A 46858-nucleotide genomic window follows, 5' to 3' on the forward strand; every position below is an offset into this window, starting at 1 on the left:
CCCGGGAACAAGGCTGACGCACACGCCTGGCGGGAATCGGACCTGCCCGCCGTCGCGGCCGGGACAACGGTCATCGCAGACGGCGCCTACCTGGGAACCGGGCTGATCGTCCCGCACCGCAGAAGAGCCGGACGGCCACTCCTGCGCGGTCAGGAGGAGGACAACGCCGAACACCGACGCGTCCGCGCCCGCGTCGAGCACACCTTCGCCCGCATGAAGAACTGGAAAATCCTCCGCGACTGCCGCCAGAAAGGAGACGGACTCCACCACGCAGTCCAAGCCGTCGCCACCATGCACAACCTCGCCATGACAGGCTGAACCACCAGGTCGAACACCACCCCGGTTTGCCCGCACCCACCCTTCTGCAACAACCTTTAGGCGCTGTTTCTCGGATCTTCTGACGCGGGTGGGGTGTTGGGGCCAGGCTGGCTGTATGGGCCGTGGGGATCTGACGAATGCGGAGTGGGATCGGCTGGAGTCGTTCTTACCTCTTGGTGGTGCGCGTGGTGGTCGGTGGAGTGACCACCGCCGGTGATCAACGGGGTCCTGTACCGGGTGCGGACCGGTGTGCAGTGGCGGGATCTACCGGAGCGGTTCGGGCCGTAGCAGACGGTCTATAAACGACATCGTCGCTGGTCAGCTGATGGGACCTGGCAGATGCTGCTGTCTCGCATCCAGGCAGCCGAGGACGCGGCGGGTGGGATCGACTGGGAGGTGTCGGTGGACTCGACAGCGGTTCGAGCCCACCAGCACGCCGCCGGCGCGAGGAAGGTGTCCCCGGCCGCCGTTCCTCAAAAGGGGGCCGGGCAGGGGATGAACCAGGTCGATCCGGTACTGCGGAAATTGGCCGCCCGGCTGGAGGAGGTGGTCAGATCGGCGAATGCCTGGGACGTTCCCGCGGCGGATTCACCACCAAGATCCACCTCGTCGCCGACGGGCGATGCCGACCCCTCGGCCTCGTCCTGACACCCGGGCACTACGGTGACGGACCCCAGCTCGAGCGGGTCCTGGAGCAGGTATCGGTGCCCCGAACCGGAGTCGGCCGGCCTCGCACCCGGCCCGACCGTGTCCTGGGGGACAAGGCCTACACGTCCCGCAGAAACCGTCGCTACCTGCGACGACGCGGCATCCCGCACACGATCCCCGAACGCCTCGACCAGCAAAGACACCGCAAGAACCGGGGCTCCCGAGGCGGTCGACCCACCGGCTTCGACAGCGAGCGCTACAAGAAACGCAACACCATCGAACGCGCCATCAACCGCCTCAAAGGCTTCCGGGCCGTCGCCACCCGCTACGAGAAGCGCGCCTACATCTACCTCGGTACCGTCACGCTCGCAGCCCTCGTCATCTGGCTCAGAACATGATCCGAGAAACAGTGCCTAGTGCTGGCCCAGCGGCACGACCCCGGCGACCTCGGCATTCGGGATGCCTGGGAAGCTCTCGTGTTCACCGGCCGACGCTGCATGGAAGTGCTGAGCCTGCGGCTCGACTGCGTCAGCCGCCACGACGGGCTGCCCCTCCTCTGGCACGACCAGACCAAGGTCGGCAACTACGGCGGGGCGATTCGGATCCCCGAACGGCTCTGCCTCCGCATCAAGGAGCGCCAGTTGACGACCATTGCACGCTTCGAGGACCGCCACGGCTGCCCGCCCACTCTGGCCGAGAAGAAGCGGATGGCGCTGCTCCCCACGCGCGACCGCAACCCGCACGGCCGGGACTCGATCGCCTACACCACCTTCCGCGAGCGGTTCCAGAAGTGAATCCGGGAACTGGATCTCGGAACGTGCGTTGCCCACCAGGCCCGTCACACGCTGGCCACCAATCTGCTCCGGCATGGCGTCGGGCCTGCACCACATCAAGCAGTACCTCGGCCAGGTCTCCGGCCGCATGGCCGAGCACTACGCACGAGTCGCGTCGTCCGAGATTGAGGGGGCAAGCTCCTCACCTCACCCAGCCAGTGCATGAGCCGCGAGGCCGCCCGCGCGATGGCAGTGGATCTGTCCCGCCGCAGCACCCCCGCAGAAGGTGGGCCCTGAACCTTCCAGCCGGTAGTCCGGGGTGACGCCTGCCCCTGGGAGCTGAACTGCGAAGGCTACGACAAGTTCGTCATGTCCGGGGCCGACCTTCTCTACTGGCGCCGGAAACGCGAGCAATGGAGATCGCTCGCGGAACGGGCCCCGGACGACGCCACCGCCGACTACCTGCACCAGGTCTTCGAACCGGCGTCCCAGGCCATCGACGACCTGGAGGAGGTGCTCGCCGCACTCGGCCTGCTCGACCACGCGCTCGCCATGGATCTGCGACGCCCACAGGACTACTTCCAGCGGCTCTGGAGCATCGCCTTCCGCGTGTCTGATCTCGCGGCCGCAGGAGGACAAGACGATGCCCCAGAGCAGCAACCGGAGGACTCTCAATGACCCAGGCCCTTCCCGCACCACGCACAGCACAAGCGCTCCGGGCCCGCCAGCAGCGGACCGAGGCCAGTCTCCAACGGATCCAGGACACGGTTGCGCATCTGGCCAAGACCCCGATCACGGTCTCGGCCGTCGCCCGGCATGCGGACGTCTCCCGCACCTTCCTCTACGAGCACTCGCAGGCCCGGACGCTGGTGGAGGAAGCAACCCGCCGGGCGGCTGGGCGCCGGATCCAGGACCGTCACGACGAGCTCGCAGAGCGCGAAGCGTCTTGGTGGGAACGGGCCCTGAACACCGAGGATCCGCTCAAGGCGACCCAGGGTGAGGTCCTGGACCTGCAGACGGAATGGACCGAGGACGACATCGTGCGGATCACCACGGAGTACGCCATGTTCAAGAGGCGTGTCCGCGAACTGGAGCAGGAGAACCGGCGAGTGACCGATCGGCTGGCTGCGGCCCGTGACAATGTCCGCTTCGCCGACAAACGCATCGCCGACCCCGAAGCTCAGCTGATCGATGACGGATCTCCGGGGAGCGCACCCCCAGGCTCGTAGCACGTACTTTCGGGAATGGCGTACGAGGCTCGGGAGCGGTCAGCCAGGATGCTAACGCGGTCGAGGAACCTTCAGCCGGCAAGAGCCGCAAGGAGGAGAGTGCCGCTCTGGGGCGGCGGCCTGGGCCGTAGTGAGACCACCTGTGAAGCAGGTAGATGTACTCGGCTGTTCCGTGGTTCGGACAGGTATGGCTCGCCCAGCTCGGCTTCGTCGTCAACCTCTACGATAGCCGCTGTTCACCAGCCCGGCCGGGGTCGGCAGGGGCGGGAAGCGATCCCGGCGACGTCCGCCTTCTTGTGGAGCCGGTCGTGGATGACGAAGGCCTCGCGCCCTACGGCCCCCAGCTCGTCCTGGGTGACGACCCGGTCGTAGGCCGACCTGCTCGCCGTCCGCTTGGCTTCCGCCCATTCCTGCTCGGACGTCACGAGGCCCTCCCCTTTGAGCGCGCGGCGCGGAAAACGGTCACTCTAGCCAGTCGCGCAAATGCGGGACGATCACCGAGCCAGGGTCGGACTGGCGACGACGTTCGCCAGCGGAAATCCCGTCGCGCCCGGTCCTCGGGCGGGTTCCCGCCCGCGGACCGGACCCGTGGGCGGGATGCCGCCACCGGTCACAGTGTGTCGGGCTTCGTCCCACCCAGCAGTGCCCACAAGGGTGCGATGCGCCGCGTCACCTCGTCGGCCAAGGTGCCCCGGCCGACCTCGGAGAGTTGTCTGGCCAGGTGCTCCAGGAAGTGGGCCAGCTGCACCCGTTGGGTGGCGGACACGGGCGCCTTGAGGCGACGCCAGACGAGAACGGACTCGATCAGGGTCGGCCTCACCGCCTCCTCGGGTCCGCGCTCGCCCGGCCACAGGGCAACGAGCATCTGGGCCGTCGCAAAGCTTGCCGTGTACTTGACCGGGTTGATGTTGGCGAGCCTTCGGTAGCTCTCCAAGGCCTCCAGCTGGCAGGTGAGGGCCTCGTCGAGGCTGCCTGCCGTACGCAGCCGTCCGGCGAGTGAGGCGATGACCTGCGCGTACTGGCTCAGGTACGCCTCGGTGTCGCTCCTCGCCAGAACCTGGTACATGGCCACCGCCCGACGCAGCACCACCAGTGATTCCTCGCCCGCGCCCATCGCCTCTAGCAGCGTGGACTGCGTCTCCAGCGCCTGGGCGTGGTTCAGCTGGTTAACCGGCACCGTGTGGTCCATGGTCCGGTACATGTCGAACGCTCTGTGGAGCAGGGCGTGTGCGTCCTCGAGGCTGACGTGCATGAGCTTCTTGGCCACCGGCACCAGAGAGTGGGCGTAGAGCACTGTATAGCGGGCCGGGTTCGCGGCGGCCGCCCGCTGGTACGCCACGGTCACGCGTTCGAGCATGGCCAGCGCTTCGTCGTGCCGCTGAGTCTGGCCCAGCCGTTTGGCGGCTGCGTTCAGCGCCCCCACGAGCGGCCCGACGTATCGGGTGGCGTTGCGCTCCGCGAGTCTTTCGTACGCGTCCGCCGCACACATGAAGAGGGACAGTGCTTCCTCGTCCCGTCCCGCCACGACCGCCCGGTGCGCTCGCTTGAGCAGTTGCTGGGCCTTCGAGACTAGCTCCGGGTCGGTCCGCGCGGTCAGTGCCTGCCCGTACACGGTGACGGCCTGCTGATAGGCGGTGAGCGCGTCCTCCTCCCGGCCCGCGCCGGCGTGATCCTTCGCCTCCGACTCCAGGGTCTGCGCCCGCGCCACCAGCTCCGGTTCCCGCGAGGGCGCCTCTGTCCGGGTGAAGATCGCACAGGCGTCCTGGTACGTCTGAAGCGCCTCGCCGACGTGCCCCAGCGCGGCCTCCTGACGCGCCAGCATCACCAGCTGCGGCGCGAGGATGTCCAGAAACGTCGACGGCTTGTCGGCGGCCACGCTCCGGCGCATGACCATGGCACTGCGCAGGACCTTCAGCGAGTCCTCCGCTCTGCCGCTCTCGGCGTACCACTTGCTGAGTAGGATCTCGGAGTCGGCCAGCCGCTGACCGTATTCGGGCTGCACGGCACACAGCCGGCGGCAGACGTCCACGGCCTCCTCCAGGCGAGCCAGCGCAGCGGGCGAAGGTGCCTTGGTGCCCAATGCGGTGGCGGTGAGGAAAAGTTTCCGTTCCAGCTGGGAGAGGTAGCGTGACGGATTCATTCGCGCGAGCCGCCGCCAGATCGCCGTCGACTGTTCGCGAGTGGCCGTTGCCTCGTCCTCCCGGCCCAGGGCGGACTGGCGCTGGGCGACATCGACGAGGCGATCCGCCAGAACGGACAGGTTCCCGTCCGGTCGTGCGTCGGCGAGTACGCGTGCGACCCGCGACGCTTCTTCCGAAGCACGCAGTGCCCCTTCGCCGTCCCCGCAGCCGTCGAGCGCCGTCGCCAGCTGGACGAGCGTGCGGGTCAGCGCGTGGGCGGTGTCCGACGCGGGATCGGCCGTCTGCTCGAACAACTGCCGGCGGATGGTGACGGCGTGCTGGACCGCGGTCAACGCCTCGTGCTGCCGACCGGCTTGAAGCCGTAGTCTGGACAACGTCACCAGCGAATCCGCTAGCTGTGCCTCGGCCTCCGGGCCGACCGACCGCGCCTGCATGGCCACGGCGCGCTCCACCTGAGCGATGGCCCGCCAGTACTGCCGCATGTCGACCAGCCTGTTCGCATGGCTGACGAGGTAGCGGGCGAGGCGGGACGTATGCGCTTCCGGGTCCGACGCGACCAGATGCTCCGCGTACTTCACCGCCTCGTCGGCGGCCTGGACGGCCCGCCTGATATCGCCCTGGGACCGTCGCTGCTTCCGAACGCGGTTCGCGTACTGGTTCGCGAGGCTCATGAGTGCTTCTGCGAGATGCGGTTCGTACTTCTGCGGGTCCGCGGGGACCAGCTTTTCGCGGTAGAGCAGCACCACTTCCTTCATCACCGTCACCGTCTCGGCCCGACGGTCCTCCCGAGCCAGGCGGCTCACCAACGCTTCGAGGGCTTTGGCATGGCGATGGAGGTCGGAAGGAGCACCTGATTCGGCGGCCATGCGGCAGCGGTCGACGATCAGCTCGGCCAACGTCGTCGCCTGGTGCCCCAGCCTCTCCGTGAATCGTGGAACGACCTCCAGCAGTGCCTCCAGGACGTCCAGCGGCAGGACGTCCGGCTCGGCGAGCACAGCGTCGATGGCCCTCACGAGCGGCGCCGGGTTCTCGGTCTCGGCGACCACCGTGAGAGCGGCGACACCGAACCGTGCCACATGCTCCTTGATCAGCTCGGCCAGTACGTCGGCGACGTGGTGCTGACGTACTTCCGCCCGGGCCAGCACGGTGAGCAGGTGGTTGATCTGCCGCCCGGTGGCCACGTTCGCCGCGTCGTGCAGCAGCTGCGGCTGCTCCTTCAGCACGGTGCCGATGAGGTGTTCGCCGAGGCGGTCCGGTTGGAGCGTCCCCCAGAAGTGACTGGACGTCCAGTACAGATCGCTGATCCATCGCGCGGCCTCGTCGCTGCCGTCCTCCCCGAGATCCCGCAAGCCGCGCACTCTCCCCAACACCGACAGAGCCTCGGTCTCGTCAATGGCGCTCCATGCCGACGCCGAGGCGACCGCTCTCCGTAGCCCCTTGAGTCCGAGCGTCAGGCCCCGCGCCCTCGCCGTCTTCTCCCAATAGCCCTGTTCGTGGCGGAGCAGCACGTCCTTCGTGCGCGTGGCCGGTGAGGCCAAAGGACTACCCGCCTCCAGCAGGGCCGCCAGGGCGTTCATGTGCAGGGCCAGCACCGAGCTGTCGTCGGTGCCGTCCGCCCCGAGCTCCGGCCGCGAGGCCACCTCGTCCCGTATGGCCGGCCAGAGCGCGTCCTTGTAGTCGGGTAGCAACGAGAGCGCGTCAGCCAGTGACGCGACCGCGCTCTGCCACACATCGATACGACCGGCCGGGGTCATCTCCAGTGGCTTCAGCTCCTCGACCGGCAGGTCCACCAGCGACGACAGGTACTGCGACGTGGCCAGCCCCATCAGCCAGTCGCCTGCCGACCGGGCAAGGAGCAGCAGCCTCACAGGCTGTTGGGGGTACCTCAAGTGCCTTGCCAGTGCATCCAGTTGCTCCTTCCTCGTCTCGGCGTAGTCGACGACCAGCAACAAGGGGCGAGACAACTGTTCGAGCGTTTTCAGTGTCTCGATGGGAGCGTCCTCGGCGAGCCGGCCCGTAACCCAGTCCTGGTCACGGAGGCGGTGGCAGAGTTCCACACCGAGGCGTGTCTTGCCCTCGCCCCCGCCGCCCACGAGCAGCCGAGTCGAGAAGGATCCGGCTTCGAGGCACCAGCTCTCCAACGCTGCCAGGAGGTCGGTGCGGCCGTGGAACGGCACCGCCTCCACGTCCGCACGCAGCAGTGCTGCCGGCGAATCGGCCGTGTGTGGCTCCGGGAACAGGCGTCGGAGCTCCGCCGGCTCGACGACGCAGTTTCGGCCGGTTTCGGCCTTCAGCAGCGCGCGGAACTCCGGGTCGGTGGCCAGTGAGGAGACGGGCACTGCCGTCAGGCGTCGGCTGGAGAACCCTCCAGCATCACCGGCGACGATGCCGACGAGGAGGCCGTCGGCGAACAGCGCCGCCCCCGACATCCCGTGCCACGGAGTACTGCTTCTGCTCACCCGTGTAGGCGGATCCTCCACGCCTACCGCGTACCAGCCCGCCTTGAGACCGGTCAACGGGTTGACCCGGCCGCTGAGCTGCTCCGTGTCGCGGACTCCGTCCGGGTGCCGCTGCACGTCCGGGAATCCCGCAGCGGTCACCGGTGTGTTGATCGCAGAGGTCACCAGCCGACCCCACCGGACGGCCTTCCACCGTTGCGGCAGGCTCTGCTCGGGATCGGTGACGCGCAGCAGCGCGACGTCGAGATTCTCGCCGTAGCGGTGCCAGACGACGGTGCACTCGATGAGACCGGCGCCGCGGAGCAGGCGCACCCGCACCGTTCGTGCGGGTGCGCCGTCGACCAGCACCACGTGGGCCGCGGTCAGCAACAGGCGTGGTCCCACGCCGTAGGCGGAACCACAGTTCCAAGGGCTATCACCGGTCGTCGCGTAGACCTCGGCGATGAGGGCCGTGTCCATGCCGGTGCCCGGTCAGCGGGGCGGGAGTTCGTTCACCCGGCCCTTGATCTCCAAGGTCCGGCCTTCGCCGTCCTTGGGCAGCAGTTCGAGGCGCAGCCTGTGCGTCGTCCCGGAGGAGTACTCACCCTTGCCGTTGAGGGTGAACACCCCGAACTGGAGCTTGCCCCCAGAGCCGCCGGACCACCGGGCCTCCAGACCCAGTTCGACCTCCACCTTTCCGACGGAGAAGGACACGTCACTGTCCTCGCCGGCGGCCTTGGCGATCAGCAGCTGCTCCCGCAGTACCCGGACCGCCTCGGACAGTTCCATCCACTCTTGCGCCATTGGCCCCGTGTCCCCTCGTCTTTGAGCGTGGGCGAGCAGAATAGCCGAGCCGGAAGGTCCCTCGGGGCGAAGTCGATCAATGTTGCATTCGACTGATACTGACTCAAATAGCCCTTGCACACTCGGGGTTCGGTGACTAGGGCGAGGTGAGGGTAAGCGCTCCGCCGTCGCTGATGCCCCCGGCGGAGAGGCGGTCGATGACGTCGAGCGGCCCTGGGGCGGTGCCGCCCTGCCTTCTGCTGACCTGCGCATGCTCCGGCCGGAGCTGTCGGCGAGGTCGGCCTGAGCTGATGGAGACCAACGGGGCCAGGGCCGGTACGAATGATCCGTACCGGCCCCGGCTGTGCTCGTCTCGGGTCAGGCTCCGCCGTCCCGGTCGGCCGCCTTCGCGATCTCCTCAGCCAGCGCCTTGTCGCGCGCTCCTGCTCCTGGGGCTCGGCTTCGGTTCGGGCATGACGTGCTGGCGGCGCCTTGCCGAGTGGACCGGGGCCGGCGTGTGGCCCCGGCTTCATCAAACGCTCTTGGCCAAGCTCCGCAGCGCGGACGCCCTGGACCTCTCCCTGGCGGCCGTCGACGGCTCCCACATCAGAGCGTTAAAGGGGGCCCCAAGACCGGACGAAGCCCCGTCGACCGGGGCAGGACGGGCAGCAGGCACCACTTGATCACCAATGCCACCGGCATCCCGCTCACCGTCACCCTGACCGGTGGCAACCGCAACGACGTCACCCAGCTCATCCCACTCCTCCAGGCAGTGCAGCCCGTGCAGGGCAAGCGCGGCCGACCCCGGCGCCGCCCCGACGTCGTGCTCGGTGACCGCGGCTACGACCACGACAAGCACCGCCGCCTCGCCCACGCGCTCGGCGTGAAGCCACTGATCGCGCGGCGCGGCACCCCGAACACGGCTCCGGACTCGGCAATCAACGCTGGGTCGTCGAGCGCGCCTTCGCCCACCTGCACTGGTTCCGCCGCGTGCGGATCCGTGACGACTTCCACGAGGCCCTCCTCGCCCTGGGGGTGCACTCATCTGCTGGCGACGCCTGTCACAGCAGGTCCGAGCCCTCGCCCTCACGCAGTAGCCGTTCCCTGACCGAAGGAGCACGGTCGAGGAGCTGGCTGACCTGCATGCCTTCTTCGTGCGAGGTCACCCTCGGCAGCGAGGTGAAGTCGTCGGGAAGCACGTCCGGCAGGCTCACCGCGCGTTCTCCCGCACGCAGGGTGATCAACAGCTCACACCGCAGCTGGCGTGGAACGTCCGGGCGGTGGGACAGGCTGTTCCAAAGGGCTGGCCACAGGTAGTGGGTTCCGTCGGGCGCCGCATTCGCTTGCACCCACGCCGGGTCCAACCGCTGGTTCAGGCTGAGGGCATACGCCCGCTCCTCCAGCCTGAGCAGCGAGGGCGAATCGATGACCTTCACCTCGCGAGGCAGCGGCTGATCGATTGCATCGCCCCATGCGGTCCGACAGCACCCCCCGCCGGGCAGCCGTGCGCGCGCCAGCGGGCGTACCACTTGCCAGGCAGCGGCGGGAGATCCCCGTTTCCGCAGCGACGTGCGCGATCGGACGTCCGGCGTCGATCCGCAGACACGCGCGCAAACGTCCTTCGGGGGTCAGCGGTGCGTTCCAATGTCCCCCTGCGGGTGGCGCTCCTGGACTCGGCGGCCGCGTTCACCGCGAGCCCTGGGATCTCAGGGCGCCCGCGTGAGCAGCTGTGTGGCGTCAGCGTGCGAACTTTTCGATGGCCGCTGGGGTGACGGGGGTGAAGAAGTTGACGAGGTTGCCATCGGGGTCGCGGAACAGCAGCGACCGGTTGCCCCAAGGCATCGTGGTGGGCTCGCTGACGAAGTCGGTGACGAAGCCGGTCAGGTTCTGGTGAATGCGGTCCACGTCGTCGACGAGGAACTCGGTGATCACGCTGTGGTTGTCCGCCGGGCGGGCAGAGCCCGGGGCGAACAGCGGGACGGTGCGGGTGCCAGCGATCGCGAGGGTGGCGCCCGCGGTCTTGAGTTCGGCGAAGTCCTCGGTGGCCCACGTCGCCCGCGCCCCTGTGGCTCGCTCGTAGAACTCGACGAGGCGCGCTACGTCGCTGGTGATGATGCGGATCGAGACGAAGTCCATGGAAATCTCCTTGGCTGTGCTGGAGGCGTGCACGTCGCAGGCTAGGAGAAATAGTGGACAGAATCGGTCCAGTATCCGCATTAGGCTGCGAACATGCCTCGCCCAACCGCCCGCGTGCTGACCCTCATGGAACTGCTGCAGTCGGGCGGCACCCGGACGGTGGCCGAACTCGCCGACCGGCTCGGCGTCGAAGGGCGCACCGTGAGGCGGTACGTAACCCAGCTGCTCGACATGGACGTGCCCGTGGAATCGGTGCGCGGCCGCTACGGCGGCTACCGGATCGCCCCCGGGTACCGCTTGCCTCCGCTCATGCTCAGCGACGACGAGGCGCTGGCCGTGCTGCTCGGCCTGGTCGCCGGCCGCCGAGCAGGGTTGACGACGACGCAGCACACAGCAAACGAGACGGCATCGGCCAAGATCCGGCGGGTGCTGCCCAAGCACATCGCCCATCGGCTCGACACACTCCTGGAAGCTCTCGCCTTCACGGATCAGCCCGGCGAGTTCGACACCCCGGACGCCGAGGTCCTGCTCACCATCGCCGATGCGGTACGCCACTGCCGACCCGTCTCGATCCGCTACACCGACCACGACGGACGGCACAGCGAACGCACGCTGCACGCGTACGGGATCGTCGCCCATGCGGGCCGGTGGTACGTCACGGGCAAGGACGCCAAGATCGGCGAGGACCGAACCTTCCGGCTCGATCGCATCGCAGACGCGCGGACCCTGCCCGGCTCATTCGAAGCGCCCGTGGGACCCGGTCCGGCACAGCGCGTGTTGTCAGCGCTCGCCACGGCCGAGTACCGGCATGAGGTGACCTTGCGGATCCACGGCACGGTCGGGCAGATCCGCGCCCGCCTTCCCGCCAGCGTCGCAAGCCTGGAGCAGCACGAGCCCGTAGCAGGCGAGGACCGGGCAACCGAGCGCTGGCTGCGCGTCGAGCTGCGGGCGGAGCGGCTCGACTGGCTGCCTCCGGTACTCGCTTCACTCGACCGGCCGTTCGTCATCGAGCGCCCCGATGAACTGCGCGACCTCGTCACCGCCCTCGCCGATCGCCTCACGTCCTACGCCCATCAAGCCTGAGAGCGAGGAATGAATGGCATGAGATGGCACATCTAGCGCTTCTGTCTGGCCCCCTCCCGCAGAATGAGGGAACTCGCGTGTCGGGCCGGTAGGGGCACCAATGACGCCGAAGAGACGTCGCACCCAAGAGAACACGCCTGTGGCCCCAACGCCTGAACGTTGAGGCCACAGAGGGTGTCGTCTTACCGCTGACGTAATTTCGCTCGCCTCAACAACTCGATGATGCCGAGCAAGACTGCCACGCCTAGGAAATCAACCCAGCTATTTTCACGGAATCAACTGTTCCGGCGCCGATCACGATAGTGATGAGGGGTACATGTTGGCATCTCTACCGTGAACGACCTGGAATTGACGCCAGCGCCGCAGCCAGTATTTCAGGGGCCAATTTCATCCAGGCTGATCCTTTCGCACGCCCCGAATGAGGAGGAGGAGTGCCACGTCACCGCAGAGAAACATCCCGAGAAGCACCCATCCGCCCGTTTTCCCTGCAGCGACGGTGAACAAGCTGAAAATAATGCCGATCACGGAGATGATGCCGAATACCCAGAGGTAGCGATAGGTATGCTCTCTCTGCCTAAGACTCCAGCCGATGCGAGGCATTGAATTCTCCTTCACGGGTTCATTCTTTTAGGTAGCGCGAGAGGCTGTCGAAATACTCCTGGCCTCACTCTTCATTACCCAGATACGGCGTTTGAAGCGATCTCCCCGGTGCTCCATGAGACTGCTGCACAGGTGAGGCCCGCGCCGAGGCTTATCCCGGCCGTGGGGGCCACCACGCCCAGGGCGAGGACGACAGCAGTCGCGGTCAAGGTCCGACGAACGGTCGTGCGGGAATGCCGAGAGGGCATGCCAAAGGCACGTGAAGACATCAACTTCCCCCCACAGGAAGACAATCCCAGCAGCCCCAGCGGCCACCAGACGCACACAAGCTGACACAGCTCCCACACAAAGGCCCGGGGCCTGCCCCCGAAATCCCCCCGCACACGCCCCCGAAACCGGCCTCACCTCACATACCGGCAACCAGTACAAAACAGCTGGAAAAAGGCCGCATAAGAGAGAAAGGTCAACGAAGGGATCCTTCACAGATGGCCGGATCCGACTCGCCGCCGGTGCACAGCTTTGAGGCAACTCCCAAGACGTGCGCCGGCAGGACCCGGGGAACGTACGTCTCCTCGCCTCGCAACAGCGGTCGGAGAGAGGAAGACAGCGCCTCCTCTCCCCGGCCGGCGCGATGTCACCGTGGCCGCCTGAACGGCTCAGAAAGACGGGCTGGGCGTCCGGGGCAGACCGGCCGTAATGACACACGCACCACGGGTGTATCGCAGCGATGCCCGTCCGGAGCCCGACCGCACCTATCGCGAACTGCTGGGTGGTCCGCTGGACGGACTATTGAACTTGAATCTGTGATGTCGGGGGTCTGCCGCATGGTGCGGGGGGCCCGGATCGCGGTTCCCACGACGCGGGAGAACGAGGATGATGTCCGCGTGATGCGAGACCTGCCGCCGTTGTCCTTACCCCAGTACGTCGTGGTCCGTATCGGCTGCTCACCAGAGGTGCCCACTGAGATCGCCGCCGATCTGCGGGAGATCGGGGTCCCGGCGGGGCTGATCGGCTATGAGTACCAACCGCTGGCCGAGGCGGCGGTCCTCGGCGGGATGGACGAGAGCGGGTTGGTCGTCTTTGGGACCAGCGGCCTGTTTGGACACATCGCCATCGAAGTGGATTCGCGCCGCATCGTGCACATGCCCATGGCCGAGTCTTCGACCACCAATCACGTGAACAGGGACCTCGAAGCCTTCCACCGGTGCGTTGCGGCCACCATCGCCCGCTTCCCGTTCTACGAAGAAGGCGAGGAGGACAGATTCGAGGAGGCTGCGAGCGACCTCCGCGAACTCCTGGCCACCCTCGATGACACCGCGCTCGCACACAACGGGCTATGGGAGACCCTGTGTGACGACGTCGCGATGGGTGACTACGCGAACTGGGAGGACTGAAGCACGTCAGCCCTCCAGCGTCAGGCCCGTGGCCGTCAGGCAGCCGTCGACCAGCTCTGGTCGGTACTGGATCCTTTTGAGGCGACGCTTCACGGCTCGGGTGATCTGGATGAGGTCCGCGGCGGCGAGGTTGCCGATGTCGCGTTTGACCAGCGACCAGACGCCCTCCTGCGGGTTCAGGTCCGGGGCGTAGGTCGGTAGTTGGAAGACGGTGAGCCAGGTGGCGTTGGCTGCGAAAGACTCCCGTAACGGCGCGACCAGGTGCATGCGCAAGTTGTCCCAGACCAGGACGATCGGGCCGCCGAGCTGCGTGTGGGCACGGACAATCAGGTCGCGGTAGTCCTTCCAGCCGAAACCCTTCGGTTCGTCCTTACGGCCCCGGTACTCGCGGACCGCGTAGATCAGACGAGACCGCTCACCGGGCTTGTAGCAGGTCATCCCCGCCATCGAGACGCGACCCGAACCGCGTCCGCGTACGCGGACGACCGGAGTGACGCCCAGGCGGCCCCAGGTCCTGGCACGCGGCGGGGTCATCGACTGGCCGGCCTCGTCCTCGAAGACCACCCAGGCGTTGTTCACCGCCGCGGTGCTCTTACCCGCGGCCAGACCTCCCGCCTCCACAGCTCCACCGCATAGTCGTCGCGCTCGATCGCCCGCCGGGCGGGCTGCTGCCATGACCATCCGTGCCGTCGAAGCAGCCGCCACGTACCCTCCACCGTGTACGAGACGTGGAACAGGCGGCCAATCAACGTCTTCACCCGGGCCAGCGTCCACCGCTGATCGGCCCAGCCGTGCGGCAGCGGTCCGCGCTCCAACTCCAGTGCCAGTCGCGCTATCTGTGTGCCGGAGAGTCGAGGTCTACCGGGAGATCCCTTCGATGCCACCCCGGCCAGACCGTCCTCGCGCCACTGGCGCCGCCAGCGCTCCACCGACCGCTCCGATACACGCAACGAGGCAGCGATCTCCCGGTTCTTCGCGCCGGCCTCGAAGCCAGCCACGGCCTGGAGCCGGACCCGCTCGCGCGCGATCCTTTCAGCGTCGGTCAAGCCGCCGCCCTGCGGATATCTCACCCAACAGGACTACCGGCGCCGCCCGCACGCTGTCCCGCAATCAGCCCGACATCACCCGATCAAGTTCAGTACTGCTGGATGTCACCGGCTGATCTGAGGACATGCTCACCGGCGGACGCCTACCTAATGGCCCCGCTCAGAGGCGTACGGGCCCGGCGGCCGCGCCGTCAACACACCCGCCCCGGCACCCCCGAACGGGCCGCGCTCTGCGTGACTCAGCCGTAGCCGAGGGCGGCGTGCTCGATGTCCGCGAACACGACGAAGATACCTTCCGCGCGCCGTCCGTTGTCACGGAAATAGATCTCCTGGAGCCCTTCGGCGACTATGTCCCACAGCTCCTCTCGCCTGCACCGGTGTCCTGTGCAGGCGAGGAGACGGGCCCGCGTAGGCGGGTGGGAGGGCTTGGGTGATCCACCGGATGCGGCTATCGTCCGTCGTTCCGGGGCGGCGGCGTAGCCGAGCCGACCGCGCAGCGCCTCGAGGTGCGCGCGGCACCCCCAGTCCGCCCCGTAGCGCTCGCTCACCAGCTCGACCAGATCCCTGGTGCCGCACGTGACACACGTCGGCCGCGCAGTCACAGCGCCGGCTCGGGCTGCTCGGCGTACGGATTGCCGGGGCCAGGGGTCACGCGGAAGAACATCGTCGCAGTGGCACGGTAGCCGCGGTGGCTCGGCTTGCTGCCGGTGTGGCGCAGCGCCCAATCCTCCGGGCTGGTCCGCTTCTCACTGGCGTCCGACGCGGCGAGGCATGTTGTGCACTCCAGCTCGTAGATCGGCCCGGACGCGCCCGGCGACTGGTCCAGAGCAATCGTCCAGTCTGCGTGACGGATTACGGTCGTCACTGGGTCTGCTCTCCTTCACGTCCGGCGCAGGCGGCGGCGTCCTTGCACGCCCGGGGAAACCATGAGTACGCGGCGCCGTTGGTCGGCCGCGCGCGCTGCTCGCCGAGGTCCTGGTCGTCGCCGACGGTGAGGGGAGCCCGGCACCACACACAGTGCCATCCGCGCTGCTGGTCCTGGGACAGGCTGGCGACTGCTGGTAATTGCCTCTTCGTCTGCATGGTCTCGTCCCGGCTGTCGGCGGTCAGTGCCCCGACGGTACGAGCGCGCAGCGCGAACCGGGGGCACAGTCTGTGCCCCCGGTTCGCGTACGGGTTAAGCAGCGAGTAGGCCCAACTTCACGGCCAGACCCGCTGCCCGCTGCCTGCGAGCCGGCACCCGTGACTCCGCCTCTTCGAGAATGATGCGCTTCGCGTAGCCGTTGTAGGCGATCGTCTCCGGCGCGGCCGCGTGCGCCTGCTCGAGCGTGGCTAGGGCAACATCGGCCTGGCCGTCCAACTGGTACGCCCGAGCCTCCTCGATCCGGTGCCGGGCCCGGCGAGGCCGAGACGGGATCGTGGCGGCATCCGAGGCCGCGGCCTGCCGTACGGATTCGCCACCCGCGTGCAACTCGACGGCGATCGTTACGGCGTGCGCCCCCATGATCGCCTGGGAGAAGCTGGTCACCGGGTGGTAATACGACTCCGGCAGCCGCCTCGCCATCGAGGCGGCCCGGTCCCAATGCCGCCAGGCAGTGCCGCTCTCACCGCGTCTGGCCGCCGTGTACCCCGCCTCGAACCGCAGTGCGCCCGCGACGGCCAATACGTCATCGTCGGCGTCCGAGAGAAGGGGATCGAGGAAGATGATCGCCTCCCGGGTCACGGTGTCGGCGGCGTCGAAGTGGCCGGGGCCGGCGTCCCGGTGTGCCTGGGCGGTAAGCCACGCAGCGATGCCGATCGTGTGGGGGTCCTCCGATTCCTGAGCGGCCACCATCCCGCGCTCGGCCACCCGCCAGAGCAGCGCGGGCTCCGGCTGGTAGGCAAGAAAGAACTGCGCGAGGCTGTACGTCTGCGACAGCGCGGCCTGCGCAGCACGGCGCTGCTCGGCCCTGTCGCTCTGGCGCACCGCCATCTGGGCGTCGCGGATCAGACCAGGCAGCAGACCGCCGAGCACGGCGCGGTGGTTCGGCGCCGAGTGTCGAGCCGCCCACGCTTTGCTGAGCCGGGCCTGAATGTGTGCCGCTGAGGGCGCCTCGGCGTCGACAGTGAGAGCGAAGGCGTTGACCGCGGCCGCAACGGCAGCGAGGCACGGATGACCCGGCCCGGTGAACAGTGAGAGCGGGGCCTGATCCCCGGTGAGGTCGGAGAGGTTCTGCACACGCAGCACCTCGGCCAGCCGCAGCACGACCTCCAGCTTCGGCGTCTTCAGGCGGCCCGTCTCCAGCCCCTTCACCCACGATCCCGATCGCCCCACCAGCCCCCCGAGGCCGTCGCGGGTGAGTCCCCGCCGAGTGCGGAGAATCTGGAGTCGTTGTCCGAATCGGATCGAGTCCGCGTACGGGTCCGGGGTAGCATCAACTGGCATGGCCTTGCCCCTCTCTGAACAGCTCGACACTGTCAGGGTATGGGCAAGGCCCTTTCTGTGTGGGCCGTCACATGATCCTGAACGCAGAAGTGCGCCCTGCTGCTGGCCGAAGCCGGGGCGGGTGTCTTCATGAGCGGCGGCGGGAGAGCGGGCGGTCTGGCCGTCCGGAACACCCCCGCGTCGGCGGGGAGGACCCCCCCGTTCCCGGCGCCGAACCCGTAGAGCAACGGAACACCCCCGCGTCGGCGGGGAGGACGAGCGCACCGGCTTCGTGGAGGGCGCCGGCCTCGGAACATCCCCGCGTCGGCGGGGAGGACAGGGTCGCCCATCACGCGATCGCGAACGAGGACGGAACACCCCCGCGTCGGCGGGGAGGGCGCGGCGCACCGCGTGCAGGTGACGGTGGTGGACGGAACACCCCCGCGTCGGCGGGGAGGACGTGACGTCGTAGCCGTCCGCGTACGTGTACGGCGGAACACCCCCGCGTCGGCGGGGAGGACGGCGGGAAGATCGGCCCGCGCGAGTTCATCACCGGAACACCCCCGCGTCGGCGGGGAGGACCCGCTGTAGTCCACGGCGACGAACTCAGGGTCCGGAACACCCCCGCGTCGGCGGGGAGGACGAGCCGTTGAGGCGGTCGTCCATCGGCGTGAGCGGAACTCCCCCGCGTCGGCGGGGAGGACCCGGGTCAGTGCGGCCCGTAGGTTCACGAGTGCGGAACACCCCCGCGTCGGCGGGGAGGACGCGACCGAGGAGGCGGAGAGCGTGACGAAGCGCGGAACACCCCCGCGTCGGCGGGGAGGACGCGGCACGAGCCGGCAGCCTATCCACGGGTGCGGAACACCCCCGCGTCGGCGGGGAGGACCTGGCCTCCCGCTCACAGGCGACGGTGGATGCCGGAACACCCCCGCGTCGGCGGGGAGGACTGGGCGACCGCCTCGTCTATGAGCCGCTGCTGCGGAACACCCCCGCGTCGGCGGGGAGGACACGATGCGCAGCGTCTCGTCGGACCCGGTCACCGGAACACCCCCGCGTCGGCGGGGAGGACCGCGACCCGATCGCCGCGATCATCGGCACCGGCGGAACACCCCCGCGTCGGCGGGGAGGACGTGCTGTGGTTGCGCAGGATGACCAGGAACGGCGGAACACCCCCGCGTCGGCGGGGAGGACACTTCCTGACCTGCACCTTAAGAAGGGCTTTGCGTTTTCTTTCCCATTCTCGAGAAGGTGAGGCGCTCAGTCAGTCGCATAGCACTACCTTATCCAGTACGGCTCACCAGGTTGCTGAGGGCTGAGTCATCCAGCTCAGATCTCGTCGCAGGCCAGACAGCGAGGTGCTGGGCGGCGTTGAACGCACCCCCATGGCAAGGTGGTTTCGGTTAACGCTTATGAGAGCGACGTGGACGGTGCCAGTGCGGGAGCCGCTCCCTCTGCTGAAAGCCGTTAGCGCCCCCCAGTGTCAGTGTCGGGTGCTTGGATTTGCTCGGCAGCAGAATTGCTGCCGCTGTCGGCCGAGCCGCGGAGCGAAGGGGGGGCTGGCGTGCTGCCCAGGCAGAGCGTGCTGGATGAGTCGGTGTGGGGGAAGTCCCGTGGGCTGGATCCGGAGTTGCCTCCCTACCCGCTGGCAAGGCATCTACTTGACGCGGCTGCGATGGCGCTTCACTTGTGGGACGTGTACCTGTCGGCCAATCAGAAGAAGCGTATTGCCGACGGCATGGATCTGGCCGGAGAGCTGAATCGCGCTCGGGCGCTCGTCGGGTTGTGTGCGGGTCTTCATGACATCGGGAAGCTGTCGGGGTTTCAGTTCTGTTCACGGCGAGCTGTGCAGTTCCTCAACAGGAACCTGGCGGCAGACAGCGGGCGGATGAGCACAGGACGGGCCGGACATGATGTGGCTGGCATGACTGCCGCGGCCGAAGTCCTGAAGGTGCTGGGCTTCGAGGACGACGATGAGATGAGCGCCACTGCACGAGTAGCGGAGATCATCGGCGGTCATCACGGCCGCTTCCACCATCTGGAGAACGGCGTCGGGCCGGCGTTTCTCGGTGGCGCAGCGTGGGCGGGACAGCGAGCCGCGCATGCCATGGCGGTGCACGAGGCTCTGGGCGCTCCTGCGGCGCCTGGGTCGTTCAAGGCTCCGGCTGCCGTGTTGGTGACGGGGGTGGTGATCCTCGCGGACTGGCTGGTGAGCCAGGAAGGGTACCTGCGGCAACGTCAGCGGACGCTCGAGCCTTCGCTGTCCGCGCATTTCCGGCGTTCGCAGGCGGACGCGGTCACGTTGTTGTGGGATGCGGGACTGGCTCCGGTGGAATTGGCGCGTAAGGACTTCGCCGAGGCGTACGGCATCGTGGGGGAGCCGAATCCCCTGCAGCAGTCGGTCATGGATGAGCTGCCGGCTGCGGCGGGCTTCGGGGGGCGGGGCGGCATCATGGTGGTGACCGCAGCTCCGGGTGACGGCAAGTCTGAGACCGCGCTGGAGGCGGAGCGGATCCTGTCGAAAATCTTTGGGACGCACGGGTACGCGTTCCTGCTGCCGACGATGGCCACCAGCGACCAGATGCACGACCGGGTCACCAGGACCTTGCTGAACCAGTCCGGTGAGGGCGCCGGGCTGACCTTGGTTCACAGTATGGCGTGGCTCAGCAGCGCCTATGCCGACGATGATTTGGACGGCGATGCGGTGCTGACCTGCGACGGCGACGAGGCTCCGGCCGGGCGGCGCCGCCGGGAGGCCGACATGCGGCCGGGGCGTTGGCTGCGTGGATCGAATAGGCCGCTGCTTGCGCAGTTCGCAGTCGGGACGATCGACCAAGCCCTGATGGCCGTGCTGCCCGTGCGGCACAACGCGTTGCGGATGCTGGCCCTCTCGAACAAGACCTTCATCGCGGATGAGGCGCATGCCTATGACCCGTACATGCAGGTGCTGCTGGGCCGTCTGCTGAACTGGCTCGGCTTCTACGGAGTGCCTGTCGTGTTGCTGTCGGCCACCTTGCCGGGCTCGGTCAGCGACCGGTTGATCAAGGAGTACCTGCAGGGGGCAGGCCACAAGTCGAAGGCTCTGAAGCCCCGGACCTTCCCGGCGCCCTACCCGGGCTGGCTGTACGTGGACGGCGAGACCGGCTCGTCCACGCCGATGTCGCAAGCTCGCCAGACGGAGCAGGCCCGCACACGGAACATGCGGCTCAGGGTGGACGTCGAGCGCGTCGTCGACGGGGGTAAGGGCGCGTCGGACCGGATCGCGGTAATCAAGCGGCTGCTGACTCCGGTCGCGACGGAGTACGGCGGGACGGCTTTGGTGGTGTGCAACACGGTGGGTGACGCGCAAGAGACATATCTGCAGCTCCGCGAGGAGATCGACCCTCGGCGCCATGGGGATGGGGGCGACGTACAGTTGCTGCATGCCCGCTTCCCTGGACATGTACGGGAAGAGCGTACGGCCGAGGTCACCGCGGGCCTGGGCCCGATTGGACCGCGGCCGGCGCGGCGGATCGTGGTGGCCACGCAGGTCGTCGAACAATCCTTGGACCTGGACGCGGACATCGTCATCAGCGATCTTGCACCCTTGTCATTGCTGATGCAGCGGGCTGGCCGTTGCTGGCGGCATGAGAATCACTGGCTGAGGCACGGGTTTCCCGACGGCCGGGCCCGCCCCGGGTGGGCGGATGGGCCGCGTCTTGTCGTCCTTGACCCTTTGGCGGGCGGTGGGCGGATGCCAGTGCAGTGGGGTGAGGTGTACTCCGAGCATCTCCTCCGCAAGACCTCGCGGAAGCTGGCCGAGATCGAAGGTGGCGGCATCGCCATTCCGGAAGATGTGCAGTCGTTGGTCGAGGCTGTTCACGGTGACAGCGAGGACTACGACTGGGACGTCCCCGGTAGCCGCGAGGCAAAGGCTTGGGCGGAGCACAAGGGCAAGGAGACCGCGGAGCGGAGCATGGCCGCTTTGCGGTCCGTACGTCGTGCCCGACAGGTCGCCGAGCTCCACGACCTGCATGACCTGGAGGGTGAGGAAGACGAGTGGGAGCTGTCGACTCGTCTGGGCGCGGACTCGGTGCGCGTGCTGTGCGTCTACACCCAGGAGGACGGCCGGCTTACGCTCGACGCCGAGGGTGAGCAGCCGCTGCCTGAGGCGACCAAGGACGGCAGGATGCCGGCTCCGTCCGTCCGGCAGGTGATGCGCCGCACGATCCCGGTCCGCGCCGAATGGTTCCGTGACGGCGATCCTGTCACGTTTAGTCCGCCCTCCTCATGGGCCGAGCACCCCATGCTGGGAGACCTTCGAGTTCTCCGTCAGCCACTCCACCGGGGGAAGGCCCAGGCCGTGAAAGTCGGTGACAAGACAATATTCTTGGACCAAGACCTGGGCCTCGTACGCACTTAGAAACGGCGGGGCTGCAGATGGAGCACCCCCACATCGGCGGGGAAGGCGTTGAGCTGCTCTCAGCCCCGCGCTCTCCAACTGAAACACCCCCACATAGGCGGGGATACGGACGCGTCCTGGTACGGCGACCACCGCCCAAGGCTACTGGGAGAAGCCGCGGTACGCCTTGCCCGCCCCAGCCAACAGGAGCAGGCACGATCCGATAGTGGCGGGGTCGGGCCTCAGGCTGACGACGATCACGATGATGGCAATCACCAGCACCCAGGGCGCCGGCGAGGCCCAGGACGCGGGTGCGGTTACGACTCGGTGCACGAGGTCTCCTCGGTTCAACTCCGATGTGATGGGCGGTAGTTCTACCCGACATTGTAGTTCGGACGCAAGTCGATCAAGGCCCCCCTCCTCCCCTGGGATTCCTCTCCGCCCCATTCTCTCCAACCTTCTGAATCCCGCGATGTACATCACCGAAAGGTGCTCTACTGGTTCGGGAGCACCGAGCGGTGCCCCCTGTGTCAGTGGTGGCTGCTTGAATGCGAAACGCGCCTCAGGCGGCTGCTCGCTGAGGGCTTGCCGTGCCTGTTTGCGCTGATCACGTCCGTGGAGGGGCTTTTGATGTCTGGGGGGTTCGACCTGCGGGACGAGCAGTGGATTCCGGTGCGGCTGCTGACTGGGGAGTCGGTGCGGCTGGGGCTGCGGCAGGTTTTCAAGCAGGCTCATGAGATCGAGGACCTGGAGCTGCCGGTGCCGCCGGCAGCTGCTGGTCTGATGCGGATCCTGGCAGCGATCACGGCCAGGGTTGCCGCCGATGGCGACGACCGTCTCGATGACGCCGACATCGCCGAGAGCGTCGACGAGTGGCTCGATCTGCGTCGGCGGGTTCTACGGGCCGGGCAATTCGATCCGGAAGTCGTGGACAGGTACTTCGACAAGGACGTGCCGTCTGGCAGGTTCGACCTGTTCGACGTGGAGCGGCCGTTCCTGCAGGATCCGCGGCTCCGTACGGAATGTGTGGACCCCAAGGGCGCCCCGAATCCTTCGGGTGTGAACAAGTTGGTGATGGGCCGGCCGACCGGCATCAACGGTGCGGTGCTGTTCGGTCACTTCACCGACACAGCTCCGGTCCCCGTGCCGGCTGCGGAGGCAGCCTGGCATCTGATCGCTCAGCTTTACTTCGGGCCGTCTGGCCAGTGCACTCCCCGGCGTATCACCGGCGACCGGACCGGCAGTGGGGATGCGGGACCTCTGCGGAAGTCCGTCTCGTACTTCCCGTGGGGTCGTGACCTGTTCACGTCGCTGGTCCTGGCCGTGCCGAGGTGGCAGGACGAGGAGCTTGGAGAGGGTGAGGACGCCTGCCCGTGGGAGGGCGAACTTCTCGACCCGCTGAAGCCTCTCCCTGCGATGACCTGGCCGGGGCGGATGCTGACCGGCCGGTTCCGGCACGCCGTGCTGCTCGTTCCGTCCCCGGACGGCCGGCAGGTGGCAGATGCGTACATCACCTGGTCCAGCCACGCGCAGCCTCCCGCGGTGCGAGACCCGTATCAAATCCTCAACCGGCGCAAGGACGGGAATTTTCAGCCTCGCGAGGCTGACGGGGCCCGGGCGCTGTGGCGTGACCTGGACGCCCTGCTGCTGAAGGATGACCGGCAGGACACCCAGCGACCGCCCATCTTCGGCGGACTGCCCAAGACGCTGCAGCCCACGTTGCGGGTGCGCGCCTACGGGTTCGACCAGGACGGCCAGCAGAAGGACAGTATCTGGTTCGCGTCGACGACTCCCCGGGTGCTGACCTGGCTGGAGGAGAACGACAAGGGAATGGCGCACCGCGTCAAGCACTGTCACGCCTGCGCGGAAGAGGTGGGCGACCGGCTGGATTTCGCCGCCAAGGTCGCCTGGAAGATCGCCACGGACGCCAACGTCGATCCTTCGCCTAAGGCGAAGGTCAAACTCGATGCCCGCAAGCCCGGCCCTTGGGCCTCCGCTGCCCTGACTCGGTTCTGGCCGAAGGCCGAAACCGAGTTCTGGAAGCTGACCCAGCCTGAGCACCGGGCGGACCGACCCCTGGAACCGTTCACCCGAGCCGCGTTGGCGGCGCTGGACGAGGCGATCGGCCCGTCCAGCCGGGCGGACATCAGGGTGGCGCGCGCCCGGCACCGCGCCCGCACCATGCTCCTCGCGCTCCTGAGCTCCAACACCGGCTGAGCCGGCCCCCGACCACCCTGTGCACGCCGGCCGACGGTCGGCGCTCTCACCCATTCCCGCGTACCCAGGGATGCCTCATGACCGATTCCACGGCGGCCGCCGCGCCACCGAAACACGACAGGTTCATCTCCTACGTCCACAACCTCTGCCAGGACAACCGCACCCGTGCCGAGCTGCGCCGGGGCCTGGGCCTGCCGGTCGAGCGGTGCAACTACATGCACCGCTACCTCGTCCCCTGGCTTCACCAGCACGACGACGTCAGCTATCCGGACACCCGCCGGGCCTACTACGGGGTCGCCTCGCTGATCGCGGCGCGCCCGCGCGTCGCCCGGCAGACCGCGCCCGCGGACACTTCGGCCACCGCCTGGTACCTGCGTCCGAATCTGGGGTCCGCGCTCGGCGAGGCCGTCAAGAAGGACGTCATGAAGCCGGGCACGGCCGAGAGCGCCCTGCACCTGATGTCCCGGCAGAGCAGTGATGCCGTGCACCGGACGCTCCCCGCCCTGACCCGGCAGCTCCAGAGCAGTGGCATCGCGGTCGACTGGGCGGTCCTGCTGAAAGACCTGTCCTGGTGGACCCAGGACCGCGACCCGATCGCTACGCGCTGGCTCGACCAGTACTTCCGCCGGTCCATGCCCACCGGTGTCACCGACCCCACCACCACTCTTCCCGAGGAGAACGAGCGATGACCCTCTACCTGGACCTGAACGCCCTGCAGTCGGTGCCGGCCGCGAACCTCAACCGCGACGACCTCGGCTCCCCGAAGCAGGTGCGCTACGGCGACGCCCTGCGTATCCGGGTTTCCAGCCAGTCCTGGAAGCGGCCCATCCGTCTGGGCGTGGAGCAGGACCTCGGGGAGAAGGCGGCACGGACTCGCCTCGTACCGGTGAAGGTGCAGCAGGCGCTTGAAAGGGCGGGCTGGCCGACGGATCTGGCCGCGTTCGCCGGCTCCCAAGTAGCGGTGAGCGCGGGCAAGAAAGGCATCGGCCTGGAGGCCGCCGGCCACACCTCGGTACTGCTGTTCCTCCCCGAGGCGGCCATCGAGGAGCTCGCCACCGTGTGTGCCGAGCACCGCGAGGCCCTGGAAACCGCCATGACGAAGGCGGCGAGTGCCAAGAAGGGCACCAAGGCCCCGCAGACATTGCCCCCGAACACGATCGAGAAAATCCTCAAGCGTCGCACCGCATCCATCAGCCTGCTGGGACGCATGCTCGCCGAACTCCCGGACGCCAACGTCGATGGCGCCGCCCAGGTCGCGCACGCCTTCACCACTCACGCGGCGGAGCCGCAGCGGGACTACTTCACCGCGGTTGACGACTGGCTGGGAGAGTCCGAGACCGGCAGCGGGCACCTGGACACCGCCGAATTCGCCGCCGGCGTCTTCTACCGATACGGCACCGTCAACGTCACCGACCTCCTGAAAAACCTCGAGGGTGACGCCAAGGCCGCCCGAACCGTGCTGGCCTCCTTCGCCGAGCACTTCCTGATGTCCTTGCCGCAGGCCAAGAAGAACTCGACGGCGCCGCACACACTGCCGGACCTCGCATACCTCGCGGTACGTGAGCACCGCCCGCTGTCACTGGCCGCCGCCTTCGAAACCCCCGTGACAGCCGACCGGCAGGGAGGCTTCTCCAAGCCGTCCCGCCAGGCGCTGGACACCTACGCTGTCAACATCAACCGGCTCACCGGAGACCGCAACCGCCCCTTCCACGGACACACCGTCATCGACCCGGCCGAGAAGCCCAAGGGACTCGGCACCGCCCACGACTCCTACCACGCTCTCGTGGAGGCCGCCGTCGAAGCCGCGATCAGCGCCGCCAACAGCACGGTCACCGGAGCCCAGCAGTGAGTGGACTGCTCCTGAGGCTGGCCGGCCCTCTGCAATCGTGGGGCGAACGCTCAGCGTTCACCCCAGTGCGGGAGACAGCGTCCTTCCCGACCCGATCCGCACTGGTCGGAATGTTCGCCGCCGCCGAAGGCATCGCCCGCAACGACACGGCCGCCCTCAAAAGGTACGAACAGGTGCGGCTGACGGTGCGCGTCGACCGGCCCGGCGCACTGCTGGAGGACTACCACACCGTCGGCGGCGGCTTCCCCAAGGAACGCACCGCCGCCACCAGCGGCGGCAGCAACAAGGACGCGGCCGTCATCACCCGCCGCCAATACCTCTCCGACGCAGTCTTCGTCGTCGCCGTCACCGCCCCCGACGACCTGACACAGCACCTCGCGGCCGCACTAAGACGCCCTCACTGGGCACCGTACTTGGGCCGACGCTCCTGCCCCCCCGACGAGCCGTTCCTCCTGCGCCGGCACGCCGAGCATCCCGAGAGGGAGCTACTGACCGGAGTACCGCTCAGTTCCCCCGAACCTCGTGACCGGGAAGCGGAAACGATCCCGGTGCAGTTCCTCCGCGAGCGGCCCCTTCCCGAAGGCGGGCCCGGCGCGACGGCCGACGTCATCGAAGTCAACGACATGCCGATCAGCTTCGCCCCACACGGCCGGGCCCACGCCGGCCGCCGGCTCTACCGCACCACCGAGCCGGTGGACCGTGCTCTGGCAGGACCGCAGAAGACCCTGCTCACGCGTCTGATCGATTACGCCCACGCCGAGGAACACGCATGAACGACGAGCCGGTGATCGCCCGGATCCGCCTCAACCCGCACAGCCGCGACGTACAGAGAGACCTGCGCGACGCCACCGAAATGCACCGCACGGTAATGCGTATGGTGCCAGACGGCCTCGGCGACTCCCCCCGCAGCCAGGCCGGCCTGCTCTACCGCCTCGACGAGACCGACACCACCAGCACCCTCCTCGTCCAAGCACACCACCTCGACCCCACCCGTCTCCCGGCCGGATACGGACAGGCCGACATCAAGACCCTTACCCCCATGTTCACAGCACTGCGCAAAGGGCTCGCCGTCCGCTACCGCATCGCCCTCAACCCCGCCAAGCGCGAACGCCTCCCCCTGGAGGCAAAAGGCAAACGCGGCCGGATCGTGCCACTGTCCGGGGCCGACGCAGATCAGTGGTGGCTACGCCGGGCAGCTGACGCGGGCCTGCACATCCACGTCCTGACACCCACCAACATGCCGCCCATTCGCCCCCGTGGACAGAACCCCGACGGCATGCGGCACAGTCTGATCCGCTACGACGGCACCGCAACCGTCACCGACCCCGACGCCCTCCACGAGGCCGTCCTGGCCGGCATCGGACGCGGGAAACCGTACGGCGCGGGACTGCTCAGCCTGGCCCCCGCACCAGCCGCATGAGCGCACCCAGAAGGGGAGGCGACGCCCGGCGGCGCCTCGCCTCCCCCACCCTCGCCATGCTGCCCCGCATCGCCGACTCCCTGTCCTTCCTCTACCTGGACATGGTCCGCGTCGTACAGGACGACACCGGAGTCTGCGCCCAGATCCAGGTCGACACCCAGCGCACCGACCTCGTCTACGTCCCCACCGCGGCACTGTCGTGCCTCCTTCTCGGCCCGGGCGTCTCCATCACCACACCCGCCCTGAACACCCTGGCCCGCCACGGCACAACCGTCATCTCCGTAGGATCAGGCGGAGTGCGCGCCTACGCCGGCATCCTCTCCGACTCCCTGACCACCCACTGGCTCGAACAGCAGGTCGCTTGCTGGACCGACCCCGATCGACGCCTCGACATCGCCGTCCGCATGTACCGCATGCGCTTCCAGGACGCCGACCTACCCGAGACCGTCACCCTCGACCAACTACGCGGCCTCGAAGGCCAGCGGATGAAGACCTTCTACAAGATCCTCGCCCAACAGCACGGCATCGGCCGCTTCCGCCGCAACTACCATCCCGACCAATGGGACTCCCAGGACCCCGTCAACCTCGCCCTGTCCGCAGCCAGCGCCTGTCTCTACGGCATCGTCCACGCCGCGCTGCTCGCACTCGGCCTCTCCCCCGCCCTCGGATTCGTCCACACCGGGAAACAGCACTCCTTCGTCTACGACATCGCCGACCTCTACAAGGCCGAAACCACCCTTCCCCTGGCCTTTGCCCTCCACAACTCCGACAACCCTGAGCAGGAAGCACGCCGCCGCTTCCGTGAAGACCTACGACTCCTCAAACTGCTCCCCCGCATCGTCCGCGACGTCCAGAGCCTGCTGACGCCAATCTCCGCCGATGCCACCGACTGTGTGGACGATGAAGACGAGCCGCAGGAGAAGCGCGACGTCCAGCTGGTCCACCTCTGGGACCCCAAAGCCGGTGTCCTTCCCGCCGGCGTCAACTACGCAGCCCGGGGTGACTGATGCCGTCCATGCTCCTGATCGCCACCACGGCCGTTCCTGACCACCTACGCGGAGCACTCAGCCGCTGGACCAGCGAGGTCGTCCCCGGAATCTTCGTCGGAAGCGTCTCCGCCCGCGTCCGCGACCAACTCTGGAAATCCGTCACCGACACCGTCGGCAACGGCGCCGCCGTCCTCGTCCACCCCGCCCCAACCGAACAGGGTTACGCCATCCGAACCGCTGGCACCCGGCGCCGCGTTCCCGCCGACTTCGACGGGCTTACCCTAATCCGTATGACCGCCGCACCAAAGGCAAAGGAAATGCAAAGCCCTTCCTAAGGCGCAGGTCAGAAAGTGTCCTCCCCGCCGACGCGGGGGTGCTCCGGGCGCGGGGTACGGCAAGTCGACGGTCCAGCGGTCCTCCCCGCCGACGCGGGGGTGTTCCGCAGGGCGTCGCCGCGTTCGGTGACGCCTTCACGTCCTCCCCGCCGACGCGGGGGTGTTCCGCCTCCGAGCTCCCCCCACACGGCGGCCGCAGCGTCCTCCCCGCCGACGCGGGGGTGTTCCGGTGAACTTCGGCAAGGCCGCCTGGCGGTACGCGTCCTCCCCGCCGACGCGGGGGTGTTCCGTAATCGTGGCCTTGTTGTCGCCGGGCGGAACGGTCCTCCCCGCCGACGCGGGGGTGTTCCGCCGCGAACACCTGGATCGTCAGCAGCCTCGCCGTCCTCCCCGCCGACGCGGGGGTGTTCCGCAACCGAGGGCTGAAGGACTTGCGTGAGTCGAGTCCTCCCCGCCGACGCGGGGGTGTTCCGCGACCCGTTGGTGTCGTTGTAGGTTTCCAGCCGTCCTCCCCGCCGACGCGGGGGTGTTCCGGTCACCGAACTCACCGGGGAGCAGCAGTGACCGTCCTCCCCGCCGACGCGGGGGTGTTCCGGGCTCACCACATGGCCACCGTAGGTTTCGCTGGTCCTCCCCGCCGACGCGGGGGTGTTCCGGCCGACCTCGCGGCGGCGGCCCTGGACCGCATGTCCTCCCCGCCGACGCGGGGGTGTTCCTCCGGTCATCTCCACCACGCTCTCCTTGCGCCGGTCCTCCCCGCCGACGCGGGGGTGTTCCGTAGCCGAGGGACGGGTTGCTCTTGGCCCACGCGTCCTCCCCGCCGACGCGGGGGTGTTCCGGTGCTCCAGTCGCCGGGCTCGGTGACCATCGAGTCCTCCCCGCCGACGCGGGGGTGTTCCGGTTCGCCGGGGGCGGGGTCATTTCCAGTTTCCGTCCTCCCCGCCGACGCGAGGGTGTTCCGTCGAGGGTCCATATGAGTCCATCCAGCGGTGTGTCCTCCCCGCCGACGCGGGGTGTTCCGCGGGTCGAGGCCGAGGCCAAGGCCCGCGAGGTGTCCTCCCCGCCGACGCGGGGGTGCTCCGTGGTAGCGCTGGTGACAGCATCGGGTGGCGTGCTGGGCGGCGGCGGGTTCCCCGTGGACCGGGCCACGGTTCCGGACCGCCCAGGTAACGGCCGCGGCGAACGAGGCGATTGCCCGTCGGCTGGGGAGCCGCAGGCGAAGGCGTTGGAGTTCGCGGTGCTGCAGGCGACTGTCGCAAGGGTGGACAAGGAGAACGGATCGCTGCGCGGGCGCGTGGGCAGGTTCGAGCCCCTGCTGCGGGCGTTCAGTTGGACGGTGGACCGGTGGGCTGGCCAGATGCACCGGGCGGGGATCGAGCCAGAGCCGGTGCATCCCCTGGTGGACGAGTACAACCGCACTGGCGTGTAGCTGAACGACGCGAACCCGCTGAGCCATGGGACGGTGCACTGATGAAGAACGACTATGAATGCATCCGCGAAGGCATCGAGTTCATGACCGCCTACGTGTCCGGCAACCAGCTTCTGAGCAGCTACGCCGCATCTCGGCGGCGACAAGACTCATCTGCGATTGAAGACATCGCTGATGGCACAGCGGCCCTGTGTGCCCTCATGCTGGGGCAAATCGCCAGAGATTCCGGCAAGTCGAAGCACGAGATCCTTCAGGGGTTCGCGCGCGACCCATCGCCACGAGCAAGGTTCATAGCGCGCCGATGGCCTTTACGATCAGGGCGCGCGCATCCGCTCCGTATACGGCGGTGCGCCGCATCTGCTCGAACGCCCGCAGGTACAGCCCGATCTCGGAGGGCTGCGTGATCCGCACCTGCGCTGATACGAGCTCGACGGACACGAGCGCGTCGTCGTAGACGTGGAAGGTCTCGCGCGGCCACTGCGAGCGGGCTGCTGTGGACGGGACGATCCCAAGCGAGACGGCCGGCAGCGCTCCAGCCGTGAGCAGGTAGCCGAGCTGGGCGGCCATTGCCTCCGGACTCCCGATCCGGTACCGCAGCACAGCCTCCTCGATAAGAAGCACGAACCGTCGGCCACTCTCGTGGATGATCCGGGACCGCTCAACGCGGGCCCGCGCGGCCTCCGCGCTGTCGTCCACGGGGAGCTCCCGGAAGCGGGCGCTCATGCCGAGCACGGCGGCGGCGTAGCCCTCGGTCTGGAGCAGGCCGGGAACGAGGGACGAGGAGTAGACCCGGAACAGCTCCGTCTGCTGGAAGAACCCGACCGCACTGTCCTGGAGCTGCTTCAGCCCGGCGCGGGTGCGGTGCCGCCACTCGCTGTACATCGACTCCGCGTGCAGCGATAGGGCAATGAGGTCTTCGGCGTCTTGCTCGGCGCCGACGGCCCGGCACCACAGGCGGATGTCGGTCGTGGTCGGGCCGGTGCGCCCGTTCTCGATCCGCGATGTCTTCGCGTGGTGCCACCCGCATCTGCTCGCCAGCTGCACGACGGTAAGCCCCGCCCCCTTCCGCAGCTCGCGCAGGCGCCGGGCAACGACTTCGCGTGCGGACTGTGCGGAAGAGGAGGGCAGCGTCATGTCGGTCCGATGTTCTCGTTCAGTGGATCTCGTACTGGCCGTGGGGGCTCGCGCGCTCCCACACCGCCTCGAAGGCAACGGTGCACAGCTTCACCGCGGCAGGGTCGTCGGTGACCTCAGGGCCCTGAGATGAGCCGTCACCAGCGAAGTGGTTCCACTGGACCAGGCGCCCGTCCAACAACCAGAAGTCATTTCCAGGCAGCGCAAGGTCAGACGACTGCCGGCGCGGCAGCCACCGCACCTGTTCCCCAGCTTCGACGTTCGTGAAGGTGTTGTCGTACAGGTATCGGGTGTACTCGCTGACCGGCTCGGACACGATGCGGGCCCGCCTCATCGTGACGCCGCGGCCGACGGCCTCTGTCACCACGTCGAGCCACGGCCGCCACCACGACGCCCGATCATCGGGTCCATGGCGGACGCCGGCGCGCCAGTCCGCGAACGGACCCCGTTCGTAGTCCACGGCGTAGACGTCTCGCATCTCCAGGTGTACGGCCGACTCGGCGCAGCCGCCGAGCAGGTCAAGGAAGGTCTGCGGTACGTTCGACGGCATCGCATGCCTCCCTGATCATGTGCACCATCCTGGCGGGGATACGGACCACGGCCTCGGTCTCCGGGATTCCCACGGCGTGGCCGGGGAGTTCGAGCGCGGCGCACTCGGCTTCGAGTTCCGGGCCCGGCTTCCACCCCTGGAACACGAGCTCGTGCCTGTCCTTGTCGACCCACACGGTGGGGCTCTCATGGTCTCCGGTGTTGGGGTCGATCCCGATGAACAGTAACGACATGGCACATCTCCATTCACACTGTGTGCAGCTCTGTGCGACACCGTCCCGCCTATAGCGGAGAGTGGTCAAGGGCGCAAAGCGGCCATTCACCCATGCGGGAACCCATCTGCGCACAGATCTGCACACGGCTGGAGTGCGCGCACATTCCGCCCCTACGGTCAGCTTCATCCACCGGCCGCGAACGGGGGGAAGTCCACCATGACGACCGCGTTACCTCTACCGGACCCCGCCACGCTGTCGGACGCGCAGCAGCGCGGAGCGAACTGCGTCTGGTGCGCCGCCCCGCTGACCAACACGGCGGCCTACGACCTCGGGCCACGGCCGCTCACCGTCTTCGGGTCCTCGGTTCACTGGTTCCCTCGCTGCTGCCCCACCTGCCGAAAGGAACGGGCATGACGGCACAGACGAAACCCAAGGAGAAGGCCGGCGAGGCCGTATACCGCACCTGGATCGGGCACACCATTGCCTGCGCAACCTGCCGGGCGGGCACCTGGTGCGTGACGGCCATACGGCTCGGCCGGGCCTGGCGTGGTAGCCGAGCATGAGGTGCGCGCACTGCGGGCGGCTAGTCAGCCCGGAGACCGCGGACCGGCTCGTCGTCCACGGGGCGAGCGGACCGGGGCGCACGGTCATGGTGTGCAAGAGGCCGTGCCGGCGCTCGATCACGCACCCCCGGCCTTACCCGACCTACTGATCCCCCTGCTCGGTCACCGGCCGCGGCGGCGGCCGGAGGTCGGGCAGGGCTACTCCCGGACCAGGTCCGCGAGGTCAACCGAGCGCGTCGGCGAGAAGCAGCAGGTGATCAAGCAATGGCGAATGCGCGCCCTGCTCCAGCCGGTGGTCCTCCCCGCCGACGAGGGGGTGTTCCGACGGGCGGGGGCATGCCGCGCCGGTCGCGGCAGTCCTCCCCGCTGAGGCGGGAGTGTTCCGCCGCCCCGTCTTGCCAGGGACGGAACGGCTTCGTCCTCCCCGCCGATGCGGGATCTACCGCTGGTCAAGTCGGGTCCGGTCCGACGTCACGCCGCTACTGTCTCGGCTGTGTCCTCCGGCAGCGGCCGGGCGGCGAGCCCGGCGAGCCGCTCCGGCCACGACGCGACCGGCACCTGCTCGTCCTGGACGTCGGCCCTGTCGCGCAGCTGCTCAAGCCGCACGGCGAGGAGGTTCTCGGCCACGCGCTTCCGCGCGGTGTCACCGGCCTCGACGGCGGCCTTGACGGCATCTTGGTCGAGCGGGTGAGGGATGTGCCGGTGGCGCTCGGTCCGGTAGGCGCTGCGGTACTCGGCCTCGGCCTCTTCGCTTCGGCCGAGCGCCCCCAGGGCGCTGCTGCGGTACTCCTCCAGGGCTGTTTCCGCGGCCTGGAGCCCGGCGTAGGCGAGAGCAGACGCCGCAGCGGCCGGGTCGGTGGCCAGCTCGCCCGGTCCGGCCGCGCGCGCCAGCTCGTGGCGGGCCCGCGCGATGTCCGCCTGCACCGTCGCACGCACATGGTCGGTTACGGCGGCGACGTCGGCCGGATCCTCGAGTGCGGCGGCCCAGGTAGCGGCGAGCAGTCCGCATTGCGCCACCAGGTCCTCGGTCCGGCGTCCGTAGCGGCACGCCTCGCACAGCCCGGCCGCCCGGGGCAGTCCGCAGTCCGCGCACGGCACGGCCTGGCGCTCCGCCTCGGCAGCCGCCCGGGCCTTCCGCTCGCGCTCCGCCTCCACTGCCGCTTCCGCGCGAGCCGCCGCCCGCCGGGCCTGCTGCTCGCGGGCCTCCTCCTGCCGCCTGGCCAGGCTTTCCGCCTCGGCGACAGCGTGCTCACGCAGCCGCTCATCGAGGACGCGCTGGCGTTCGTCGTCGGGCAGGCCCGGGAGCTCCCTGTCGATGTCGGCGCCGATCCGGGCGCGGCGGGCGCGGCGGACGTGGATCAGGTTGCCGCAGTTCTCGCAGTCCTGACCGGTGTCCAGCCGGATGCCGTCATCGCATCGAAGGTGAGTGCATGCACGCCGCTGGACCAGGCCCCGCCGGATCAGCCAGGCGTAAGGGTCGGTGACCAGGGCCTCGCCGCCGGTCTCCGTCAGCCGGTCGGTGAGCCGGGCGGCCAGCAACCGAGGCGCATCCTGCGGCACCACGCCCAGTCCCGTCATCTGGGCCAGCGCGGTCGTCGTGGCGGCCTGGACCTGGTCCTGCTGCCATCCCGACAGCTGCTCCCAGAGCCCGGAGACCGGCGCGAGAGCCACCCTCAGATCAAGATCTCCCGACGGGGCCACCCGGCGAGGCCGCTGCGCCTTTTTCCAGCCCCCGGCCGGTGCCCGGTCACCGGCGGCCGGGGCAGATCTCTTGCCTTCTCGCTCACCGACCCGGGCCTGAATCGGGTTTTCCCCGCGAAGCGGGCCGTCCTGGGCCGCCGACGACGTGGTCCCGGTGACGATGCTCTCGCCGTCGGCGGCCTGGTCCTCGCGCGCACGCACGCGCTCCGGCCGACGGCCTTCCGCCCTACGGCCTTCGCCGGAAAAGCGACCAGAGAGCTGCACAGGAACGACGGGAGCAACTGAATGAGGGTGGTCAGAGTGAAGGTCTGCCGCACCGTCGGGGACTGTAACTTCCGCCACATCTGTCACCGGCGCATCGCTGACCTGCGGTTCCATGTCCGTCTCCGAGGGCTGACTACCCCCTGCCGTAACGTCGGGGCCTGAAAACTCGGCATCCCCAGCCCCGGCACGGTCCTCCTGAACGTCATCGAGAACCGACCGGCCGTGCGCGGCAGCAACCGCTGGCACCATCAGCCGCGACCGGTGCGGCATCCCCGAGCGTGTCCGCAGACGCACCCGCACCACCAGCTCCAGGCCCTCCAGCCGTTCCAGCACCCGCTCCCCCGCCGACGCCGAAGAGCCCAACAGTCGGGCCACCGTCGCAGCGGCGCGGCCGCGCTTAGTGTCCACCGTTCCCCCGCACAGCCGCACCCGCCCGGATTCCCGCGCCTCCAGCACGAGCAGCAGCAGCGCCAAGCGGTCCGTCGCAGCGCCCCGGCCCGTGCGCGTTCCGATCAGTCCGGGCGGAGTGACCCGGCCGTCCCGGTGCGTCCAGCCTGGAGCCATCACAGCATCCACCAGCGCCCACAGCGTCGCGAAGTCCTTCTTCGACAGGTTCAGCGGGTGCCCGGTCACGCCTTGCGTCGCGGACAGGGGCCACACCTGGCACTTCAGGCCGTTGTCCTGACCGAATTCACCATCGGCCGTTTCCACGGCGACCACGCCCGAGCGACGCAGCGTTGGCACGACGACCGAGGCCGTGTACGACGCGGACAGCCCGAGCCACCGGCCGAGCTCCCGGGTGCGGATCTCCACCACACCGTTCTCCGACGGCGTCCGCGACGCCAGGACCAGCACCGCCAGACGCACCGCGTCCAGCGCACCATGCAGGCCGGGGACGTCCAGCAGCGCGTGCACCGCGGCTCGCAGCTTCGCCCGGGTGCGACGGCCGAGCGCTAGCGGGTGACCGGTCATCGGGGCCTTTGCCGGACCGGCCTGCGCCGGCACCTGCCCGAACCGAGTCCTCTTCCAGCCATGCCGGGGCTCCACGACAGTCCGGGCAGCGTTCTGCGCCACAACGACCGCACTCATCGGCGCGCCTGCCTAGGCGCGACGGCGTGCAGTCGGCTGACTGTCTCCGAAGTGGTGATCACGTCAGACCCAAGGAACGGCCAGGCGCGAAACGTGACACAGAACGGCAAAGAATATGCCGGGCCGGCGGCCGGGACATGGCGGCGACGACGGAGATGCGGGCGGCACATAGCGGGTGAATCTCCCCATATAGGGGAGTCGCAACCGGCAGGTGTGACTCAACAGGAAACCCGGATAGTGGCGTTCCGGGAGGTGGGACGCTTATTCTGGGTATAGGTGACTGCGCGGGCCCGGCATGGGTCCACGGGCATCACCCCGGCGAGGTCACCTCACCGGACACGACTCGGGTTGTGGAAGGCCTGCGAGTCGAAACAGCGAGTGATCGCTACGAAGCCGTTCCGTCCTGGCAGACGGGGCGGCTTCGGTGTTTACGGGCTTGGCTATGTCATCGGGCTCCTGGTTCGAGAAGGCGCCAGGAGCGCAGGCGGTCAGCTACGTCGTAGACCGTCAGGCGCAGAGCCCTGATGTCCGTGATCAGGTCTCGCCAGGCCTCGTAGGTGGCCTCGATCGATTCACCTGAAGCCTCGATGTAGGCAGTCGCGACGCCGTAGCCGAACAGTTCACTGCGTGCTGGGAGCGGGCGCAGCAGCACGATCTGTTCGAGGAGAGCTGCCGCCCTCCAGAAAGCGTCGGGTGACGTCTCGTCGAGGCTGGGGGTGTTCACCCGATGCCTGGCCACGGCAGCGACCAAGGCGGAGTAATCCCGTACGGTCAGCTCTTTACCGAGGAGGTCCTCCTGTCGGTCGAGGAGCCAGCGGATGTCGACGTGGAGGTCCAAGAGTCAGGCCGCCCGGTGCGTGCGCTGAGGAATGCCACCGAAGTCGCGGTCGAATGCATCCGCGATGCCGGGCCGTGCCACGGCGACTCGGAAGGCGGCGGTCGCGTGGCCCAGCTTCAGCTGGTTCTCTTCCTCTATAGCGAGACCGGCGAGGTAGCCACGAACGCTTTGTCCGCGAGCAGCGGCGATGGCGGCGAAACGGTCCCGGGTCGCCGTGTCGATCTTGACGGTGGTGTCAGCCATGACCTCAGCATACCTTCGTGAATACTTTTGGGATACACGGGTGTGGGCGAGTGTCGCTTTCGGGCCCCCTACCGCCGTGAAGGTGGGTGCGGCGATCTTTGAGCGCAGGGCAATCTCCGCAGCGGTCCTTCGGGGCTTCTGTTGCTGCCGTATGGTCACCGAGTCTGTCGCCTGCCCCCTCACGATGAACCGGTAGCTGCGGGGTGGCCCAGCTTGATGTATGCCGCGGTGGCATCGTCCGAGCGTTTGAACCGCGGCCACCGTTCCCCCACCGGGTCAGCAAGTTCCACCTGGCGGGTACGGGCGATCAGCGCGGCCGGACCATCGTTGCGCAAGAGCGCCACTGGCGCGCCCACACCGCCGGCCAGCCCCTCCCCACCGAAGGCGCTGCGCCGGAAACTCGGCTGTGGCGGGCTGGGCCGCACCACACGGACCCCGCCCGCACCCCCGACCCGGAGGACGTTGCCGCGCTGTACCGGCAGCTGCGCAAAGCGTTCGAGGACGGCAAGAACGAGCCTGGCGCCGCCGATTTTTACTATGGCGAGTGCGAGATGCGCCGCTACGACAGCAACGGCACCGCGAAAAGCGAACGCCGCCTGCTGTGGGTGTACTGGCTACTGTCCGGCTACGGCTTGCGCGCCTCCCGCGCCTTCACATGGCTGTTCGCCGCCATGTCACTGACGGTGCTGCTGCTGATGGCCTTGGGCTTGCCTGCCCGAGACCCCGAGCCCGCCACGACCGGCACTCTGACCGGTAGCAAGATCAGTCTCAACACCAGCACCCCCGACCCCGCCATGCACAGCGGATGGTCACAGCGGTGGTCCTGGGCCCGAACAGAGAAGGCCACCCGCATCGCTGTCAACTCCGTGGTGTTCCGCTCCAGCGGGCAGATCCTCACCACCGCCGGCACCTACATCGAGATGACCTCCCGCCTCCTCGAACCCACCCTCCTCGCCCTCGGCGTCCTCGCGATCCGCGGACGAATCAAACGCTGACATGGCCCAAGTGCCTGCACCACCAAGCACGCTCCTGAGCTGCACAACAACCCCTCGCCCCCGTAGCCGACAGAGGCATGGCCTGCTTCAACAAGCGTGCGCAGAGCGGAGGTTGGGAATGCTGAACGGCATGCGAATCATGGACAGCGCTGAGCTCCTTCACCGAGAAGCGGTGTGGCTCCGGGAAATCGCGGCACGGACCCGTCGGTATACCGCCGTACTCCCCGATCTCGATGACGAAGAACTCCGCGATGTCCGGAAGGCCGTGCTGCACGCCTGGATCCGCTGCCGCTACCCGATCAGCCTTCAGTTCGCGACCAACTACGTTGCTATTGCCGCCACCGCGATGGCGATGGCGCTGGCCTCCTCCGCGGCTGGCGGTGTGGCCGTGCTGTTCGCCAGGAATAGTGACAGCTCCACCGCTCACGCTCCTTGGTGGCTCTTCCCTCTGGCTACTTGGGCTGGAGTCTGTCTCAGCCTCCTCGTCAACGGCCGGGCCGACCTGCGGCAGGTCGTGTCTCTGGTGCATCGTCTGGGCCTTCGGGGCACCGCCCGGCGCTTTGCGAGCGCGCACGTCGGGTACTGGTTCGTGCCCGCAGTTGCGTTGGCTCTCGTCCTTGTCGCTGTTGTGGCTGCCTGGCTGACTGTCGCAACCGCACTTTCCGCCTCCACCGGCGAGCGGCTTATCACCGCTGCGGCAGGGCTGTTCGGTGTGGTATTGGGTCTTGTGGGGAACCGGTGGATCCTTACAATTCAAGAATTCCTTCGCCGTAAGTACCGAGCGCCTCACGGACCGCGTCCCTTGGATGGCTTACTCATCGAGCTCGTGGCGGCCGCTGCGGTGAGTGTCGAGGTGCGGTCCCACTGGTGGGATCTACGAAACATCAAGATCGTCCGTCGCCGCCTTGCCTTCGCGATCGAGGCTGCCCAGGACACATCGGTGATCCGGCGCAGAACCTCGGTCAGGGAAGTGGCCGCCAGACGCCACATGCGACAGTTCCACGCGACCCTGGCCGAACTGATCCGGCGTCATGACCGTGCGGTCACTCAGGTTCACACAACCGAAGAGTACGACGCCATTACCGTTTCGCTGCGTGCAGGTGTCCTCGCCCTCGCCGCCGAAGACTTGACGGCGCTCATGCAGCACAGCGCCGCCGAACCGTCGGTTTCCCGGATCGCAAGGCTGGTACGGCGGACTGGCTCCAGCGTCGTCCTCGCGGTATTCGCCATGGTCATTCCGTTACTGCCCGGAGTGGACAGCGCCACCGGTGAAGGCGTGCGCGTAATCCTGCTCATGACAGCTGCTCTGACTCTGACCCCGGCCAGTGATTTCGCTTCCAGCTCCATCCGATCTGCGCTGGAACGATCACTCTTCGACAAAGGCCCCAACTGATCCCCGCATTACGGGATATGAAGGACTGAGTCGGAGACCATCGGATCGGGACCGCACTCGGCACCAGCTTCACCTCCCCTCGGCCCGATGAACTAACCGCCGCCGATCCTCGTTCGCCCGGCCGCCGGGACAAACTCCGTCCCGGCGGCTCCGCTGACGCAACGCGACCGATGCGACCCGACCGCTTTGAGGTCGTCGGCATCCCGCCCAATCACACCCAACGGCCCGCGCGGCTAAACGGACATGGTGTCCGTTACTTCGCTGTGCGCGATCCTGCGCCCGAGCCCCACTTCGGCTGAAAGCCCTCGTCGCCGGTGTGTGACCCGCGAGCCGGTGCCCAATCCACCGCATCGACACCCAGCGGGCGATGCTGCAGATGATCCACACCGCGAGAAGTCACGGGAGCACAACGACGTTCATCCGGCGCGCCACGCCACTACTCCCGGGCCGGGAGACAAACGACGATCCCAACCGGCTCGCGCGACCACCCCGTCAAGGCGACTCCTGACACCGTCCCCACGGGCTGCGCCTGTTTCCACGACCCAGACGGCGTTCTCCGCCTCACCCCCGACTGCATGGCCCGCAACCAGACCCTGCGGCGGAATATCTGTGCAACACCCTTTAGGACCTGTTGCGAAGTACTGGTCAGTGCACGAGCAGGTCGATCACGCCCGTCAGGTCCTCTTCGCCGCTGGCCTCGGCTAGGCGGCGGCGCATCAGCTCGAAGTAGGGGTTGAGCAGTTCCGGGCTGACTCCCTGCTGCTCGGCGGTGCTCAGGAAGGTCGGCGTGCCGGCCACCTGCATGGCGAGGTTGGAGACGACGCCCTTGGTGTAGTCGCCGGTGCGTAGCTGGTCGGCGGTCTGGTGAACTGCCGGGGCCATCGCGACGAGCCAGTCGGCAAGCAGCGGGGCGAGCGCCGCGGGGTCGATGTCCTCCTTGCGGATTAGGGCGAAGGCGTGCGCGGCCCCGGCGAACATCCCGTACATGGCGCTGAGCAGGGCCACATCGTGCAGGGCCGCGAAGCCCGCGTCCTCGCCGACATAGGTGGTGCCGGCCGGGATGGCCAGGGTCTGCTGGTGCCGCTCGAACAGCTCCCGCGAGCCGCTGTAGAAGACGTAGCCGCCGGCTTCCAGGACGCCGATCATCGGAGGGACGGCCATGATCCCGCCGTCCAGGTAGCGGGCGCCGCGCTCGCGGGCCCACTCGGCACGGGCGCGGGCCTGGGCAGGTGTGCTGGTGGTCAGGTTGACCAGGTCCCTGTCGGATAGGTCGGTGCCGGCCAGCACCTCGTCGACCGACGTGTCGTCCAACAAACAGACGACGACCAGGGTGTTCGCCGCGACCGCCTCAGCGGCGCTGTCGGCGGCCCGTGCCCCCGCAGCGGTGAGTGCCGCGACGCGGGCCGGGGTCCGGTTCCAGACGGTGAGTGGGTGTCCGGCGGCAAGCCAGGTATGGGCCAGCGCGGTGCCCATCGCGCCGAGGCCCAGCAGCGTGACGGGAGTCTTCTCAACAGTGTTCTGTGCCATGCCGATTAGGCTGGTCGCAGACTCGGAGGTGATCAAGTACCCACTTGGTAGTGGGTGGTTACCCCGGGGTGAGCGAGCAGGTCAGAGGGGTGAGGCATGACGACGCTGAACCGGCCAGGTGCACCAGACGGACACGTCTGCGGGATCGACGCCGCGATGGAGGTGATCGGCGGCAAGTGGAAGGTGCTGATCCTCTGGGCGCTCCACGAGCACCCCGACCGCCGCTTCGGCGAGCTACGTCGACTGCTTCCCGGCATCACCGAGAAGGTGCTGGCCTCCCACTTGCGTGAGCTGGAAGCGGACGGTGTCGTGCACCGCGTCTCCTACGACGAGGTGCCGCCCCGCGTCGAGTACTCGCTCACCGAGGACGGCATGCGCCTCAACAACGCACTCCAGCCACTGGCCGCCTGGGGCCGCGAGCGGCCGACCACTTGAGGGCTGGAGGAGAGGCCAGGCTAGGGTCCGTGGTGCACGTTCTGGTCACAGCCACTCGTTGATGGCCGCGACCAGCACGGTGGCCTCGTAGCGGACGGCGAGTTTGTCGTATCGAGTGGCCACCGCCCGGTTGCGTTTGAGCCGGTTGATCCCGCTCTCGATCGCATGCCGAGCCTTGTGGTCCTGCGGGTCGAACTGCGGCGGCCGACCGCCTCGGGAGCCGAGCTTCTGCCGGTTACGCGCGTGGTCGGCCTTGTCCGGGATGGTGCAGCGGATCCCGCGTCGGCGCAGATAGGCGCGATTCTCGGCGGAGGAGTACGCCTTGTCGGCCCTCACCCGATCAGGGCGGACGGGCGGTCGCCCCGGCCCTCTGCGGGGCACGCGAACCTTCTCCAGCACAAGCTCGAACTGCGGCGAGTCACCGCGCTGCCCGGCCGTAACTACGATCGCCGTGGGCTTCTGCCCTTGCTCTACGGCCAAGTGAAGCTTGGTCGTGAACCCGCCACGCGACCTCCCCAGTCCGGGATCACGAGCCTCGGTAAAGATGCCGCCCGGCGGTTCCTTCTGAAGGTCGCCCCTCCTTGCGGGCCCTGGCCGCATGCTGATGGGCGCGGCACACCGTGGAGTCGACGCTCAGGTCCCACGTGATCGCACCCGTCGCGTCGGCCAGGGACTGGAGCCGCGTGAGGGTGCAGTGCCAGGTGCCGTTCCGCTGCCACCGACGGAACAGGTCATACACCCGGCCCCACGGCCCGTACTCGACAGGCAAGTCCCGCCACGGAACACCGGTCCGGGCCCGGAACCGTATGCCGTCGATCAGTCGCCCCCGGGACCAGACGGGTGGCCTCCCCGCCTTCACCCCCTTCGGCAGCAACGGCTCCAGCACTGTCCGCTGAGCATCGCTGAGATCACCCCGGCCCATAAAACGTGATCATTCACGGCTCAAGATCCACTTTCGACACACGGCCTAGAACCCTCCACGACCTCGACCAAGGATCGGACGTCGCCACAGAACCCGCCCGACCAACCTCTCTGTCTCGCTCACGCAGGCTCCTCACGCCCGGCTTCCCCCTCCCGTTCCAGTGCCACTCAGTCGGCCACGCCGGCCGACAACCAGATCCTCTCCCCCACCTCCCATCAGGCCCTGAGCTGCCGCACCGATCCCACGCTCTTCGCCAGCTAGGACGGCGATGCCGACGAGGACCCGCGCGCCCTCGCCCGGCGTGCCTGCTCCGGCTGCCCGATCGTCACGACCCCCTGAAGTGGGCGCTGGCCAACCCGAGTCTGACTCCCACGGGCGCGTGGGGGGCGACCTACCAAGCGCGAAGTCAACCAGCTTGCGGCCCGGCTCGGTAACGACTGGGTCGGCGCCGCCGCCGAGCAGGACCGCCGCCGACGCGATCGGCAGCACACCGTCGTCTCGACCCGACGCCCTTCCGCGACCAGGCCCTGGCAAGGCCGGAAGTGGAACTCATCCCGACCCAGCCCGAACCGTACGATCCCTCACGGGAGCTGATGAGCCCGGCCCGCCAGGCAACGAACCGGCCCCCTGCACGCCGCGCTGAAGACTCAGTGGCCGCTTGATACGAAGAGGCGGCCACGCGTCGACATGAGGGCCCGGTCCTACCCGCATGCGGCAGGATCGGGCCCTCTTTGTGTTCAGGCCCCCTTACCGGCGAGGCACACGCGCCCGTCCTCATTGAACGCAATCGACCTCGAGCCGCTGACAAGGGTCGACTGACCTGGTTGAGTCGCCCGTCTCCCGAGCAGGCCCAAAGGCTCCGGCCCGATCGTGGGCGGGTTCGAAGAGACGAACTCGCAGTCGGCGCGGCTGTTGAGACGGAGCAACGGAGTGTCTCTCCCCCGGGCTCTGTGCCAGCAGCGCGCAACTCCGCAGGCGTTCACGAACCCTCCTGGATCTGCAGGCATCCGCAAATACATCAGCAGGGAGAACGAAGGCCCGGCTCTCGCAGAGAGCCGGGCCTTCATCGTTTCGAGAGTCGAGTTCTACTCTGCGGCCACCTTGCCCGGGCCTCGGCGCTCCTCGGCCATCCCGTTGAGGATGTCCACCAAGATCCGGAACTGGGAGTTGTCCATCCGGTCGTAGAGGAACTGAGCCGCCTGGACGGCGTTGTCATAGGGGAACCTGACCCCAGTGACGACCCCCAGTGACGGCGCCGGGCGTACCTGTTCCTCACGCGGCTCAGGGACACCGTCCGACTTGGCAGTCGCCGGCGGGAGAGCCATCTCCAGTTTCGTCGACTTGCTCGTGGTGTCGTCCTGGGATGTCGAGGCAGTCTCGTTGTTGTCCGCGGACAACAGCGAGGAGCCAGTGCTCGTCTTCCCCGCCGGTACGGGCGCCGCTGCCGGCGACTTCGCACCAGCCGAAGACGCATTGTTGTCCTCACGGGGCTCAGGGACACCGTCCGACTTGGCAGTCGCCGGCGGGAGAGCCATCTCCAGTTTCGTCGACTTGCTCGTGGTGTCGTCCTGGGATGTCGAGGCAGTCTCGTTGTTGTCCGCGGACAACAACGAAAAGCTAGTGCTCGTCTCCCCCGCCGGTACGGGCGCCGCTGCCGGCGTCTCCGCACCGGCCGAAGACGGGTTGTTGTCCGCGGACAACATTCCCACCGACCGATCCTGAGCCAAAGCCTCACGACCAGCAGCAAGCAGCCGCTGCTCCTCTTGCTTCCGCTGTTCCGCCGACTCCTTGGCTTTGGAGAGCTGATCGAGGAGCTGCGAGGCACCCTGGGCCGGGTCTTCCTTCAGGCTCCGCGCCAAGGCGCGGCCGTCGCGCTCCGAGACCTCACCGGCACTGAGCAGCACCTGAATCTCCGTCGGCAGGGTCAACAGAGCGAGCTGGTTGGTGACCCAAGACCGATCCTTGCCAAGGCGCTTGGCGGCACGACTGCGCGAGCCGCGCTCGCCGCCATCCTCGGCGCAGATGCTGACGAGCTGCTCCACCCCCCGGGCACGCTCTATGACGTCAAAGTCCTCACGGTCGAGGTTCTCGGCCAGAAGGTGATCGACGAAGTCCTCGCGGGTCGCGGCGAGATCGTCCCGCACCACAAAGTCGAGCTTGTCGAGACCGACATGGACGGCGCTGCGGAAGCGGCGCTCACCATTGACGAGAACGTAGAGCGCGCTGCTTCCGATCTGGCTCTCGTGATCAGGCCACAGCTTCAGGTAGGCAGTGCGAGTGACGGCGACACAGGCGGCGAGCTGAGCCTCCCGAAGCTCCTCACCGAAGCGCGTCAGCTCCTCTTCGGATCCGAAGTTCCGACGAGGGTTGAGCGGAGTGGCCGCGACCTGATCGAGAGGAAGCCGGACCAGCTCGTATGCCGGAATCGCGCCCTCGGTCAGGGCCTTTGCCCGGCCACGCTCGCTGCGGCTACGGGCACGGCCGAATGACGAGCTCTCACCCACCTTGTCCTTGATGCTCATCCCTGAATCCTCCGAGCGATCGAGCGGAGAACGTTTGCCTGCTCGCAGTCCGGTTCATAGGCGAGCAAGGGCTCCTTACGGCGAACCGCCTCCCGCTGCTCCTTGAGCTCAGGGACGATGCCGAGCACGGGCTCGTCCATGGCCTGCCAGGATTCGAGAGAGGACGTCGCAATGTAGCCATTGCGGGCGTCGTAGAGGTTGACGACGAAGCCGATGGTCTGAATCTCGATCTTCAGGTCCTCGCACAGGTCATCGATCTGGTCGGCGAGCATGTCGTACGCGTCACCGGAGGTGTCCTCTGCCTGTACCGGAATCACGATTCCGGACTGTCCCTGCTCCTCACCCTCGCGGGTGCGCCCGTAATAGAGCGCGGTGTCCATCGTGTAGCCGAGGCTCGGAGGGCAGTCGACGATGACGTAGTCGAAGTCCTGCTCCAACGCCTCAAGTACACGCTCCAGCGCTGTTTCCTTGATCCGTACAGCACGGGTCGTGGCGAGCTTGGCGTCCAGCAGGAATGCGTCCTTGCACGCGGGCAGGAGCCAGAGGCGGTCCTCAAAATCTCCGCCCTTTATCGGGACGAGCAGCCCTCGAAGATCACCTTCGGCTTCGTCCAGCATGTGCTTCGCCAGGCTGGCTGACCCGATGTCGAGCATGTCGTAGCCGAGCTGCCGAGTCAGGTGACCTTGCGGGTCGAAGTCGATGAGCAGCGTGCGCTTGTTGGTCTCAGCCAGGGCCTGAGCCACACCGGCGGACACCGACGTCTTACCCACACCGCCCTTCTGATTTCCGAACACGACCCGTCGGGCGCCCGTCGTCCGCGGGGGAGCCGGGCGGGGGGAGGGGTGGGTGTCCAACCAGCAGCGGATCGCCTGAGCCACCCCTTGGTTGTAGGAGATCTTGCTGCTCTTGCTGGTGTCCTTCAGCTTCGCGTACAGCCCGGCGGGCAGGTACGTGGCGAAGGAGGAGCCGTTGCTGGTGTCGACAACCGGATGGGACTTCAGCTTCATCCAGGTGATAACCCCCTCGGTCACCGCGTCCTGGATGTCGACGCCCAACTCGGCTGCTCGCACCTTGAGTTCACGGCGCAGAGGAGTCGGCAGTTTGGCGACTACCTTTTCACGATCTTCGGGGCTGTAAGGCGCAGTCATGGCGCTACCTTAGTAGCGTCACAGGGTGCGGGGGAAACCATGCAGACGTGTCGCCTGACGAAATTTCCAGCGAGGCACCCACAGGCTCGCCCCGCGAATCTGCGTTCGACTGGACCGACGCACGTTCCACGACCTCCGCCAGCCGGGACCGCTGCTCCCCCGACGTCGTACAGAAGATCGTTCGTAGCCTCGCGGCCCCCGCCCAGGGCGTGTCTCGGAAGTGCTCTAGGTTGGCCGATGTGAGTGCCCGGGGGCGGAGTTACCGATATGTCGGACCGGTGGAGCTGAAGGCTGCAGTCCGGCCTGGCAGCGACGGGTGCCGGATCAGCTCGGCGGCAGAATTCGACGACTGGATCGCGGAACGCTCAGCGGCGGAGCTGGCCGAACCGTTCACCTTCGTGGTCGGCACCGACGGAGTGCTCCGCCTGGCACCGCGCCGCAGCGAGCACGTGGCGTGTGCTGGCGGAGGCACAGTTCTGAGTGCCGGCGAGATCGGCTTTGTGCGCGAGACGGACCGGTGGGCCGTGAGCGAGGTCAGCAACCAGTCCACCGGCTACTGCCCCGACGTCGGCTCCTGGCCGGAAGTCGCTCGGGCTCTGGACCACGTAGGGCTCGAACGGCCCTCCGGCTTCACCCACGAAGTGCTGTTTCGGCGATGTCCTGGCTGCCAGGAGCACAACATCGTGCGCGAAGACGACTTCGTCTGCGTCTTCTGCGGCAGCGATCTACCGGAGACCTGGAACGTGGATCGCACTGTGTGATCACCGAGGTTCACAGCCGCTCAGTCAGATGCCTGCCGACCCGTCACAGCCAGACGGCACCGCACACGCAAAACCACTCACCGAGCGGCTCACGCGCGATGGACACCAGGAGATGGCCGCTCCCGGTCACCGTGGGCTGACAATCTGCTGCTCGTCGGCCAGCAGCAGAGCCACGGAGGCAACCTCTGACCGCTCCCCACTGGAGAAGACCCGGGTCCACCGACTCGGCACAGGGCTCATGTATCAGCGGCAACGATTACAGTCGCCCTTCCGGGCCGCTACTGCCATTTCGTGGACATGGCCCAGACCCGATCGTAACGGGGGAGTAGAGGAATGCGTCCAGATGCGGATCACGTGGCGATAGTGGTACGTAGGGCCGTGCCGAGGGACCTTGAGCTGGTCCTGAATGTTCTGGCCGATGCTCGTGCCGGCCAGGAGCGGCAGGGGACCCCTCTCTCGTGGCGCGCGCTTCCGCGGGCGGCTACCGCAGCCAGCGTCGCTAGGGGGGAGACCTATGTCGTAGAGCGTGCGGGAGACACCGTGGGCACGTTCGCTCTCGAGGATATTGACGCTGCGGTCTGGCCGGACTCGGAAGCGATGGGGGCTGTGCATCTCCATCGGCTGGCTATCGACCCGCACCACCAGGGCCAGGGGATCGGCAGTTTCGCGGTCGACTGGGCCGCACGAACCGCGGCAGCGCAGGGGCGCTCCCTTCTGCGCCTTGACGCCGTCGCAGCCAACACGAGGCTGTGCACCTGGTACGAACGGCTGGGGTTCGCAGCGAAGGGTGAAGTGCTGCTCTCCGGGTGGGTGCGCGCCAGCATGCGCTTTGAGCGCGAGGTGACCAGCCCTGTGGGCCATCCGCACCTCGCCGGAGACCAGGAACGCCCGGCAGGTACCGCAGACGCCGCCCTTGCACGCGTACGGAGCGTCCGAGCGGCTGCGCAGC

Annotated in this window: 42 protein-coding genes, 5 pseudogenes and 1 CRISPR repeat array; of the genes and pseudogenes, 22 read left to right on the forward strand and 25 right to left on the reverse strand. The window is 68.0% G+C overall.

From position 1 onward, the window contains the following. The 5 genes and pseudogenes from ABZ565_RS32385 to ABZ565_RS32405 form a co-directional block, all read left to right on the forward strand. Positions 1-318 (forward strand): transposase family protein (locus ABZ565_RS32385; RefSeq protein WP_361034935.1); only part of this gene is annotated, 318 nt, incomplete at its 5' end. Between the two features lie 115 nt (positions 319-433). Next, positions 434-1364, forward strand: a pseudogene (locus tag ABZ565_RS32390) (IS5 family transposase). Between the two features lie 78 nt (positions 1365-1442). Further along, positions 1443-1760: a hypothetical protein gene (locus ABZ565_RS32395; protein ID WP_361034938.1), complete on the forward strand. Its 318-nt coding sequence runs from the start codon at positions 1443-1445 to the stop codon at positions 1758-1760. A 348-nt stretch (positions 1761-2108) separates the two neighbouring features. Next, positions 2109-2417 (forward strand): hypothetical protein, encoded by a 309-nt coding sequence (locus ABZ565_RS32400; protein ID WP_361034941.1) that lies wholly within the window; start codon positions 2109-2111, stop codon positions 2415-2417. After that, positions 2414-2968, forward strand: a complete 555-nt coding sequence (locus ABZ565_RS32405; RefSeq protein ID WP_361034944.1) for a DUF6262 family protein — start codon at positions 2414-2416, stop codon at positions 2966-2968. Before ABZ565_RS32400 ends, ABZ565_RS32405 begins: the two co-directional genes overlap by 4 nt. Before the next feature lie 236 nt (positions 2969-3204). Here the strand turns inward: ABZ565_RS32405 and ABZ565_RS32410 are convergent, their stop codons facing one another. The 3 genes from ABZ565_RS32410 to ABZ565_RS32420 all read right to left on the reverse strand — a co-directional run bounded on the left by ABZ565_RS32410 (position 3205) and on the right by ABZ565_RS32420 (position 8351). Continuing rightward, positions 3205-3393 carry a hypothetical protein gene (locus tag ABZ565_RS32410; RefSeq protein WP_361034947.1) on the reverse strand — a complete coding sequence of 63 codons (189 nt, stop codon included), beginning with the start codon at positions 3391-3393 and terminating at the stop codon, positions 3205-3207. A 185-nt stretch (positions 3394-3578) separates the two neighbouring features. Continuing rightward, positions 3579-8027 (reverse strand): serine protease, encoded by a 4449-nt coding sequence (locus ABZ565_RS32415; RefSeq protein WP_361034950.1) that lies wholly within the window; start codon positions 8025-8027, stop codon positions 3579-3581. A gap of 12 nt (positions 8028-8039) precedes the next feature. Then, positions 8040-8351, reverse strand: a complete 312-nt coding sequence (locus ABZ565_RS32420) for a trypco2 family protein (protein WP_361034953.1) — start codon at positions 8349-8351, stop codon at positions 8040-8042. Between the two features lie 434 nt (positions 8352-8785). On the opposite strand from ABZ565_RS32420, the pseudogene ABZ565_RS32425 reads away from it, so the two are divergent. After that, positions 8786-9427 (forward strand): annotated as a pseudogene (locus tag ABZ565_RS32425) (IS5 family transposase); the annotation flags it as partial. On the opposite strand, the gene ABZ565_RS32430 reads toward ABZ565_RS32425, so the two are convergent. The 3 genes and pseudogenes from ABZ565_RS32430 to ABZ565_RS32440 all read right to left on the reverse strand — a co-directional run bounded on the left by ABZ565_RS32430 (position 9392) and on the right by ABZ565_RS32440 (position 10466). Then, complete coding sequence (locus ABZ565_RS32430; protein WP_361034956.1) at positions 9392-9766, reverse strand: hypothetical protein; 375 nt, start codon at positions 9764-9766, stop codon at positions 9392-9394. The pseudogene ABZ565_RS32425 and the gene ABZ565_RS32430 overlap by 36 nt on opposite strands. Positions 9767-9837: 71 nt before the next feature. After that, positions 9838-9962, reverse strand: a pseudogene (locus ABZ565_RS32435) (helix-turn-helix domain-containing protein); the annotation flags it as partial. 105 nt (positions 9963-10067) lie between these two features. Next, positions 10068-10466 (reverse strand): VOC family protein, encoded by a 399-nt coding sequence (locus ABZ565_RS32440; RefSeq protein WP_361034959.1) that lies wholly within the window; start codon positions 10464-10466, stop codon positions 10068-10070. Between the two features lie 93 nt (positions 10467-10559). On the opposite strand from ABZ565_RS32440, the gene ABZ565_RS32445 reads away from it, so the two are divergent. Further along, positions 10560-11549 carry a YafY family protein gene (locus ABZ565_RS32445; RefSeq protein WP_361034962.1) on the forward strand — a complete coding sequence of 330 codons (990 nt, stop codon included), beginning with the start codon at positions 10560-10562 and terminating at the stop codon, positions 11547-11549. A 387-nt stretch (positions 11550-11936) separates the two neighbouring features. Here ABZ565_RS32445 and ABZ565_RS32450 read toward each other — a convergent pair whose 3' ends face one another. Further along, entirely contained in the window at positions 11937-12149 is a 213-nt protein-coding gene (locus tag ABZ565_RS32450) for a hypothetical protein (RefSeq protein ID WP_361034965.1), read from the reverse strand. Between the two features lie 824 nt (positions 12150-12973). Here ABZ565_RS32450 and ABZ565_RS32455 point away from each other — a divergent pair. Further along, the gene (locus ABZ565_RS32455; protein ID WP_361034968.1) at positions 12974-13543 is read left to right on the forward strand and encodes an SUKH-4 family immunity protein; all 570 of its coding nucleotides are present in this window, start codon (positions 12974-12976) and stop codon (positions 13541-13543) included. 6 nt (positions 13544-13549) lie between these two features. Here the strand turns inward: ABZ565_RS32455 and ABZ565_RS32460 are convergent, their stop codons facing one another. From ABZ565_RS32460 to ABZ565_RS32485, 6 genes are all read right to left on the reverse strand, one after another. Continuing rightward, positions 13550-14164 (reverse strand): transposase, encoded by a 615-nt coding sequence (locus ABZ565_RS32460; protein ID WP_361034971.1) that lies wholly within the window; start codon positions 14162-14164, stop codon positions 13550-13552. After that, entirely contained in the window at positions 14119-14613 is a 495-nt protein-coding gene (locus ABZ565_RS32465; RefSeq protein ID WP_361034974.1) for a winged helix-turn-helix domain-containing protein, read from the reverse strand. Before ABZ565_RS32465 ends, ABZ565_RS32460 begins: the two co-directional genes overlap by 46 nt. 215 nt (positions 14614-14828) lie before the next feature. Then, positions 14829-15137, reverse strand: coding sequence for a hypothetical protein (locus ABZ565_RS32470; RefSeq protein WP_361034977.1), 309 nt, complete (start codon positions 15135-15137; stop codon positions 14829-14831). Between the two features lie 50 nt (positions 15138-15187). After that, positions 15188-15454: a hypothetical protein gene (locus tag ABZ565_RS32475; protein WP_361034980.1), complete on the reverse strand. Its 267-nt coding sequence runs from the start codon at positions 15452-15454 to the stop codon at positions 15188-15190. After that, positions 15451-15672, reverse strand: a complete 222-nt coding sequence (locus tag ABZ565_RS32480; RefSeq protein ID WP_361034983.1) for a hypothetical protein — start codon at positions 15670-15672, stop codon at positions 15451-15453. The genes ABZ565_RS32475 and ABZ565_RS32480 overlap by 4 nt, the downstream gene beginning before the upstream one ends. Before the next feature lie 94 nt (positions 15673-15766). Further along, positions 15767-17014, reverse strand: a complete 1248-nt coding sequence (locus tag ABZ565_RS32485; protein ID WP_361034986.1) for a helix-turn-helix transcriptional regulator — start codon at positions 17012-17014, stop codon at positions 15767-15769. Between the two features lie 165 nt (positions 17015-17179). Next, a CRISPR array of direct repeats spans positions 17180-18184; the repeat unit is 29 nt; unit sequence CGGAACACCCCCGCGTCGGCGGGGAGGAC. Between the two features lie 370 nt (positions 18185-18554). Between ABZ565_RS32485 and cas3 the strand changes: the two genes are divergently transcribed. Then, positions 18555-21392, forward strand: coding sequence for a CRISPR-associated helicase Cas3' (gene cas3 / locus ABZ565_RS32490; protein WP_361034989.1), 2838 nt, complete (start codon positions 18555-18557; stop codon positions 21390-21392). Between the two features lie 141 nt (positions 21393-21533). Here the strand turns inward: cas3 and ABZ565_RS32495 are convergent, their stop codons facing one another. Beyond that, on the reverse strand, positions 21534-21704 hold the full coding sequence (locus ABZ565_RS32495) for a hypothetical protein (protein ID WP_361034992.1): 171 nt from the start codon (positions 21702-21704) through the stop codon (positions 21534-21536). A 156-nt stretch (positions 21705-21860) separates the two neighbouring features. On the opposite strand from ABZ565_RS32495, the gene casA reads away from it, so the two are divergent. From casA to ABZ565_RS32535, 8 genes are all read left to right on the forward strand, one after another. Then, positions 21861-23588 carry a type I-E CRISPR-associated protein Cse1/CasA gene (gene casA / locus ABZ565_RS32500; protein WP_361034995.1) on the forward strand — a complete coding sequence of 576 codons (1728 nt, stop codon included), beginning with the start codon at positions 21861-21863 and terminating at the stop codon, positions 23586-23588. A gap of 77 nt (positions 23589-23665) precedes the next feature. Then, a complete protein-coding gene (casB, locus tag ABZ565_RS32505) occupies positions 23666-24277 on the forward strand; it encodes a type I-E CRISPR-associated protein Cse2/CasB (RefSeq protein ID WP_361034998.1) in 612 nt (203 codons plus the stop codon). After that, entirely contained in the window at positions 24274-25437 is a 1164-nt protein-coding gene (gene cas7e, locus ABZ565_RS32510; RefSeq protein ID WP_361035001.1) for a type I-E CRISPR-associated protein Cas7/Cse4/CasC, read from the forward strand. Before casB ends, cas7e begins: the two co-directional genes overlap by 4 nt. Continuing rightward, the gene (cas5e, locus tag ABZ565_RS32515) at positions 25434-26210 is read left to right on the forward strand and encodes a type I-E CRISPR-associated protein Cas5/CasD (protein WP_361035004.1); all 777 of its coding nucleotides are present in this window, start codon (positions 25434-25436) and stop codon (positions 26208-26210) included. The genes cas7e and cas5e overlap by 4 nt, the downstream gene beginning before the upstream one ends. Then, positions 26207-26857: a type I-E CRISPR-associated protein Cas6/Cse3/CasE gene (gene cas6e, locus ABZ565_RS32520; RefSeq protein WP_361035007.1), complete on the forward strand. Its 651-nt coding sequence runs from the start codon at positions 26207-26209 to the stop codon at positions 26855-26857. Before cas5e ends, cas6e begins: the two co-directional genes overlap by 4 nt. Before the next feature lie 56 nt (positions 26858-26913). Beyond that, positions 26914-27864: a type I-E CRISPR-associated endonuclease Cas1e gene (gene cas1e / locus ABZ565_RS32525; protein WP_361035054.1), complete on the forward strand. Its 951-nt coding sequence runs from the start codon at positions 26914-26916 to the stop codon at positions 27862-27864. After that, positions 27864-28181 (forward strand): type I-E CRISPR-associated endoribonuclease Cas2e, encoded by a 318-nt coding sequence (gene cas2e, locus ABZ565_RS32530; RefSeq protein WP_361035010.1) that lies wholly within the window; start codon positions 27864-27866, stop codon positions 28179-28181. Before cas1e ends, cas2e begins: the two co-directional genes overlap by 1 nt. Positions 28182-29442: 1261 nt before the next feature. Continuing rightward, a complete protein-coding gene (locus ABZ565_RS32535) occupies positions 29443-29610 on the forward strand; it encodes a hypothetical protein (protein WP_361035013.1) in 168 nt (55 codons plus the stop codon). A 288-nt stretch (positions 29611-29898) separates the two neighbouring features. Here the strand turns inward: ABZ565_RS32535 and ABZ565_RS32540 are convergent, their stop codons facing one another. The 6 genes from ABZ565_RS32540 to ABZ565_RS32565 form a co-directional block, all read right to left on the reverse strand. Then, complete coding sequence (locus ABZ565_RS32540) at positions 29899-30744, reverse strand: helix-turn-helix transcriptional regulator (protein WP_361035015.1); 846 nt, start codon at positions 30742-30744, stop codon at positions 29899-29901. Between the two features lie 19 nt (positions 30745-30763). Continuing rightward, positions 30764-31294, reverse strand: a complete 531-nt coding sequence (locus ABZ565_RS32545; protein WP_361035018.1) for a DUF6879 family protein — start codon at positions 31292-31294, stop codon at positions 30764-30766. Next, positions 31263-31526, reverse strand: a complete 264-nt coding sequence (locus tag ABZ565_RS32550) for a hypothetical protein (RefSeq protein ID WP_361035021.1) — start codon at positions 31524-31526, stop codon at positions 31263-31265. The genes ABZ565_RS32545 and ABZ565_RS32550 overlap by 32 nt, the downstream gene beginning before the upstream one ends. A 1016-nt stretch (positions 31527-32542) precedes the next feature. Then, positions 32543-35125, reverse strand: a complete 2583-nt coding sequence (locus ABZ565_RS32555; protein ID WP_361035024.1) for a hypothetical protein — start codon at positions 35123-35125, stop codon at positions 32543-32545. A 445-nt stretch (positions 35126-35570) separates the two neighbouring features. Then, positions 35571-35963: a toxin Doc gene (locus tag ABZ565_RS32560; protein ID WP_361035027.1), complete on the reverse strand. Its 393-nt coding sequence runs from the start codon at positions 35961-35963 to the stop codon at positions 35571-35573. Positions 35964-35966: 3 nt separating this feature from the next. Then, a complete protein-coding gene (locus tag ABZ565_RS32565) occupies positions 35967-36206 on the reverse strand; it encodes an antitoxin MazE7 (protein WP_361035030.1) in 240 nt (79 codons plus the stop codon). A gap of 203 nt (positions 36207-36409) precedes the next feature. Here ABZ565_RS32565 and ABZ565_RS32570 point away from each other — a divergent pair, with 203 nt between their 5' ends. Both ABZ565_RS32570 and ABZ565_RS32575 read left to right on the forward strand, forming a co-directional pair. Further along, positions 36410-37201 carry a hypothetical protein gene (locus ABZ565_RS32570; protein WP_361035033.1) on the forward strand — a complete coding sequence of 264 codons (792 nt, stop codon included), beginning with the start codon at positions 36410-36412 and terminating at the stop codon, positions 37199-37201. A gap of 118 nt (positions 37202-37319) precedes the next feature. Continuing rightward, a complete protein-coding gene (locus tag ABZ565_RS32575; protein ID WP_361035036.1) occupies positions 37320-38594 on the forward strand; it encodes a hypothetical protein in 1275 nt (424 codons plus the stop codon). Positions 38595-39239: 645 nt separating this feature from the next. Here the strand turns inward: ABZ565_RS32575 and ABZ565_RS32580 are convergent. Continuing rightward, on the reverse strand, positions 39240-40121 hold the full coding sequence (locus ABZ565_RS32580; RefSeq protein ID WP_361035039.1) for an NAD(P)-binding domain-containing protein: 882 nt from the start codon (positions 40119-40121) through the stop codon (positions 39240-39242). A gap of 96 nt (positions 40122-40217) precedes the next feature. On the opposite strand from ABZ565_RS32580, the gene ABZ565_RS32585 reads away from it, so the two are divergent. Beyond that, positions 40218-40556, forward strand: a complete 339-nt coding sequence (locus ABZ565_RS32585; RefSeq protein WP_361035042.1) for a helix-turn-helix domain-containing protein — start codon at positions 40218-40220, stop codon at positions 40554-40556. 45 nt (positions 40557-40601) lie between these two features. Here ABZ565_RS32585 and ABZ565_RS32590 read toward each other — a convergent pair. The 3 genes from ABZ565_RS32590 to ABZ565_RS32600 form a co-directional block, all read right to left on the reverse strand. Then, a protein-coding gene (locus ABZ565_RS32590) for an IS5 family transposase (protein WP_361035045.1) occupies positions 40602-41478 on the reverse strand; the annotation gives its coding sequence in 2 pieces (ribosomal slippage) (positions 40602-41147 and positions 41149-41478; 876 coding nt in all). Between the two features lie 1085 nt (positions 41479-42563). Then, positions 42564-44000 (reverse strand): ParB/RepB/Spo0J family partition protein, encoded by a 1437-nt coding sequence (locus tag ABZ565_RS32595; RefSeq protein WP_361035048.1) that lies wholly within the window; start codon positions 43998-44000, stop codon positions 42564-42566. Continuing rightward, entirely contained in the window at positions 43997-45148 is a 1152-nt protein-coding gene (locus tag ABZ565_RS32600) for a ParA family protein (RefSeq protein WP_361035051.1), read from the reverse strand. The genes ABZ565_RS32595 and ABZ565_RS32600 overlap by 4 nt, the downstream gene beginning before the upstream one ends. Before the next feature lie 284 nt (positions 45149-45432). Between ABZ565_RS32600 and ABZ565_RS32605 the strand changes: the two genes are divergently transcribed. Both ABZ565_RS32605 and ABZ565_RS32610 read left to right on the forward strand, forming a co-directional pair. Further along, complete coding sequence (locus ABZ565_RS32605; RefSeq protein WP_361035057.1) at positions 45433-45909, forward strand: hypothetical protein; 477 nt, start codon at positions 45433-45435, stop codon at positions 45907-45909. A 333-nt stretch (positions 45910-46242) separates the two neighbouring features. Next, positions 46243-46665, forward strand: a pseudogene (locus ABZ565_RS32610) (GNAT family N-acetyltransferase); the annotation flags it as partial. Positions 46666-46767: 102 nt separating this feature from the next. On the opposite strand, the pseudogene ABZ565_RS32615 reads toward ABZ565_RS32610, so the two are convergent. Next, a pseudogene (locus ABZ565_RS32615) lies at positions 46768-46858 on the reverse strand (2Fe-2S iron-sulfur cluster-binding protein); the annotation flags it as partial.

Origin of the sequence: Streptomyces sp. NPDC016469 (assembly GCF_040632905.1) — a bacterium.
In the GTDB taxonomy this organism is placed as follows: Bacteria; Actinomycetota; Actinomycetes; order Streptomycetales; family Streptomycetaceae; genus Streptomyces.

Excerpts from the sequence above, each read along its gene's own strand:
- ABZ565_RS32400 (WP_361034941.1), top strand. The coding sequence starts at position 2,109 with ATGTCCGGGGCCGACCTTCTCTACTGGCGCCGGAAACGCGAGCAATGG.
- ABZ565_RS32405 (WP_361034944.1), top strand. The coding sequence starts at position 2,414 with ATGACCCAGGCCCTTCCCGCACCACGCACAGCACAAGCGCTCCGGGCC.
- ABZ565_RS32415 (WP_361034950.1), bottom strand. The coding sequence starts at position 8,027 with ATGGACACGGCCCTCATCGCCGAGGTCTACGCGACGACCGGTGATAGC.
- ABZ565_RS32420 (WP_361034953.1), bottom strand. The coding sequence starts at position 8,351 with ATGGCGCAAGAGTGGATGGAACTGTCCGAGGCGGTCCGGGTACTGCGG.
- ABZ565_RS32440 (WP_361034959.1), bottom strand. The coding sequence starts at position 10,466 with ATGGACTTCGTCTCGATCCGCATCATCACCAGCGACGTAGCGCGCCTC.
- ABZ565_RS32445 (WP_361034962.1), top strand. The coding sequence starts at position 10,560 with ATGCCTCGCCCAACCGCCCGCGTGCTGACCCTCATGGAACTGCTGCAG.
- ABZ565_RS32450 (WP_361034965.1), bottom strand. The coding sequence starts at position 12,149 with ATGCCTCGCATCGGCTGGAGTCTTAGGCAGAGAGAGCATACCTATCGC.
- ABZ565_RS32455 (WP_361034968.1), top strand. The coding sequence starts at position 12,974 with ATGGTGCGGGGGGCCCGGATCGCGGTTCCCACGACGCGGGAGAACGAG.
- ABZ565_RS32480 (WP_361034983.1), bottom strand. The coding sequence starts at position 15,672 with ATGCAGACGAAGAGGCAATTACCAGCAGTCGCCAGCCTGTCCCAGGAC.
- ABZ565_RS32485 (WP_361034986.1), bottom strand. The coding sequence starts at position 17,014 with ATGCCAGTTGATGCTACCCCGGACCCGTACGCGGACTCGATCCGATTC.
- casB (WP_361034998.1), top strand. The coding sequence starts at position 23,666 with ATGACCGATTCCACGGCGGCCGCCGCGCCACCGAAACACGACAGGTTC.
- cas7e (WP_361035001.1), top strand. The coding sequence starts at position 24,274 with ATGACCCTCTACCTGGACCTGAACGCCCTGCAGTCGGTGCCGGCCGCG.
- cas6e (WP_361035007.1), top strand. The coding sequence starts at position 26,207 with ATGAACGACGAGCCGGTGATCGCCCGGATCCGCCTCAACCCGCACAGC.
- cas1e (WP_361035054.1), top strand. The coding sequence starts at position 26,914 with ATGCTGCCCCGCATCGCCGACTCCCTGTCCTTCCTCTACCTGGACATG.
- cas2e (WP_361035010.1), top strand. The coding sequence starts at position 27,864 with ATGCCGTCCATGCTCCTGATCGCCACCACGGCCGTTCCTGACCACCTA.
- ABZ565_RS32540 (WP_361035015.1), bottom strand. The coding sequence starts at position 30,744 with ATGACGCTGCCCTCCTCTTCCGCACAGTCCGCACGCGAAGTCGTTGCC.
- ABZ565_RS32545 (WP_361035018.1), bottom strand. The coding sequence starts at position 31,294 with ATGCCGTCGAACGTACCGCAGACCTTCCTTGACCTGCTCGGCGGCTGC.
- ABZ565_RS32550 (WP_361035021.1), bottom strand. The coding sequence starts at position 31,526 with ATGTCGTTACTGTTCATCGGGATCGACCCCAACACCGGAGACCATGAG.
- ABZ565_RS32555 (WP_361035024.1), bottom strand. The coding sequence starts at position 35,125 with ATGAGTGCGGTCGTTGTGGCGCAGAACGCTGCCCGGACTGTCGTGGAG.
- ABZ565_RS32565 (WP_361035030.1), bottom strand. The coding sequence starts at position 36,206 with ATGGCTGACACCACCGTCAAGATCGACACGGCGACCCGGGACCGTTTC.
- ABZ565_RS32575 (WP_361035036.1), top strand. The coding sequence starts at position 37,320 with ATGCTGAACGGCATGCGAATCATGGACAGCGCTGAGCTCCTTCACCGA.
- ABZ565_RS32580 (WP_361035039.1), bottom strand. The coding sequence starts at position 40,121 with ATGGCACAGAACACTGTTGAGAAGACTCCCGTCACGCTGCTGGGCCTC.
- ABZ565_RS32585 (WP_361035042.1), top strand. The coding sequence starts at position 40,218 with ATGACGACGCTGAACCGGCCAGGTGCACCAGACGGACACGTCTGCGGG.
- ABZ565_RS32595 (WP_361035048.1), bottom strand. The coding sequence starts at position 44,000 with ATGAGCATCAAGGACAAGGTGGGTGAGAGCTCGTCATTCGGCCGTGCC.
- ABZ565_RS32600 (WP_361035051.1), bottom strand. The coding sequence starts at position 45,148 with ATGACTGCGCCTTACAGCCCCGAAGATCGTGAAAAGGTAGTCGCCAAA.